Source organism: Bacteroidota bacterium (assembly GCA_036522515.1).
Taxonomy (GTDB): domain Bacteria; phylum Bacteroidota; class Ignavibacteria; order UBA10030; family SZUA-254; genus VBOC01.
In genome coordinates, this window is the sequence record DATDFQ010000024.1 from 115,343 (window position 1) to 173,013 (window position 57,671).

Consider the following 57,671-nt stretch of genomic DNA (forward strand, 5'->3'; position numbering starts at 1 on the left):
TCGAGGAGATCGATATCGTCCTGGATGAACGGAGTGTGGAACGCCGAGATAAAAAGGACTGTCAGGTTCTGGCGGTCTGCCACCGGTCAGTTCTCCCTGCGGGCTTGCCGGAGGAGGAGCGCAACCGTCTGCTCCGCGACACGTTGCCAGTCGAACGTTCCCGCCCAGTCCTGCGCCCCCTTCGCGAGAGCGTTCCTCAGCCGGGAATCTCCGGCGAGGTGGATCATCTGTTCCGCGAGCACCTCGATATTTCCGTACGGATAGAGGATACCGGTTTCTCCGTCCTTGACGGCGTCCCGGAGGCCCGGAACGTCGCTGGCGATGACGGGAGTCCCGCAGGCATTCGCTTCGATCACCGTGAGGCCCCATCCCTCCACCGAGGACGGATTCACCAGAAACCAGACCTCCTGCAGAAGCCGCACCTTCTCCTCTTCGCTCACAAAACCGGTGAACCGGACCGACGCCTCCATGCCGAGCTGCCTCGCGCTTCGCTCGAGATCGCTCCGATCGTCTCCCTCGCCGATGACGACCAGCTTCGCATCGGGCATGCCCCGGAGCAGAATCGCGAACGCGCGGAGGAGATGATCGACCGATTTGTACTTTTTCAACCGCCCCATGTAGCCGATGAGCGGGGTCCCGCTCCTCTGCACTCCGGTGGGGCGAAAGCGCCCGTGATCGACGCAATTGGGAACGATCTCGAGGCCCGACGCGCCGAACCCCCGGTTCAGCAGCACCTCCTTCGTGCTCGGCGAGACCGCAAAGACGGGAATGCGGCTGCGCCTGTAGAGCGCGACCCCCGCCCGTTCCGCGAGGTAGACATAGAGGGCAAGCGGAAAAATCGCTTCGCGGAAGATCACGGTGTCGAACAGATGGTGAACGATGAGGGCGAGCGGCTCGCGGACATAGAGCGGGGTGAGGAACGGGATCTTGTTCAGGTCGTCAATGACCACATCGTATCCCTCGCGCCGGAACCGTTGCCGGTACCGGAGCGGAACGAGAAAATTGAAGAGGTAACGGCCGCCTTCCCGCACGACCCTGATCCCGCCGATGGTCTCCTCCTTTGGGGCTCCTTCGAACGAAGAACAGAACAGGGTCACCTCGTGGCCCATCCCGGCCACACGCGAAAATATTTCATGGAGGTGGACTTCGGCGCCGCCCGCGAGGGGGTTCCTGATGTCCTGCCAGTTAAAGATCAGGATCTTCATGGGGAAACGCTAGGCGGCGGCGTGAGGCCTCACGCGGAGCGGCTTCAAGTTCCCGGGTCGAGGATGTCGAAGAAAGGCAGGTGTTCGACGGGCCCCGGGCGGATTATTGCGGTCGGGTCGAGTCGGGAGCGGCGCCACCCTTCTGCAGCTTGTCGTACATGTTGATCTGGTTCTTGATCCATCCCGTCTGATCGGGGTACTGCACGGCCAGGTTGTTCAGCATGTCGATCGCCTTCGGATACTCCTTGCGCATCCCGTAGAGCTCCGAAAGGATGAGATACGGGTTGCTCGATCCGTCCGACTGGTCGTACTGCCCGGAGGCGATGAGCTCCTCGCACTTCGCCTCGACGTTCTTCGCGTAGGCGTCGAAACGGTCCTTCTCGCCCAGGTCGTTGAACAGGCGGGCGACATAGAAGGTGTAGCGCCAGTCCTGCATCGGAATCACGCTGATCGGGACCACGTCTTCCATGCGGGCCATGACGTCCCGGGCTTTCCGCTTGTCATTGGCTGTGCGGTTGTAATAATCGCTAATCCGCATGAACCCCGCCCGGTAGTTCATCACCATGCGCTGGACGTTCTCGTCGTAGTAGACGTCGGGGTTGTTCAGGTTCCTGTACAGGTATCCGTGCTGCTCGGTCTTGGAGGCCTTCACATCCCTCGCGAGAAAATTCGCCTCCATCATTTTCATGTCGTTCCCGCCTTCCTGCGTGGCGAAGCTCATCGGCCTCAGCTCGAGCGTCAGTCCTTCCATCCAGAGGTAGGGATCAAGCCCGATTTTCGAATCGGGCGCGCAGGTGACGGCGAAGTGAATCGGGCGTTCCCAGTGGTTGGACTGGATGATGTCGCGCACCATGATATCCTGCACGCGGAGATACCGGATGTCCTGCTGGTAGGGCTGGCCGTTCATGGTCCAGGAAATCTTGCCCTGGTTCAACACCGTCGAATCGGACGATCCGAACCGCTCGGCCACGCGCTTCGGCACGGGGACGTCCACTTTTCGCGGAGTCCACCGGACGGGTCCGATCCTTTCGATCTGGTCGTCGGTGAGCGAGAGCGCCACCTTCTTACCGCCGAACGGCGTGTCATTTTTTAACAGGTGGATGTACCACTGCGTGTTTACGAGGCTCAGATTCACGGTGCGGACGTCCCGGCGGACGCCCTCGACATCCTGGAGGTACCAGAGAGGAAACGTGTCGTTGTCCCCGTTCGTGAAGAGGATCGCGTCCTGGGGGCAGCTCTGCAGCAGGTTGTACGAATAGTCCCAGGCGATGTAATTCTGGCTCCGGTCGTGCTCGCGCCAGTTGCTGCGGGCGAGGCTGACCGGCACCGTCAATGCGAAGACCGCCACCAGAGCGACGGCCGCCCACTGCACGAGTTTCGGCTGCAACCCTTTGCGGAACGCGTCGAAGAGGCCGACGATTCCGATCGCGATCCAGACGCAGAACACGTAATAGGCGCCGACATAAAAATAGTCGCGCTCGCGCGGCTGGGGATCCTGCTGGTTCTGATAGAGGTCGAGCACGATACCCATGATGATGAACATCGCCATCAGCACCGAGGCCATCTTCCAATCCTTCCGGAAATGGAACCAGAGCCCGAGCAAGGCGGCAAAGAGCGGGATCCCGAACGACTCCTTCCAGCTGACACCGGCGTCCTGCCAGTCCCCTTCGGTCCCCACGAAATTCCAGAGCACGTAGCGGACGAACATGTGGTTGATCTGATAGCGCCAGAGAAAGTCTCCGTCGCTCGTGTAATTCACGCGCGTCGGCTCGTGCATCGCTTCCTGCGAATACCGCCGCGGGAAGACCTTCTCCACGTACGTCTGCGTCTCGTTGTCCCAGCTCTGGCCCTTCAGGAGAGGCGTATCGCCGTACTGCTCGCGCGTGAGATAGCTCGTCAGCCGCGAGAGGTTGTTCGGGTTGTTCTCCTTCATCGGAAGGTTGTCGACGTTCGACCGGATGATGACCTGGGTGTAGGTCGTGTATCCGACCACGATCAGGAGAAACGAGAGACAACCGATATGGACCATCTTATGGTGCGTCTTGTACGACCGGTACGCTCCGTACGCCGCCGCGGCCACGCAGAGCGGCGGGATGAACGGAAAGAATTCGCTCTGCGTCCCCTTAAAGTCGCCGTCGAGCAGCCCGGGAAGGAACTGGACGATCCCTGGGTAGATCACGAAGAAAATCGCGATTGCGGCGAGCCCGAACTGGAAAAAGCCCTTGCGGCTGTATTCATATTTGCGGAAATAGACCATCATCAGGATCGGGATCGTGGCGAGCAGCGCCAGGATGTGGATGCCGGTCGAGAGGCCGAGCATGTAGGCGATCATGAGGAGGTATTTCTCATTGTGCGGCTCGTCGGCATGATCCCACCACCGGAGCGCCAGCCAGAGGCAGAAGGAAACGAAGAACATTCCCATCCCGTACACCTCCGCCTCGATCGAATTATCCCAGTAGGTCGTCGAGAAGGCAAGCGCGAAGGCGCCGATGGCGGAAGCGCCGTAGACGACGATCCTGTCGGTGAGGCTCTGCGTCGCACCGCGGAACATCTCGATGAATCTCACGGCAACCAGGTAGAGGAACATGATGCCGAGCGCGCTTCCGATCGCGGAAACGGCGTGCATGCGGGCAGCGATATCGTCGCGGTACGGGATGAGCGAGGCGATGCGTGCGATGAAAACAAAGAGGGGGGCGCCGGGCGGGTGCGGCACTTCGAGCAGCCTCGCGGCCGCGCAAAATTCGCCCACATCCCAGAACACGACCGTGGTGGAGAGGGTCTTCAGGTAGACCACCGCCGTGACGAGAAATACTCCGAGCGCAACTGCGCGGTTTATCACTTTATCCGACATTCAATCCTCATTCAAGTACTCAAAAAACACTCCAACACCCGCTCAACCGGCGGCGTTCGCCGTCAATATAGAGGAATTCTGAAGCAATCGCAAGGAATCGGCGTCCGGATCGACGCGGGCGAGGAGGAGTTCGCAGATTTCGTCGCAGAGAAGGTACCCCTTATCGGTGAGGCGAAGCGTTTCACCATCGAGGATCGCGAGGCCTCCGGTGATACAGTCCTGTAGTTCGAGAGACTTGCGTTCGTGGAGGTTGACTCCATACCGGGCGCGAAGCGCGGCGAGATCGAGTCCCTCCCCGCGAAGGCCGAGCATGACGGCTTCATCCAGCAGTTGCGTCTTCGTGAGGGTCTCCGAGCCGGCGACAGGGGATTTTCCCGATGCGAGCGCATCGCAGTAGGCCCGGACGCTCCTGGTGTTCCACCACCGGCGGTTCCCGCTGAACGAATGCGCCGAAGGCCCGAACCCGATATAGTTCGAGTGGTTCCAGTATCCGCTGTTGTGCTTCGATTGAAAGCCCGGCCTGGCGTAGTTCGACACCTCGTAGTGTTCGTATCCCGCGGCGTGAAGGAACTGCATGGTGAACTCGTACTGTTCGGCTTCGGTTTCGACCGGCAGCGTCGATACCTGACGGGTTTTCACCATTTCGAAGAGGGGCGTCTTCGGTTCTACGATCAGGCTGTAGGCGGAGATGTGGCCCGGCTCGAGCTCCACCGCCTGGCGCAGGTTCTGTTCCCACCGGCTCATCGTCTGACCGGGCAAAGCGAAGATGAGGTCGAGGCTCACGTTCCCGAAGCCCGCCTCGCGCGCCATCCGAACACCCTGGATCGCCTGTCCGGAGCTGTGGATGCGGGTGAGGAACCTGAGATCATCCTCATGAAACGACTGGATTCCGAAGCTGAGCCGGTTGACGCCGGCGTCCCGGTACCCCTTCAGTTTGTTCAGATCGACCGTCCCCGGATTGGCTTCGAGCGTGACTTCCGCGCCCGCTGCGATCCGGAACGTCTTCGTCACGAGCCCGATCAGCTCGCCGATCACGCGGGGTTCGAGCAATGACGGGGTGCCGCCGCCGAAAAAGATCGTGGTAAACTCCTCCGGCGATCCGGAGGAAGGATGTTCTTTTATCTCGCGCCTGAGCGCGGCGAGGAATTCATCGACCGGATCGAGCGTTTCGATCGAGTAGAAATCACAGTAGATGCACTTGTGTTCGCAGAAGGGAATATGGAAGTAGATACCCGGCAAGAAATGCTCAAAAGTAAAAAGAGAGGGCTGTCATAGATTTATCGGACAAACATCCCGATCCTGTCCCAGCGGACCGATCCGGGGGCGTCCGTTCCCCCCGATCCGGGGCCATCCCCGGGCGAAGACCAGTAGACCATCATGGCCTCCCCGATGACGTTCTCCTCCGGCAGGAATCCCCATGCCCGGCTGTCGTAGCTCCGGTCCCTGTTGTCTCCGAGGACGAACAGGTAGTTCTTCTCGAACCCGTACTTATTCGCAGGTATCCCGTCGATGGTGACGCCGGAACGCTCGCCACACCGAATGTCATGCCCCTCCCGCCGGATCAGATTTTCCCAGAGGGAAAAATTGGCGGAAGTAAGCGTAACCGAATCTCCCCGCGCCGGAACGATCGCCGGCGGAAACCGGCCTGCCGTGGCGCCCTGTCCGGCATTTCCACTCACCGGCTCCCGGAGCGCCTCTTCGTTCACGTAACACGTTCCGTCACGGATTTCGATTTTGTCGCCGCCCAGCGCGACGCACCTCTTGACGAAGTAGACGGGCTCGTCCGGAGCGGAGCCGTCGGCATCCCCCGGGAAACTGAAGACAATCACGTCGCCGCGGGCAATTTTTCTCAGGCCTGGAATACGGAGTTCCGGAAACTTCGCCTCGGAGAAGGGAAGCTTCTCCGGAGTCCTGGGGCCGTAAACGAGTTTGTTGATCAGCACACAATCCCCGGGGAGGAGCGCGTTTTCCATCGACCCGGACGGAACGCGGATCGCTCCGACAACGAATGTTTTCAGGAGGAACGCGGCCAGGATCGCGACAAGCAGGACGCCTGCGTAGCCGGTGATCCGTTTACGGGCCAACGTGCCGGCCTGTTCCAGAGTATGTCGAATGGATCTCATCTGCCTATTTTACGAGCGTTCCGAACCTGCCCCAGCGAACGCTGGCGAACTTGTCGGATATCTGGAAAATCGAAGATTCCGGATCCCACGACCAGTAGACGATCAACGGAGTTCCCACGACCGATTCGACCGGTATGAATCCCCAGAATCGGCTGTCCAGACTATTATCCCGGTTATCACCCATCCCGAAAAGGTAATCCCTCTCCACCGTGTAGGTCTCTTTTTCAACGCCGTCAACATACGCCTTCCCTTCCGTCATCTTCGCGGTGTGCCCTTCGCGGCGGATGAAGATCCTCCACCTCTCGAAACTCTCCCGGGTGAGGCTGATCTTGTCGCCCTTTTTGGGGATGACGACCGGCCCGTAGTTGTCCTCGTTGAAGGGCATTCCCTTCGGGAAGATGTGCTCGTCCGCGAGGCCCTGCGGCTTGACGACGGTCGAATTGAATTTCACGTTGCGCGGAACCGGCGCCGGCCGGCCGTTGATGTAGACAACCCGGTTGATGACCTGGAGCGTATCCCCTGCGGTCGCCATGCACCGCTTCAGATAGTAGGCGAATTCCGCCGGCTCCACCTCGTCGCGGTTTCCGGGGAAAATAAAGACGATCACGTCCCCCTTTTCGACAGTCCAGAGCGAGGGGAGCTTGAACGCGGGGATCTTCGTATTAGTAAACGGAATTGTCCTTGGCGTGGTTCCTCCGAAAACGAACTTGTTCACGAGGAGGAAGTCGCCGGTCATGATCTCGTTCTCCATCGACCCGGTCGGGACCTCGAACGACGCGAGGACGAAGCTGTTGAGGAGAAGGAAGGCTCCGAAGATGATCCCCATCTCCTTGAAAAAAGCGCTTACCGCCGAGGGCCCGTTGCGCTGATCCGCCGGCCCGGCGGCCTGTTCACCTTTGTTCGCCATGATCTCTCATTGATGGTTGAAGAAAATGCTTCAGTTCATTCTCCGGATCGGTCCGGCCTAATCTTCCATCGCGAGGACCGCGAGAAACGCCTCCTGGGGAATCTCGACGCGCCCGACCTGCTTCATGCGCTTTTTCCCCTCCTTTTGCTTCTCGAGCAGCTTCCGCTTGCGCGAGATGTCGCCACCGTAACACTTTGCGATCACGTTCTTCCGCAAGGCGGAAATGGAATCGCGGGCGATCACCTTGCTCCCGATCGCCGCCTGCACGACGACTTCGAACATCTGGCGGGGGATGAGCTTCCGGAGGCGGGCGCAGAGCTTTTTCCCCCACTCGTACGCCTTGTCACGGTGCACGATCGTGGAGAGCGCGTCCACCGATTCGCCGTTCAGGAGGATATCGAGCTTGACGAGGTCGGACTCCCGGTATTCGAGAAAATCGTAATCGAGGGAGGCGTATCCGCGGGAGGTCGACTTGAGCTTGTCGTAGAAATCGAATATGATTTCGGACAGCGGCAGCTCGTAACGGAGGTCGGCGCGCGAGGGATCGATGTAGGTCGTATTCTTATAGATGCCGCGCCGTTCCGTGCAGAGCTTCATGATGTTCCCGATGTATTCCGACGGCGTGATGATCTGCGCGCGGATGTACGGCTCCTCCACGTGGTCGATGTCCCCGAGCGCCGGCATCAGGGCCGGGTTGTCGACGAGGACCACGCTCTTGTCGATCTTCACGACGCGGTATTCCACGTTGGGCACGGTCGTGATGAGCTCCTGCTCGTATTCGCGCTCGAGCCGCTCCTGGATGATTTCCATGTGAAGCAGGCCGAGGAACCCCGCCCGGAACCCGAAGCCGAGCGCGACCGAGGACTCGGGCTCAAACACCAGGGACGCGTCGTTCATGCGGAGCTTTTCGAGCGACTCGCGCAGCTCGGCGAAATTATCCGCGTTCACCGGGTAGAGGCCCGCGAACACCATCGGTTTCACTTCCTTGTAGCCGGGGAGCGGGCCCGATGCGGGCGACAGGGCGTTCGTCACCGTGTCGCCGACCTTCGTATCGTGCACGTCCTTCGCGCCGGGGATGAGATATCCCACGTCGCCGGCGGAAAGCTCTTTCGTCTTGATGCGGTGCATCTCCAGGATGCCGACCTCCTCCGCGTCGAACTCCTTGTCGGTCACGAAAAAGCGGATCTTGTCCTTTTCCCGAAGCGTCCCGTCGAACACGCGGATGTAGACGATCGATCCCCGGTATCCGTCGAAAATCGAATCGAAAATCAGCGCGCGAAGGGGCGCATCGGGATCCCCCTTCGGAGGGGGAATGAGCCGGACGACCGATTCCAGGATCTCGTCGACGCCCGTTTTCATCTTGGCGCTCGCCAGGATGATGTCGCTTTCAGCGCAGCCGAGCAGATCCATGATCTGGCGCTTCACCTGATCGACCATCGCGCTCGGGAGATCGATCTTGTTGATGACCGGGATGATCTCCAGCCCGGCGTCGATGGCCAGATAGAGGTTGCTGATGGTCTGGGCTTCGACGCCCTGGGACGCGTCCACCACGAGGATCGCGCCCTCGCACGCCATCAGCGAGCGGGAGACTTCATACGAAAAATCGACGTGGCCGGGGGTATCTATGAGATTCAGCGTGTAGGTTTTCGCATCCTGCGCGAGGTACTTCATCTGGATGGCGTGGAGCTTGATCGTGATCCCGCGTTCCTGCTCCAGCTCCATGTCGTCGAGGACCTGGTTCGTCTTCATTTCCCGCTCCGTGACGGTCCCCGTGCGCTCCAGGAGCCGGTCCGCGATCGTGGACTTGCCGTGGTCGATGTGGGCGATGATGCAGAAGTTGCGGATGTGGTCCATTAATTGACGGATTGGGAGACTGCAAAAATAATCCCGCTCGTTTTGGCGGGATCTCTGCTAAAATATACCACAAAATAGCCTGAATTGCAATCATGGGGCGGGAAACTACGTATTGACAATAGAACGGTGGATGTGTACTTTTCGTACCGGGAGTGCGCTATTCATCGACGCTCCCGGATAACCACCCTCTGAACAAACCATGATCGTCGGTATAACCTGCCTGAGGAATGTATGAACGCTCGAACCGGGTTTCGCAGATTCACCCCCATCGTGTCGCTGTTCCTTCTTGTGTGCCTTTCATTCGGTCAGGCCCCGCGGATCTCTGTGACCAGGCTCCCTGAGCCGGGGAAAAAGTATCCCTGGCCTCCCCTCCAGGCGCGGGATCTTCAAGCCATCTCGAAGCTCCCCCTGCGGGCGACCTCCGTCAAATCAAAGGCTCCCTTTTCGGCAAGCGGTCTCGAGGACAGCGTCACCTTTACCGCCGTGCAGACACCGTTCCCCGGCCTCGTCGGCGGAGGGGGATCATGGTTCGATTACGACAATGACGGGGATCTCGATGTGATTGTGTCGGGCTACTCCGTGGAGGGGAACGTATTCAAGATCTACTCCAACGACGGAGGAGGGGTCTTCACGGAAGTTCAGACGGACCTTCCGGCCATCGGGGCCGAACATCAATCGATTTCGTGGGGCGACCTCGACAAGGACGGTAACTTCGACCTCGCGATCGCAGGAAGGCTCGATACGTCGAGTCTTGTGAATGTGTCGAAGATTTTCCATAACGACAACGGAAGATTCGTCGATATCGAAGCTCCGCTGATGGGGCTATCCGGCGGAGCGGTCACCTGGGTGGACTATGACAACGACGGGGACCTCGATCTTCTCGTCACCGGCTCGCCCGACGCGGGCAACACGTTTTATGCGATCCTCTATCGCAACGACGACGGCACGTTCACCGACGCTCAGGCGGGACTCAGAGGGTCCTGGTCTACCACGGCATCCTGGGGAGACTATGACAACGACGGCGACCTTGATCTCCTGATGACCGGCTACGGCAACGGTGCGTTCAGCAAGATTTACCGTAATGATAACGGGACATTTGTCGATATCGGCGCTACACTTGCAGAGGTCAACTCCGGCGCGACGCAATGGGTCGACATTGACAACGACGGCGATCTGGATATCGTGCTCTCCGGCGGCATGCCGGGAGACGTCCCGACCGCCAGGATCTACCGGAACGACGGCAATGATGTCTTCACCGATCTCAACGTCCCGATCGAGGGGTTCATGGTAAGCGCAGTCGCGATAGCCGATTATGACAACGACGGCGATCTCGACATCGCGATATCGGGTGCTGATGAGTTCTACGCGGGAAGCAATCCGCGCACGAAGATCTATCGCAACGACAACGGCACCTTCGTCGACATCGGCGCCAACCTGGTGGGCACCTGGTTCGGATCCCTCGCGTGGGGCGATTACGATAACGACGGCAGGCTAGACCTTCTCGTCTCGGGAGCGACGATTCCACGCGCGACGTGGAACGGACCCTTCGCGCAAACCACGATCCTCTACCACAATAATAATGTGGAGCCCAACACCATGCCGGCGACTCCTCAGCCATCGGAGCCTCTCCTCGACGGGAATTCCGTTCAGTTGGGCTGGGGCCGTGCGTCGGACGGTCAAACCCCGAGCGCGGAACTCACCTATAATCTCCGGATCGGCACGGCGCCCGGGCTGAGCGATGTGGTTGCCCCCGTTTCCAACGTCGGAACGGGATATCGGCGCGTTCCGACTGACGGCAATTCGTTCAGAAAGACCGGCCGGTTGCTGAAAAATCTCCCCCAGGGCACCTACTACTGGGGCGTTCAGGCGGTGGATGGCGCCTACAGCGGATCGCCCTTCTCCCCGGAGAACTCCTTCGTTGTGAGTTCCCCTCTCGGGGTAAAAGAGGAGCGGGAGATTCCCCGTGTATTCGCATTGGAGCAGAACTACCCTAACCCGTTCAATCCGCAGACCGACATCGCGTTTCAAATTCCCGCGACCGATCATGTCTCGCTCAGGATCTACGACGTGCTGGGGCGCGAAGTGGCAACGGTTTTGGATGGAGTCAAGGAGGCGGGAGCCTATACCGTGAGCTGGGATGCGTCGCGAATGGCGAGCGGAGTGTTTTTCTACGAGCTGAAGACCGAGCAGTCTTTCGCGCGGATGAAAATGCTGCTGATCCGGTAACAACAGAACGCAGCCTGAAGGCTGCGGCTACCAGCGGTGTGATCCAGAACACGTTTCGCTTGAAGGAGTATTCGAACTTTCGTATTCTTAAGCGGGGATAACCTCCTCCTCAATGGAACCATATCTGCATCCCTAAGGGTGACTTCCTCCAGGTCACCCTTTTTTATTCCATTTCCTCGTGGTGGGGCATTTCTCTCGCGTTCCCCTTTTCCTGCAGCTCCTTGATCTTGTTCCGAAGGTCCTTGCTGACTTCGAGATACGGGAGAAGGTCTCCCCCGCGCCGGCTTGCCTCTTCAATCGAGCGCTGGTTCTCCGCCAGCATCCTCTTGAGCGACCGCTCGCGGATACCTCTGAGGGCGTCGGAGGCGAGCTTGAGGGGATCCGCCTGTTCCACCTGTGAGACATCCCATCTTTTGCTGAGCTGGTACTTGGCGAAAACCGCGGAGGCGAGCAGCTTCCTCTGGCCCGAATCCTCGATGTCATCCATCAGCGTCGCCGGATCGATCACCTCTCCGTTTTCGATCCGCCGGACCAGGTAGGCGGCGATCGCCTTGGCGTGAGGATGTGTAAACTCCTCGAGAAGGATCTGGCCGAAGATATAATCCGCAACCGGCCTTCCTCCGTCCAGTATCGCGTTGATGAGATCACGCTCGGCGGGGGGGATCTCTCCGGCCTGGGCCGGGGGCGCTTCGACGGGCGCGGGCCGGGGAGGAACCGCCTTTCTGACAACGGTCTGCCCAACTCCCGGCTGGCGCTTGCCGGCGAGTATTTTTTCAAGCTCCCTGTAGAGGGACGACTCATAGAGCTTGTATTTCTCGGCCACATGCTTCACATAAAAATTCCTTTTCAGCTCGTCGGGCATCCTGGAGATGGTCTCGACGATCGATCGAACGGTCTGCGCATGCCCTTCCGGCGAAGCCAGCTTCCCCTCGCGCTCGGCCATCCGCCCGATGAAATCGATAAAGGAGATCGACTCTCCGGCCAGCTCGCGGAACGCGTCCGCGCCCTGTTTCCGGACAAACGAATCGGGATCCTCCCCCTCGGGTAGTACCGCGACCCGGACATCGAGGTCGCGCTCGAGTATCAGATCCACCCCCCGGAGCGCGGCCTTCGAACCGGCCGAATCCGCGTCGTAGACGATCGTGACGTTCTTCGTGTAGCGGCTGAGGAGCAATATCTGCTCGACCGTCAGCGCGGTCCCGCTCGACGCGACGACATTCTTCACACCCGCCTGGAAGAGGCTGATCAGATCCGCATACCCCTCCACGAGAATCGCATCCTCCTGCTCCCGGATCGCCTCGCGCGCCTGGAACAGGCCGTAGAGGATTCTGCTCTTATTATAGATGGGGGTTTCGGGAGAATTGATATACTTGCCGAGGGGGTCGTCTTCGAGGAGTTTCCGGGCTCCGAAGCCCACGATCCTGCCCGTCGTGGAAAAGATCGGGAACATCGCCCGCCCCCGGAAATAATCGTACGCCGACCCGTCTGCGCGCTTGCGGATCAATCCCGCAGATTCGAGCAAGGGGACCGAAATTTTCTTTTCGGACGCATGCTTCAGGAATGCGTCCCACGAATTCGGCGCGAAGCCGAGCTGAAACGCCTTGATCGTCTCATCGGTGAAACCCCGGTGGCGGAGGTACTCGAGCGCCAGCCTCCCTTCGCTGCCGGCGGTGAGAGAGGAATGGAAGAACAGCGCGGCCGTCCGGCAGACCTCATACAACTGTTCGTGTTCGTCGGAGGCGGCGTCCCCGCCAGGGGAGTAGGTCGGGAGAGCGATGCCCGCTCGATCGGCGAGGGACCGGACCGCCTCGATGAAGCTGACCTTTTCGAACTCCATCACGAAGGTGAACGCGGTGCCGCCCACTCCGCATCCGAAGCAATGGTACATTTGCCGGTCGGCTGAGACGTTAAAGGACGGAGTTTTCTCGGAATGGAACGGACAGAGGCCGATATAGTTCTTCCCGCGCTTCTTGAGCTTGACCGACGCGCCGATGAGATCGACAATATCGGTCGCAGCCCGGATCTCGTCTATTTTTTCGGGGGGAATGCGCATGGATTCAAAGAATTTCGATCAGATGGTCGCCCGGGGGAGCGGTCAGGCGGATGCGTGATACCGAAGCAATATAAGGGTCGCGGGATTGAATGTCAACGAGGGGCGCGCGCGACGGGGGCGCGGAGCGGGAAAGAATAAAGATCCCGGCCTAAAGCATGCCGGGATGACGAGCGGGTGGGTGTGGGAGCGAGCGGGGCGCGGAGCGCCCAAATAGGACGCTCCCACGCGGAGCGTGGGAGCGAGTGATCATTCGAGCGTGGGAGCGAGAAAGAATGAAGATCCCGGCCTAAAGCATGCCGGGATGACGGTATATTAGATTGCGTCTATCTTGTTCCCACCTCAACGTGTTCTGTCTTGCCGTTCCCGTTGCCATTACCGTTTCCGTTGCCTTTGCCGTTCTTGCGCTTGAAGGCCTTCTCGATCGGCGGCAAATGGCCTGCTGGTTCCTCTTCGAGATCGGGGTAGGTGAAGATTTCGTACTTGTAGTTCCGAAGGATGATATTCTTTCCGGCTCTTCCGATGACATACTGGGGAAGGATCGGAATCTTCCCTCCTCCTCCGGGCGCGTCGATGACGTAGCTCGGAATCGCCAGGCCGGAGGTATGACCGCGGAGTTTGTCCATGATTTCCAGCCCCTTGCTCACCGGGGTGCGGAAATAATTCGTTCCCTTGGTCAGATCGGCCTGGTAGAGATAGTAGGGCCTGACCCGCATCGCCAGAAGCTTACGCACGAGCTCCAGCATCACGTCCGGATCGTCGTTCACGCCTTTCATCAGGACCGCCTGGTTGCCGACCGGGCAGCCGGCGTCTGCGAGCATCTCGCAGGCCCGCTTGGCCTCGACCGTGCATTCCCACGGGTGGTTGAAGTGCGTGTTGACATAGACCGGATGGTACTTGCGTATCATCTTGCAGAGCTTCGGCGTGATGCGTTGCGGCAGCACGCAGGGCATCTTGGTCCCGAGCCGTATGATTTCGACGTGAGGAATGTCCCTCAGCCCCTTGAGAACCCTTTCGAGGAGAAAATCGGTCAGCATCAGGGGATCGCCGCCCGAGAGGATGACGTCGCGGACCTCCGGCTTTCCCGCAATGTAATCGATCCCGTCCTGGATGTACTTCATGTTGATCTTCGAGGCGTCTCCGACCTTTCGCTTCCGCGTGCAGAACCGGCAGTACATGGAGCACTGGCTCGTCGTCAGGAAGAGCACCCGGTCGGGATACCGGTGCACGATGCTGGGAACCGGGCTGTGTGAATCCTCGGCCAGGGGGTCTTCGGGAAACCCGTCTTCCATCAGCTCCCGGGCGTCCGGGACGCACTGGAGCCAGATCGGATCCCCGGGGGTGCGGATCAGGCTGAGATAGTAAGGATTGATGCGCGTATGAAAGAGTGAGTTGAGCTTGTCCGCGAGGTCCTTATCGAATCCGAACCGTTCGACCAGATCCTTTCCGCTGTCCACGCTTTGTCGAAGCATTTGCTGCCACAGTTCCATAAAGTCGTTACGCTCCTGATTGTGAGAAATATTTGCCGAAGACGACAAGATCGTCCCCGGGTGTATAATAATCCGTTATCCGGGCGAGCTCCCGGTATCCGTTCTTCCGGTAGAACGACCGCGCCTTCTCGTACGAGGGCTGGGAAGAGGTTTCGGCGACGAGGAGCCGCGCCCCCCTCGACTGAACGAGCTCTTCCACATGCCGGAGAAGCTGGGTCCCAGCCCCGCCGCGGTGGCTGTCGGGGTTGACGGCGATCCAGTAGAGGTCGAACGTTCCGTTGGTGAGCGCAGCGGGCCCGAAGCAGACATAGCCCGCGACCGTCCCGTCGGAGTCGACGCCGGTATAGATATCATAGTCCTGCTGGGAAGTGTCGTGAAGGTAGGCATCGATCAGCTCGAGGGCGACGTCGATTTCTTCGTCTCTGAACGCGCCCGTTTTCCCGAGCATGTCACCGATAACATCCCTGTCCTCCGCACGCGCCGGCCGTATGGTGATCAGGGAAGTCGTTCCAGGGCGCATTCAACGATCTTTCCGACGAGTTCTTCGAACTTGTAACCGTACGCCGCCGCCGACCTGGCGAACCCCGCGTCATCGGAGATGTCGGGGTTGGGGTTCACCTCGAGGATGTACGGTTTGGCGTCCTTGCTCAGCCGGAAGTCGATGCGGGCATAGTCCCTGCAGCCGAGGAGCTGGTATGCGCGGAGCGCCATCTCCTTGATCGTGGCCTCAAGCGCGGGCGGCAGCGGAGCCGGACAGAGGCCTTTGGTGTGCTCGTACTCCTCCGTCCCCTTCATCCATTTCGCGTTGTAACTGATGATCCGGTGGTATTGTTTCGGGAGCGTCGACATGTCGATTTCGGAGATCGGAAAGACGATCGGCTTGCGGTTTCCCATGATGCCGACGTTCAGTTCCCGGCCGTCGATGTACTCTTCCACGAGGGCGGGCTGGTCGAACTGTTCTATTATATAGCGGACCCTCTTCCGCAGCTCCGCAAGGCTCGAAACGATCGAATCCGACTCGATTCCGAGGCTCGCGTCCTCCTGGGAGGGTTTCACGATCAGCGGATAGGCGAGCCGCTCGTCCACGCTCATGCGGCTCCAGGTCTTGAACAGCTGGAAACGCGGCGTGGGCAAGCCGTTATAGAGGAGAATTTCCTTGACCCTCACCTTGTTCAGCGCGGTGCCGAGCGTGAGCGGATCGGAGCCGGTGTAGGGGACCCCCATCAGCTCGTAGATGCCCACCGCGTGCATTTCATGGATGGAGGAATCGCCGACGCTCTCGCAGAGGTTGAACACGACATCGGGGTCCTCGTCGTGCAGAAAGTTCACAAACCGCCGGATATCCCCGTCCACATTGAAGATGCTTGTTTTGAAACCGAGGGCGTTCAGGGCGCGCGCGATATCTTCCTTCTCCTCGAGCACTCCGACTTCCGAAAGGTCCGTCAATACGTCCGCCGTCCCGGCCAGCAGCTTGCCCCCCTCCTGAAGAATCCCGGCCTCGGAGATATACTTCCGGCCCGACTTGGTCAACACCGTCGGCTCATTGTACACGATTGCGACCGTCAGTTTTTTCTTCATGGGTGCTCCTAACGTGAGGGGTTGTGTTGATATCGCAGCGCCGCGAAACCGAGGACGCTCTGCAGGAGGCGATCGTAACCGAGCCCTGCGGCCCGCGCCGCCTTCGGGAAACAGGAGTTGTCTTCGGGTTTGGGGAGTATGCCCGGGAGCGGGTTCAGCTCGAGGATATGCGGCTGTCCGGCGTCGTCGAGACGGACGTCGATCCGGCACCAATCCCGGCAACGGAGGACATTATACGCCTTCCTGCAAATCCGCTCGATTTCATCGCTGAGGGGCGTCGGAATCCTTGCAGGACATTCAAAGATGTCGAGAGGATCGTCTGACCGGTCCCAGATCCACTTCGCTTCGTAGGAATAGATCCGGTTCACCCCGGCGGGGAGCGAATCGAACTTGATTTCCACAATCGGGAGGACGTTCAACCGGTCGCCGTTTCCGAGCATCGCGACGGTGAATTCGCGCCCGGGGAGATACTCCTCGACGATCACCGCTTCCCTGTAGGTCCCCAGGAGCATCTTCACCTGGCGCGTCAGTTCCGCCTTGTCGCGCACCAGCGAAGCGTCAAAAATGCCTTTGCTTGAGCCTTCATGAAGGGGCTTGACGATCGCGGGAAACCTGACGCCCGCGTCTTCGGTCCCGGAGAGATCCGATATCACTGAGAAACGGGGGGTCGGGACCTGGTAGTACGAGAGGATTTCCTTCGCGCGCGACTTGTCCAGGCAGACTGCAAGCGTGAGGGGATCCGATCCCGTGTAGGGGATCCGCAGCATCTCGAGCACGGAGGGGATGTGCGCCTCGCGCGAGACGCCGTGAAGCCCCTCGGCGATGTTGAACACGAACTCCGGCCGGTTGAGAGAAAGCTTTTCGTACGCTTCTCCGTCCGCCTCGATGAGCGTGACGTGGTGAATTTGCGACAGCGCGGAAGCTACGGCTTCGATTGTTTCAGCCGTGTCCCATTCTGCGTAAAGATCGTTGAGAGGTTGAGTGGAAGGAGAGGTGTGAGAGCGAATCGCGAGGCTGGATGCAACTCCTCGCTGAGTACTCGGAGGGTCTGCGGTGTCCTCCGGCAACGACTGTTGTGTTGCATCTTCCTTTTTCTGATTGTACACGAGCGCGACGCGCATCGGATTCATTTCAGCAGGAAGATCTAACAAGTGACTCGTGAATTCCTCTCGACTAGTTGAACAAAAATTTGAATCACATCCAAACTTACAACGCACTGAATCAATTTCTTATGTGTAATATAAACATTTTAAACGATTTGTCAAGAGAAAAATGCATTCTGGAGATGAATTTCATGACATCGCGCCGGAAAAAGTTCGCGCGAAGATGCGCGCGACCATCGTTAGAAAGTTCTAACGATCTCAGCCGGCGTCGATCATCGACAACGCGACCTTCATGCGGGTGAGGAGGTAGTCCCGGAGAGGGAGATCTTCCGCAAGACGGAGATGCGGATCTCTCTCGATCAGATCGAAGGCTTCGCTCCGCGCGATCGACAGAAGTTCCTTGTCCGTTGCGAGGTTTGCAATTTGAAGTTCGGGCAAGCCGCTCTGGCGGGTCCCGAAAAAATCTCCCGGACCCCTCATTTCCAGGTCGATTTCAGCGATTCTGAAGCCATCATGCGTCTCGAGCATGGTGCTCAGCCGCCGGATTGCTTTTTGTTTCTCATCCTCGTTGCCATAGAGGTCCGCCGTCGCCGAGGCCTTGGAAAGAGGGGAACGCATCCAATCGGGCGCGAGGAGGAGACAGAAAGACTGTTCGGCCCCTCTGCCGACCCGGCCTCTCAGCTGGTGGAGCTGGGAGAGTCCGAACCTCTCGGCATGCTCGATGACCATGACGACGGCATTGGGGATATCGATGCCCACCTCGATCACCGTGGTCGACACCAGCACGTCCAACTTCCCCTCCTTGAAGGCGCCCATCACCGCATCCTTCTCCTCGGTCGTCATGCGGCCGTGGATCAGTCCGACTCTCCGCTCCTTGAAGACCGTCGTCTTGAGCGTCTCATAGCTCTCCGTCGCCGCCTTCAGGTCGAGCTTCTCGGATTCCTCGATCAGGGGATAGATGATATAGGCCTGGCGCCCCTTCCCGAGATGTTCGCCGATGAATCGATAGACCGAATTCCGCTCGGATTCGAATTTGACGAAGGTGCGTACCGGTTTGCGGTTCGAGGGTATTTCGTCGATGACGGAGACGTCCAGATCGCCATAGACCGTGAGGGAGAGGGTCCTGGGGATGGGAGTCGCGGTCATGACCAGGATGTCGGGCCGGGGGGCGATCTCCCCCTCCGCCTTCCCCTTGCCCGCAAGGGCTACTCTCTGGGCGACCCCGAACCTGTGCTGCTCGTCGACGACGGCCAGGCCGAGCCGGGCGTACTCCACCGACTCCTGAATCAGCGCGTGCGTGCCGATCACAATTTGCGCCGATCCGCGCCGGACATCCTCCAGGACATCCTCACGGAGCCGGGCCTTCTGTCCGCCGATCAATAACCGGGCGGTCACCGGAAGATCGTTGAGAAAGCTCTTCAGGCTCAGGAAGTGCTGCTCGGCGAGGATTTCGGTGGGCGCCATGAACGCCGCCTGGTACCCGTTCTCGACGGCGATCAGCATGGCGATGAGGGCCACAATGGTCTTTCCGCTCCCCACGTCCCCCTGCAGGAGGCGGTTCATCGGCTTGGGGGAGCTCATGTCGGCGGCGATCTCGTTGATGACGCGCGTCTGCGCGACGGTCAGCCTGAACGGGAGCGAATCGACAAGCTTCCGCGCGAGCTTGCTCCGGGTTTCGAAGATGATTCCCCCCGTCCCCACTTTCACATGGCTCCGGCGGAGGGCGAGCAGCAGCTGCATGGTGAAGAGTTCGTCGAATTTGAGGCGCCTCCGGGCGAGCTCGAGCGTTTCCTTCGACTCCGGGAAATGGATGGAGCGAAGGGCGGACTGGATGGAAATCAACGAGAGTTTCTCCGCGAGCCCGGCCGGAAGCGTCTCACCGATCGCGTCCACGTAGCCGTCGACCGCGGACTTCATGATCTCCCGCAATCCCTTGACATGGAGCCGCGCGTCCTTCATCTCTCCCGAGGAGCGATACTTCGGGACGATCCCCCCTGTATGCAGAAAACCGCCGGCTCCCTCCCCCACGGCAGGATCTATCCGGTCGATCGAGGGGTGGACAAGTTGCGGTTTCCCCCGGTACCCCGTCACCCTCCCGCTCACCGCGAGAGTTTCACCCTCGGTGAACGCCTTCTTGAAGTAGTGGACGGCCCTGAAGAATACGAGCTGCACTTTGCCGGTCTCATCCCCCAGCACCACCGCAAGCCGCTGGCGGGGCGGGCGTCCGAGAAGGCTGGATGTGGCCACGGTTCCGATCACCGTGATCCACCGGCCTGAATCGATCAGGCCGCGGAGGTTGCCGATCGTTTCCACGGCGGAAAGATCGAGGTATCCGAAAGGCAGATAATAGAGGAGATCGCGGACCGTCTTGATGCCGAGCTCGGCAAGCGCCTCTGCGCGCTTCGGCCCTATTTTCGGGAGGTACTGTATGGGAGTATCAGGATCCCTCTGAGCCGACATTCCTAACGATATGGATGAGGAAGAGAGTGTGACAAAGAATAAAGATCCCGACCTGAAACATGCCGGGATGACGAGCTATAGAGCAACGCAGGATACGACCCGTGAATTATTCCTCGTGGCTTCCGGGCATCGTATAGGTCACACCGAGGGAAATCGCGGACTGCCTGAAACGCGCATCGGGGAATCCCGAGAACGGGACGTCCGGCGAGGTGCTCGCCAGGTGACTGTCGATCACATTCGCCGAAACCGCAAAGGCAGGCGACATCCTCCAGCGGAATCCGGCGGTCAGGAAGTTTTCCGAAAGGGGATTTTCGTCGATCTGCTGCGGAGCCGCCTGCGTGAAGAAGCCCGCGTGGAGATTCACAGCCTCGGACAATTCAATCTGCGCCCCGATATGGAACTGAAAGAGATTGCTGTAGCCCTCGGCGAGATGGGACCAGTGCTGGTACTCGACGCTCGCGAGGAGGTCCACGCTGGGAGAGGCGGCCCATGCGGCACCAAGATTGACGGACCAGGGAAAGCTGGCTTTGAATTCATACGTCTCCCGAAGGGCGGTAAACCCCGGCCTCGAAGTGTCGTTCACAGACAGAAGGGAAGGACCCTGGTACGAGCCCGTAAAGGTAGTCGGAGACTCGAAATGGAGAGTGCTTCCGACGCTGAAGCGGTCGGAGATCCGGAAGAGTCCGCCCCCGACCAGGAGAAGCCCGAACCCTCCGCCGTCGGCGGTCACGTTGAATATGTAATCATGGATGTGAACATAATGGATGCCGGCGGTCAACCCCAGGGATAGCTTCTCGTCGACGGTATAGCCGACAGAACTGAACAACGCATGGGCCTTGACGCTTCGGCCGGCCTCGAAAAATCGCCCCGTACCTTCGGGAAAATTCTCGGTCGCCTCTGGAACCTTGAGAGACAAATTGAGATCGAACAGGTTGGCGTAGCCGAAGGCAAGACTGGCCGCCCCGGTTGAAAAACCGGCCGAGGCGAACGACGGAACAATCGTCTGGCCGTCGTAGTCGATGCCGGCCAGCCAGGTGGTATTCAACCGTTGCGTTGCTTCGATGTAGAGCTCAAGGTTGGGATAATTCAGCGCAGCAGGATTCGCGAACGGGGCTCCCGGCATTCCCAACCCGGCTACGCCCGCGCCACCTGAGGCCCAGAAGCCGGAACCGAATCTGGAAAAGGATTCGGGGAGTATGATGTTCACCTCCGTACCGCTGCGGGAACCTGCGGCGGGAGCGGTAGATGAGGTGCCAAGCAAGAGAATTGCCAGACAAGCGAGACTATGGGAGATCTTGATAATCGCATTCATGGAAATCCTCCGCTTGGTTGACAATGTATCAAACGCGCTCTAACGTTTTAGAAAGTGGTCGTAGAGCAGCCGCGAGATCCTGGCCACGGCGAGCGTCGCGCGATTATCGACCTGCTCGCCGGGGTCCTTAGAGTCCGAGCAAAAGATCGCATATGCGTAACGCCCCTTTGAGCATCCCACGATTCCCACATCGTTCTTGACCTCGTCCAGGGATCCGGTCTTGTTACCGATCCAGAGGGTTGAGTCATCCTGGAACGGAAGGAGCCGGGCCGCCATGAGAATATCCTGCTGATTTCGCAGGATCGCCACCATTGAATCGCAGCTCTTCCGGTCGACGATTTCTCCCCGGGCAATGAGCTCGAGCAGTTTCACCATGTCGGCGGGAGAGCTGACACCCAATCCGAAGCGCCGCGCTTCCTCGGTTTTTTTCTTCGTGCGAAACGAGTAAACCTTATTGAGCAATTTCGTGTGGGCCAGCCCCAGTTCCCTCATTGTAGAATTTACCGCTTCGAGCTTCTCATCATGCTCCCTCCCGAACTGGTCGATGACATAGTTCGTCGCAGTGTTGTCGCTAAGTATGATCATCAGCGTTGCGACATCGATCAGTTTCAGGCTCTGCCCTCCATGCACATACTGCAGAATCCCCGAGCCCGGCTTCCTGACGCTGTCTGCAAGGAGGACCGGCTTGTCCCCCAGAGTGGGCTCCTTCTCCAAACGATAAAAGAGTGTCACGAGAACAGGCAGCTTGATCACGCTCGCGGTCGGAAAGAGCGAGTCGGCATTCACTGAGATGCGCTCACCCGACCCGAGGTCTACCGCGGAGACTCCCACTCGCCCGCCGAATTCGGCCGCGAACCCCCTAATGCGCTCCTCGAGCCCCTCCCGATTCTGGGCTTGAAGGACCAGGGGAGCAAGGATGAAAAGGAGAATAATCCTCAAGTATCTTGTTCCGGACATTTCATTTGCCGCTTTGCATTCCCACGCAGAGCGTGGGAACGAGGATGATTCGGGCTTGGTAGCCGCAGCCTTTAGGCTGCGGTTAAAAGCCCACGACCTGAAGGTCGTGGCTACCGTTGCCTCTGGCGGTTTCGCTTGGTAGCCGCAGCCTTTAGGCTGCGGTCCGCGACCTGAGGGTCGCGGATTTTATTGACGGTCGTGGGGATCCTTCGCGGAGTTTACCCCGCGAAGGCGGGGCTCAGGATGACAATTGGGTCTTACCCCTCCCCCTTTGCATCCCGTGTCATCAGATCCGAGGTCGCGGCGATGGGGTCCTTGTCTTCGAAGAGAACCTCGAAGACTTCGTTGCTGATCGGCAACTCCACGTTGTATTTCACGGAAAGATCGTGGACCGACCGGGTCGTCGCCACCCCCTCGGCGACCATCACCATGTCCGCGAGCACGGCGCGCAATTTCCTCCCCTTTCCGATCTCCTCTCCCACGTGCCGGTTCCGGCTGTGCTTGCTCATGCAGGTTGCGATAAGATCGCCGATACCGGACAGCCCGGCGAAGGTCCTTTGCTGGGCGCCCATCACCGTTCCGAGCCTCGAGAGTTCCACCGTCGCGCGGGTCATGATTGCGGCTTTCGTGTTGTCCCCGAATCCGGCCCCGTCGGCGATGCCCGCGCCGATCGCGATCACGTTCTTGATCGACCCCGCCAGTTCGACGCCACGGATGTCGTCGCTCGAATAGACCCTGAAATACGGGGTCATGAACGCCTGCTGCACCTTCTTCGCAACCCCCAGATCGGTCGAGGCGGCAACGACCGCGGTCGGGACCTGCCTGCTCACTTCTTCGGCGAAGCTCGGACCGGAAAGGGTGACGATGTTCTCCTGCCTGACGGTGGGCAGCACGTCCAGCAACACGCCGGACATCGTCATCAGGGAACTGTTCTCGATCCCTTTCGAGACGTTGACGATCGTCGTGGAGGTGAAATCGTGGCTCCGGAGCCGCTCACCGATCGGGCGGATGAATTGAACCGGCACGGCGGCGACGAGCAGGTCGCAGTGCGAGACCGATTGTTCGAGGTCGCTGGTGATTTCGATATTGCCGGGGATTTTGACGCCGGGAAGGAGCGTGCGGTTCTCCCGGCTCGCGATGATCGCCTGGGCATGGTCCTCGCGATGCGCCCAGAGAATCACCTGGTGGGAATTGGAGCTGAGCAGGACGGCGAGCGTTGTACCCCAACTGCCGGCACCCAGCACCGTGATGCGCATCGGAGGTTCTTGGCGAGGTTTACGTGTTCGGGCGACGCCCGCTCCCGTCCCTGTTCTTTCTGAGGAGGGGAACATGCGTAAGCCGGTTTTCAGTGCCGGCCAGCAGGCGCTTGATGTTCGAGCGGTGCGTGAAGATCAGCAACAGGGAGATCCCGACGCTGAAGAAGATCAGCGTGTGATACCCCTGTAAATCCGCGTGAAAGAGGTTGTGGCGGAAGAGCATCGTCAAAGGAAACGCGACCGCAGCCGTGATGGACCCGAGGGAGACGTACCTCGAAATCAGAAAGACGAGCGAAAAAACGCCGATCGCGACGAGCAACTCAATTGTGGCAAGTCCGAGAAGGACTCCGCCCGCGGTGGCGATCCCTTTTCCGCCGCGGAACCCGCCGAAGGCGGTCCAGACGTGGCCGAGAATCGCGGCGCATCCGGCGATAATCTGAATGACAGTGAAATCTTCGAACGGCGTCCGGTTTGTGAAGGGAGTCGGCCCGTACATCAGCTTCGTCACGAGCATCGTCGCGACATACCCCTTCAGGATGTCGAGGGCGATCACGAGCAGCCCGAGTTTGGGGCCGAGGACCCGGAATACGTTTGTTCCGCCGGCATTTCCGCTGCCATGCTTGCGAATGTCTATCCCCCGCGAAAGCTTCGAGACGATGATGCTCGTGGGGATCGATCCGACGAAATAGCTTAAAATAACGACGATTGCAAGTGGCAGCATGAAAAACCCTTTAAAGTGTGCTATTTAACTCCATTTAAGATACTAAATTTAAGCATTAAATCAAGATGTGTGTGCTGAGGATCGCTTCCGCGTTGCGATCAGCTTTGCGAGCTCATAATCCTCGGGGGTCGTAATCTTGATGTTTTCGTAGGCGCCCGGGACGATTGCGACCGTCTTCCCTGTCCGTTCCACCAGGCTCGCCTCGTCGGTACCGGTGAACCCGTCCGCATCGGAATGCTCAAAAGCGCCGCGGAGGTCGGCATACCTGAAGGCCTGGGGGGTCTGCGCGATCCAGAGCTCGTCCCGGGGGGGCGTCGATTGTACCAACCCTCCGGCACCCGCGATCTTGATGGTGTCGGTGACGGGGATCGCGATCAGAGCGGCATCCGCGCGGCTCAGGGCGGCCAGGACATCCTGAACGATTTTGACGTCGATGAACGGCCGGACCGCGTCGTGCACGATGACGGTCTCCACGCTGAGACCCTCGAGCAACCGGAGCCCGTTCCTGACCGAATCCTGGCGCCGTATGCCCCCTTCGGCGACCGCAAGGACCTTCGAAAAACGGTACTGCGTCACAATTTTCCTCATCTCCCCGATCTGGTCTTTTCCGACAACCAGGACGATCGAGTCGACTTCCGGGCAATTCTGAAAATGTTCGATGGTCCAGGCGACGATCGGCTTTCCGTCAAGGTCGAAAAACTGCTTGGGACCACGGGGGCCCATACGGACCCCCCGCCCCGCCGCAGGAATCACAACGCCAACTCTCCCGTTTTGCAGCACGGATCAGGCTCTCAGATGATGAGCATTGCGTCGCCGTAGCTGTAGAAACGCCACCGCTCCTTGATCGCTTTCTTATACGCCCGCATGACGAAATCCCGGCCGGCGAAGGCGCAGGAGAGCATCAGCAGGGTCGATTCCGGCATGTGGAAGTTCGTAATCAGGTGGTCGACGATCTTGAAGTCGTACGGCGGAAAGATGAACTTGTCCGTCCAGCCCTTGTTCGCTTTCAGGTGCCCGGTCGTCGTCACGCTCGATTCGATGGCCCTGGTCGTGCTCGTCCCCGCCACGAACACGTTCCCCCGGCTGTCGATCGTCCGGTTGACGATGTCCACGGTGAACTGCGGGATCTCGTAGTACTCGGAGTCCATCTTGTGCTTCGAGAGGTCCTCCACCTCGACGGGGCGGAACGAACCGAGTCCGAGGTGCAGGGTGACGGGGGCGACCTTCACTCCCTTCTTCTCCAGCTGGGCGAGAAGCCGCTTCGTAAAATGGAGGCCGGCGGTGGGCGCCGCGACCGAACCGATGTTCTTCGCATAGACCGTCTGGTAATACTCCTTGTCGGATTCCTCCGGCTCCCGCTTGATGTAATGCGGAAGCGGCGTCATCCCGATCCGTTCGATGACCTTGAAGAGATCGTTCTTGTAATTGAACCTCACCGTCCGGCCGCGGGAGGTCGTATTATCGATCACCTCGCACCAGATCTTCCCGTCGTCGAAATAGATCTTGTTCCCGATGCGCACCTTCCGCGCCGGATCGACGATCACGTCCCAGATATTCTCCTCGGGGTTGAGTTCCCGGAGAAGGAAGACCTCGATTTTCGCGTTCGTCTTCTCCTTCTTGCCGAAGAGCCGCGCGGGGAAGACTTTCGTCTGGTTGACCACCAGGCAATCGCCTTTCTTGAAATAGTCGGCGACGTCGGTGAACCGTTTCTCGTCGATGCTGTCGAGAGCGCGATTCAACACCATCAGCCGCGAGGAATCCCTCGGTTTTGCCGGATGTTTGGCGATGAGGTTCCGGGGGAGCGGATACTTGAAATCAGAGAGCTTCATTGGGGAGCACCTTCAGTGTTATTGAGACTTTTTGGTTGCGCGAAGCGCGGCCTGGGCCGCGGCAAGCCGGGCGATCGGAACGCGATAGGGCGAACAGCTGACATAGTTGACGCCGAGCTGGGAACAGAACTCCACCGACTTCGGGTCGCCCCCGTGCTCGCCGCAGATGCCGATCTTGATGTCGGCCCTGGTGGACCGCCCTCCCTCGACGGCTATTTTCATGAGCACCCCCACTCCCTTCCGGTCGAGCGTCTGGAACGGATCGGTGTCGATGATGCGGTGATCGATGTAGAGGGGGAGGAAGCTCCCCGCGTCGTCGCGGGAGACCCCGAGCGTGGTCTGGGTCAGGTCGTTCGTGCCGAACGAGAAGAACTCCGCGACTCCCGCGATCGCGTCGGCCGTGATCGCCGCGCGGGGAAGCTCGATCATCGTGCCGACGAGATAGGAAACCCGCTCTCCCCTCTCCCGGAACACCTCTTCCGCGACGCGGCGGACAATCTTTTCCTGCTCCTCGAGCTCCCTGACGAAGCCCACGAGGGGGATCATCACTTCGGGATGGACGTCTATTCCTTCCCGCTTCGCCTGGCATGCGGCTTCAAAGATCGCGCGGGCCTGCATCTCCGTGATCTCGGGGAAGACGATCCCGAGCCTGCATCCCCGGTTCCCGAGCATCGGATTGAATTCCTTGAGCTGGCTGATTCTCTGAACGATCCGCTCCGCGGGGACCCCTATCTTCTGCGAAAGCTCCCGGATCTCCTTCTCCTCGTGCGGAAGAAACTCGTGCAGCGGCGGGTCGAGCGTCCGGATCGTCACCGGACGGTCCTGCATCACGCGGAAGATTCCGGCGAAATCCTCGCGCTGCATCGGAAGCAGCTTGTCGAGCGCCCGGCGCCTTCCCGCGCGGTCGTCGGCCAGGATCATCTCCCGGACGGCGTCGATGCGGTCGCCCCCGAAAAACATGTGCTCGGTCCTGCAGAGTCCGATCCCCTCCGCTCCGAAAGCGATCGCCACTTCACTCTGGTCGGGCTGGTCGGCGTTGGTTCGTACTTTCAGCACCCGGAATTTATCGGACCACTCCATCAGTTTGCGGAACATCCCATAGACGGGGGAGTCGTCCCCCGCCAGTTCCTTCGTCACGAGAACCCGGATGATGTCCGAGGGCTTCGTCTCGATGCGGCCGCTGATTACCTCGCCCGTCGTCCCGTCGATCGAGAGGAAATCGCCCTGCCGGATGACCGATCCGTTCACCCGCATCGTCTTGCTGACATAATCGAGGTCGAGCGCGCCGCATCCCGCGATGCAGACCTTCCCCATCTGTCGCGCCACGAGCGCGGCATGGGAAGTCATGCCTCCCCGTGCGGTGAGGATCCCTTCGGAGGCGTCCATCCCCTTGATGTCTTCCGGAGAAGTCTCCATTCGGACAAGAATGACCGCTTCGCCCCTCTGCTTCCATTCCTCGGCATCCGAGGCGCTGAAGACCACTTTGCCCGTGGCGGCGCCCGGGCCGGCGTTCAGGCCTTTGGCGAGGAGGCGCCCGCCCCTGACCGCCTTCGTCTTTTCTTCGGAATCGAACACCGGCCGCAGGAGCTGGTTCAACTGTTCCGGCTCGACGCGGATGAGCGCCTCCGCCGGTTTGATCAGCTTCTCGGCGACCATCTCGACCGCGATCCTCAACGCCGCGAGGCCGGTCCGCTTCCCGTTGCGCGTCTGCAGCATATAGAGTTTCCCGCGCTCGATCGTGAATTCGAAATCCTGCATGTCGTGGTAGTGGCGCTCGAGCCGCTTCCGGACCTTCAACAACTGGGCGTGGATCCTGGGATAAATGTCGGCGAGCCCGGAGATTTCGATCGGCGTCCGGGTTCCCGCGACGACGTCTTCTCCCTGCGCGTTCAGGAGGAATTCGCCGTAGAACGAGTTTTCGCCCGAGGCGGGATTCCGCGTGAACGCGACCCCGGTCCCGGAGTTTTCCCCCATGTTGCCGAACACCATCGCCTGAACGTTCACGGCCGTGCCCCAGTGCTCGGGGATCTGGTTCATCTTCCGGTAGGCGATGGCCCGCTCGTTCATCCACGACTTGAAGACCGCGTCGACGGCGCCCCAGAGCTGCTGCAGGGGATCCTGGGGAAAGTCGACACGAAGCTTCTTCCTGATTTCGGCCTGGAAGAGGCCGACCAGCTCGCGAAGGTCGGCGGCGGTCAGGTCGGTGTCGTTCTGGACTCCGCGCGACGCCTTCTTCGCCTCGATGATCACTTCGAACGGGTCCCGGTCGTTCTCGGTCGCGGGCTTGAGGCCGAGGACGACGTCCCCGTACATCTGGACGAGCCGGCGGTAGGAATCATACGCGAACCGCTCGTTTCCGGTTTTCGCGACGAGGCCCTTGACGGTCTGCTCGTTCAGTCCGAGGTTGAGGATGGTGTCCATCATCCCGGGCATCGAAGCGGGCGCGCCGGAACGCACCGACACGAGGAGGGGGTTTTTCGGGTCTCCGAATTTCTTGCCTGTGCTGCGCTCGACCCGGCGAAGGGCCTCCAGGACTTTCTTCCGGAAGCCCCGGGGCGTTGCGCCCTTATGGTCCCGGACGTACGCGCACATCTCCGTCGTGATCGTAAATCCCGGTGGTACGGGCAATCCGATGTTCGTCATCTCGGCCAGGTTCGCCCCTTTTCCACCCAGCAAGAGCTTCATGTCCGCCTTGCCGTCCGCTTTTCCGCCGCCAAATGAATAGATATACTTACGTGACATTCTGTTCTCTCCGCAGGTTCGGGTGTGTGTTGTCGTTCGTTTGTACCGCTCGTAAAAAGCTTTTTAAGAGTAAGGACGAAAACGGCTCTTCGGGGTCCATGATCCGCTCGGGATGCCACTGGACGAGGAGGAAGAAGGGCTTCCGCGCCGAATCCTTCCATTGCATCGCCTCGACGATGCCGTCAGCCGCGCGCGCGGCGACTCTCAAGCCCGCGCCGAGCTTGTCGGCCGACTGGTGGTGGCTGGAATTCACCGGACCGCGGGAGACCCTCACCGCCTCGCGGAGAAGGCTGTCGCCCTCGACTTCGAGCGGGTGGAAGCTCTCGCGGCCGCCCCGGCCCTTGTGCCCCTTATACCCGGCATCTTCAAGATCGGGGATCAGGGTGCCTCCGAGATGGACGTTGGCGATCTGCAATCCCCGGCAGATCCCGAGAACCGGCATGTCCGCCTTCAGCGCGTGGTCGAGGATCCCGCGCTCGAAGTCGTCGCGCTTCCTGTCGACATCCTTGAGCTTCGGATGGTCCGCGCGCCCTCCGAAGATCGCAGGGTCGACGTCCCCTCCTCCGGTCAGCACGATGCCGTCGCACTGATCGGCCGAGCCGGCATCGTCCCGGAGGTAGGAAAGCACTTTGCATTCGACGGGAATCGTTCCGGTCCGCAGCCACGCGAGATACCTCTGAAACTTCGCCGGATCGCCCATCGTGTCGGTAACACCGATTCTCATCATGTTGTCCCTCCGACGGTCCGCTCGAGAAGCGAGTGGAGCAATTCCCTTCCCTCTACGATCTCCGTCCTGATCCTCACGAAATAGACCGGCATCCCCTTAAGCGGCGATTCGCTCTCCATTCCACCGAGGCGAACGGCATCTTTCTCGGTGGTCACCATCATCGCGGCGCCCGACCGGTCATACCTACCCTTGATGCGCTGCAGATCATCCGCCGGGTAGGGGTGATGATCGGGGTATGTCATGGAATCGCGCATGACGGCGCCCATTTCTTTCAACATCTCCGTGAACCTGGATGGATTCGCGATTCCGGAAAAGGCAAAAACAGATTTTCCGCGCAGATCCTCAGTCGCGAGATCTTTCCCCCCGAAGAGAGGGGAAACTCTGTCGGGCACAAATCGAACTCTGACTTCCGGGGCGGCGGAGTATCTGACCAGCCCGTTCTGTCCGGCGCTCCGGCCGGCCGGACCCGAGACGACCAGAAGCCCCGCACGGCGGAGGGACGAGAGCGGCTCGCGCCGCGATCCCGCCGGGAGCATCGGCGTGGCGGCCGGGGATTCACCGATCATAACGATATCGAGGTCCCGCCCGATTCCCCTGTGCTGAAAACCGTCGTCGAGGAGGATGACGTCGGCATGATACCGGTCGACAGCGATCCTCGCGGACTTCGCCCGGCTCTCGTCCGAGATCACGACCGCGCCGGGAAAACGCCTGGCGATCTGATAGGGCTCGTCCCCCGAACGCTCCGCCGTCTCCCGGACCGTGTCGCCGTCGGAGACGACAACCGTCCCGCGCGTCGTGCGCAGGTATCCTCTGCTCAGCACAGCCACTTTTTTCCGTTCCCCCATGAAATATTGAACAAGGTATTCGACAAAGGGCGTTTTTCCGTTTCCGCCCGCGGTCAGGTTGCCCACGGAAATGACGGGCACGCCGGCCCGCACGGCGCCGAAGAGGCGCGCGTCATAGCATCTGTTTCTCAACCAGACGAGGGAGCCGTAGAGCCATGACGCCGGAAGCAGAAACCGCTCCAGCATCTTCAGCTCGCCTGCGATGCGACCGCAAGAACCGCAGCGGCGGCCCTTCCCGACGCCCCGGGCGTGCCGAGCCTTTCCTTCACCGTTCCGAGGCGGCGCGAGATCTCCTTCAGGCGAGCCGGATCGCCGAGGAGCGACGCCGCCTCGCGCGCGAGGAGCGGCGCGGTCGCCCGGCCCTGGAGGAGCTCCGGCACCACCTGCTCGCCGGCCACGATATTGACCAGACCGATGTTCCGGATCCGGATCAGGAGCCGGACGATCAGGTAGGTCATGATCGAGGTCTTGTACACGACAATCATCGGCGTCCCGTAATACGCGGTTTCGAGCGTCGCCGTGCCGGAAGTCACCAGCACCAGGTCCGAATTTTTCATCACGTCATAGGTCGCGTCCCGGATCAGCGCCACCGGGAGGTCGTCGCGCAGGAACGACTTCAGAAAATCGAGCTCGAGCACCGAGGAAACGGCGACGGCGAGCTGGACACCGAGCTCCCGGTGCAGGATGCGCGCCGCCCCGAGCATCACCGGAAACATCCGCTCGATCTCCTGTCTCCTGCTTCCGGGGGCGAGTCCGACGATCTTTTTCTCCGGATCAAACCCGTACCGCTTGCAGAACTCGGGACGCCCCTGGGGCTCGGTGAAGACGTCGAGCAGCGGGTGCCCCGTGAATTCGACGTCGATTCCATTGGCCCGGTAGAGATCCACTTCAAACGGGAACACGACGAGCATTTTGTCGATCAACCCCTTCATTTTTTTCACCCGTCCCGGGTTCCAGGCCCACACCTGGGGGCTGATATAATAGACGATCTTCATGCCGAGCTTTCTGGCGACCCGGGCGAATCGCAGGTTGAAGCCCGGATAGTCGATCAGGACAAGGACCGACGGCCTGCGTGCCTTCACGATCGCCTCGAGCGTCCGCTCGACGGACCGGAGAAGCGGAAGATGCTGGATGACTTCCAGGAACCCCATAACCGAGAGTTCCCGGATATGATAGATCAGGTCCATCCCCGCCGCGCGCATCTTGTCGCCCCCGATTCCGAAAATCTCGCATCCGGGGCTTCGCCGTTTCAACTCGCGGACGAGGCCGGAGCCGTGCAGGTCGCCCGACGGTTCCCCCGAGACAATCATGATGCGCATCGTCATCGGCCGCGCCGGCCGTGCGTGGAGCGGTTCACTCCGCTATCCCCGTACGCGCCAGATCGCGCAGAGAAGCAGGGTGAGGATCGCAATCGCCTGCAGCGTCCTTTTTTCAGAACGCAATCCCCTCCGGACGTCCGTCTCCGGCTGGGGATTCGAGCCCGCCGGATATTTCTTCAACAGGGGAAGGAACCTCGGAACCGACGCGCAGTAGCGGATAAATTCGTCCTTGAACGTCTTGAGCAGGTATTCCTCTTCGAGGCTCACGATCAGGGAATATTGCCAGAAGAAATAGACCACCGCGGCGACAGAGAGCCAGAACGCGTTCGACATGATTCCGAGTCCGAGATACATGAGCATGTTCCCCAGATAGAGAGGGTTTCGGACGTGGGCGAACGGGCCCCGCGTAATGAGATACGTTCCCCCGACCGGCCCGGTGGTGCGCGTTTCGCTGCCGGCGATCGAGACGCCCCAGAGCCGCAACATCTCTCCCGCGGCGACCACCGCAAACCCCGCCAGCATGCCCGCCGGCGCCGGCCGGGCGAGGACGATCATCGCGACGAGGAACGGGATCGGAGTATAGCTGCGATACTGGAATAATCGTTGTCGTAGATCCATTGGTTTGGGCAAACCGTCTCATCCGCCGAGGTAGACTTCGCAACGGGCCAGCTCCGCGCGGCGGCGTTTCCGGAGCCGCACGCCGCCGACCGGGTCCTTGCGGTCGATCATTTTCGCCAGCCGCTTCGTGATATCCCCGAACGTCCGGTAGGACACGAACGGGATGCCGGATGTCCGGCAGTACTCCATCAGCTCGTCTTTCGCAAAAACGACGTCGGCGTATTGCGCGGGACACCGGTCGGAATATCCCTCGCCGACATAGACGATGATGTCCTCGTCCGCCGAGAGGGTCAGGATATGATTCCTCTTGCAACACGCGCAGCGCTCGCAGTTTTCATCCCGGTAGGGAAACGAGGGCCGGAACCGCACGCGGGAACTCCCGTCGACCGGCACAAGTTCCAGCGTGTTCGCGAAGAACGGGACGCGGTCGAGGCCATTGTTGTTGAGGATCCGGGCGATGTAGTACCCCATTCCGTCGCTGAGGATCGTGCAACCGATCCCTCTCTCCTCGCAGAACTTCACAAATCCGGCAAACGTGGAATCGATCTCCTGGCCGTCGAGAAACGCGTCGAGCGATTGCGGTTCGACTTCCCCGCAGGCTTCGCACTCGCGGCGGAAACATTCCGTCGCTGTGAGGGTCCCCGCGCGGTACTGTTCGACCAGCTCGAGGCACGTGCGGCCTCCGAAGGTCTCGAATAACAGGTCTCCGACGTCCTTGCGCGAGATCGTACCGTCAAAATCGATGAACGTCCGGATCATGAAGGCCTTGAGGAGAAGAACACAATACAACAACTCGTCATGCTGACATGCTCCTGGTCAGCATCTTCATTCGTTGACGGGCTTGAGACTGCGCACTAACCGGAGACTGCCGCGGACCGCAGGCGGGCTTCCTCGTTGAAACGGACGGTGACAATCTTGGATATCCCCTCTTCTTCCATCGTGACGCCGTAGAGCGCGCTCGCCGCTTCCATCGTCCGCTTGTTATGCGTGACCACGATGAACTGCGTGTTGTTGGAGAATTTCTTGAGAATGCGCGTGTACCGGTCGATGTTGGAATCGTCGAGCGGCGCGTCGACCTCGTCGAGAATGCAGAACGGGCTCGGTTTCACAAGGTAGATCGCGAAGAGAAGGGCGATGGCCGTCAGCGTCTTTTCACCGCCGGAAAGCAGATCGATCGAAGTGGGCCGCTTGCCCCGGGGCTTCGCGATGATCTCGATGTTCGCCTCCAGGGGGTCCACTCCCTCCTCGATCCTGAGGTCGCACTCGTCCCCTTCCTGGAACAGCTCCTTGAAGGTCGTGATGAAGTTGTCCCGGATTTTCGAGAACGTCTCGGAGAACTTGTTCTGCGCCGTCGTGTTGATCTCGTCGATCGTGCTGAGGAGCGTCTTCTCGGCCTCGAGAAGGTCGTCCCGCTGGCCGGTGAGGAAGGCCAGCCGTTCGCTCTCGCCTTTGAACTCGTCGAACGCCGCAAAGTTGATCGCCCCGAGGACCCGGATGCGGTCCTTGTGGCCCTTGATGTCGTCGCGGAGCTGCGCGAAGTCGACCCACTCGTCCTCGGGGTACGGCTTCAGGGTGAGTTCGAGCTCGAATTCCTCCTTCGCGCGCCCCTTCAGGTGCTCGATATTCGATTTCAGCTCGGAGATTTTCATCTCGAGCTCGTGGGCCGCCGCCACCGAGTCTTCGTGCATCCGGCGCTCGTCCTTCATCTTGAGCTCGATCTGGTGAAGCTCGCTGCGCTTGGAGGAGTGCGCCTCCTCGATCCCCCGGACTTCCTCTTCCAGCCGCTGGAAGCTCTGCCGGAACACCGCCAGCTCCTCCGTCTGGGAGGCGATCTGGGATCCGAGCCGCGTGATTTCCTCGCGGGCGCGCGTGATTTCCTCGTCGCGGCGCAGGAGGGTGACCCGGATGTCCTCCGACCTGGCGTCGCCCCGCTCGATGTCCCGTTCGGTGTTGCGGATGTCGCCCTGGAGCGTCACCACCTTGATTTCAAGCTCGTTCACGCTCCTGGTCAGGTCGGTCCACTCGGCCTCCAGTTTCTCCAGCTCGCGCGCGGCAGTGGCTGCCATCCCTTCGTGCTCCGTTTTCCTCTGTTCGCTCGCCGCCAGATCTCCGGTGGCCGCCTCATGCTTCAAACGAAGCTTGACGATTTCATCCTGGAGCAGGCCCGTCTCCGACTGATTTCGCCCCACCGCGTCTCTGGCGCGCCCCTTTTCAAATTCGATCTGGGCGATCCGCATCTCGATCGCGGTCATGTCCTTCTCAATTTTCTTCACCGCCGCCACGAACGATTTCACCTCGAGCGCCTCGGCGGAAGCGCTCTTCGCCTTGATTTCTTCCACGATGCGCTCCAGACGGACGCCGGTTTCCTTCATCCCTTCGCCGAGCTCGGTGATCTGCTCTTTCTTGCCGATCACTCCCCCCTCGTCGAACCGCTTGCTCCCGCCCCGGATCGTCCCCGTCGTCGAAACGACCTGCCCGTCGAGCGTCACGCAGCGCACCCCGGAAAAGTTTTTGACGGTTCCGGCGACCGCGTCGAGCGTTCCCACCAGCGCCACGTCCTGGAGGAGAAAATTGATCAGAGGACGGTAGGCGGGGTCGCAGTGCACGACATCCTGGGCCCAGACGCATTGAGCGGCGTCCTTCCTCCTTTTGCGGCTGCTCCGGCCTATGCGCCGGGAAACCCTGGGCACCCAATCGAGGCAGATGAAGGTCGCTTTCCCCTTGTCCTGGCGCCGGAGCTCCTCGAGCGCGGCGTACCCGTCCTTGACGTCCCGCACGACGAGCATGTGCGCCGCCTCGCCGAGAGCCGCCTCCACCGCCACGCGGTATCGCTCTTCCGCATGCACGAGGTCAGCGACCGTCGTAAGATTCTTCACCACCCACTTGTGGCTGCCGAGCAGGAAGCGCGTCCCCTCGGAATACCCCTCGTTGCTTTCGACCATTTTCCGGAGGAAATCGATCCGGGACGCCTTTCGCTCGATTTCGTTCCTGAGCGCGTCGGACTGTTTCTGGAGGCGGTCGACTTCGTCGTTCAGCTCCTTCTTCGCCTTCTCGCGCTCCATCAGCTTCATCTCCGCCTCGACGAACTGCCTCCTCAACTCGCGGTCCTCCGCGGTGAGCTGGGCGACCCGTTCGGCGTTATTCAGGATGTCGGTCTCGTAGAGGGCGTTCTCCTCGTTCGCGCGGTCGATCCTTCCCTGCAGGTTGTGGATCCGCTCCGTGATACGGTCCCGCTCGCCCCGTTTCTCGACGAGCTCGTGCGCGAGCCCGAGGATCGAGACCCTGTACGCTTCGACCTCGGATTTTTTCGCCTCCACCGCGCGCCCCTGCGTCTGGCGGTTCTCCTTCATTTCCAGAAAATGCTGTTCCGACGCAGCGAGCTCGACACGAAGCTGCTCGACCGACGCGTGGAGGGTCGTCTGTTCCGCGCCGAGGCGCTCCTGCTGTCCCTGCAGGCCCGTCTTCTCCTGTTCGTACCGCTCGATGTTCGATCCGAGCGAATTCGAACGCTCGTTCGCGACGAGAATCCTCTCTTCGGCGCGGTGGATCGTCTCGAACTGGGCGGCGGTATCGCGCTGCTTCAGCTGGAGCTGCTCCTCGATCTCCCGGAGCGAGCTTCCGAGGAGGTCGGCCCGCTCTTCCTGGGACTGGAGCGTTTCGTGAATGCTCGACTTGTCGGTCTTCGCGGAGGCGAAGCGCTCTTCGAGCGGCACAAGCTTGCCCTGGAGGTGCGCATACTCGCGCTCGAGGAGATCGACTTCGAGCCGCTTCAGTTCGGAAGAGACCTCGTTGTACTGCTCGGCCCGTTTCGCCTGGCGCTCGAGCGAGTTGACGGTTTTCTGGACTTCCTTGACGATGTCGCTGACGCGCATCAGATCCTGCTGGACGCTCTCGAGCTTGCGCATCGCGGCCTTGCGGCGGAACTTGTATTTGGTCACTCCGGCCGCCTCTTCGAAGAGCCGCCGGCGCTCGTCGGTCTTGTCGCTGAGAATCGTCTCCACCATTTTCAGCTCGATCACCGAGTACGCGTCGCTCCCCATGCCGGTGTCCATGAACAGGTCCAGAATATCCTTGAGCCGGCAGGGGACCTTGTTCAGAAGGTATTCGCTCTCGCCGGAACGGAAGACCCTGCGCGTGACGGTCACCTCGGAGTACTCGGTCGGGAGGATCCCCTTGGTGTTCTCGATGGAAAGCGAGACTTCCGCGAGGCCGAGCGGTTTCCGGCTCTTTGTCCCGTTGAAGATCACGTCTTCCATCTTGTCGCTCCGGAGCGTGCTGTAGCGCTGCTCGCCGAGCGCCCACCGTATGGCGTCCACGATGTTCGTCTTCCCGCAGCCGTTCGGACCCACGATCGCGGTCACGCCTGTGTCGAAATTCAGGTTGATCCGCTGGGCGAACGACTTGAACCCGATGACTTCTATTTTGGAGAGGTACATCGCCGGTCCCTAGGCCGAATGTTTCATGGATTGGACGACATGCTTCAGATAGAGCGACGTGGATTGCGAATAGTCGATGTAGCTGTAGAGCGCCGCCGTCGCCACGATGACGAGGAGCAGGCCGGTGGCGTAGACTTTCAGAGGGAAGACGTCGTACACGATCGAGATCCCTTTCAAGAGCCGCATGAAGACCCAGAGGCTCACGAGTCCCACCAGCACGCCGACGGGCATGAGATAGGTGTCGGTTTCCATCGAGAGCCGGTAGAGGACCATTGCGACGGGGATAAAGATGACGAACGGGAGCATCGACCACATCGTGATCGAAAAACAATGGTAAAAATAGACCCGGGCACGCGCCGTGATCGAGAGGATGCGCACCAGAAGGCTGAGGGAGCAGAGTCCGAAGAAGATCCCTCCCGACGCCACCATGATGAACTTCACCGGGCTCCAGACGAGGCGCACCAGCCATTCCTTCGGGCCGTCCGAGAGGAACTGGCTCAGCACATTGTCGAAGACCACGTTGTCGCGGTAGTGCGAGCAGAGGCTCGAAAGGATCGTCGCCCACGTCACGGAGACGATCACCGCGAGAAAAATCGTATGGCCGTAGCTCAGGATCCGCTCGTCACGGACGTCCGCGAAAAAATTGTACGTCCGGAAGATGGATCGGTTGACCGATTCCCTGAAATGGCGGTTGCTGTTGTAGAGAAAAAAGAACGAGATCAGCGCGAAGATGCCGGCCAGGACATAGATGATGGGGGCGCTGGAGGAGAAGTTGCCGACCGGGAGCGCCTGCACTTTTTCCCCGTTAAAGACCGTCCGGGCGATGTCGAACGAGGTCCGCTTTTCCCGGTCGTAGGCGACAAGCCCCATGCTGTGCAGGTACGGGTCGTGCGAATGGGTGGATAGCGCGGGGCGGTCCGACCGCCAGTCGTTGAAGGAGGCAAAAACCCCGCCGGCGATCTTTGTCGAGCTGACTGCTTCAAAACACTGGACGACAAGCCGTGCCTGGGACTCCATCGAGAGCGGGTCGCTGTACCCGTTGTGATTTCCGGGCTCGATGTCGCGGCTGTACTGGGTCACGATGATCGGCTTCTCCGGGTTCCTGGATTTCCAATCCTTCAGCTCTTCACGAAAGTCCTTCACGTCCCCGTCGGTGTGATTCACGACCATCATGTCGACGGATTCCCAGCAGGGGCTCTGCGACGGCTGGTTGGCAAAATAAACGAGCCGTGAATCGATCGCCTTGATGATATTGCGCATGCCGTTGACATAATCGCAAGCGCCCGACGCCGGCGTTTCGAATCCGTCTCCGATTCCCCATGCGAGGACCGAGCTGTGGCGCTTGTCCCTCCAGACCATTTCCCGGATATAGGTCGCGGCGAGGTCTTCGTAATAGTCCTTGGCGAGAATCCCGGAGGGCACCCCTCCAAGGGGGATCTCCTCCATCGCGAGAAGCCCATACCGGTCGCACAGGTTCAGCATATATGGATGCGGCGGATACGGGAAACGTATCAGGTTGGCGCCGAGCGCCTTGATCAACGCGATATCGCGTTCGAGCGATTCGTAGGTCATCGCTCCCCCGAACGACGCGTGGTCTTCCTGCCAGAGGACCCCCTTGAGGGAGACGAGGCTCTCGTTCACGAAGAGCCGCCCTCCGACCCACTTCAGGTCCCTCATGCCGACATCGATGTCATACTCATCCAGGACCGTGACCTCTTTGTTCGCGAGGCGGACGATCTCGCACTTGAAAACATACAGGTCGGGGGATTCCGGCGACCATGTTTTCGGGGAGGGGAGAACCACGTCGGCGTTCACCGTGAGCGACTTGTTCGCCGGCGAGGCGAACGTGTTGATCCCGCTGCGCCCGGTCATTTCGCCGGTGAGCTTGTCGTAGACTTCGACCTGCACGCCGAGATACTGGCCCGGAGCGAACACGGTGTTGGATCCCCTGTCGGAGATCTCCGCCTGAACCGAGACCTTGCGGTTCCTGTTCGGCTCTGAGGGGGGATACGTCACTGCGACATCATCGATGGAGAGTCGGGGAGCGCCGAGGATATAGAGATCGCGGAGGATCCCGCCGTAGGTTCTCCAACCGCCCACCGGCTGCCTGAGGGGTAGAGTAGTCGCGGGGGTCAACTCGTTGTCGACGGAGACCCTGATCGAATTATCCTTGCCGACCTGGAGAGTATTCGGAGGAATCGCGAGCACGAAGGACGAATAGCCGCCCATGTGCCGGCCGATGAAGTTGCCGTTGATGAAGATTTCACACTGATAGTTGATCCCGTAGGCCACGAGGCTGAACGCGTACTTGTCGAGCTGCTCTGGCTTCACGTCGAAAGACCTCTGGAAGGTGACTTTTCCCGTGAAGTCGTAGGCGCTCGGGACGGAGACGGTATTCCAGCTCTTTCCGTCAAGCGTGTACTCCCAGGAGCCCGAAAGGTCGAGTTTTTCGCGTGTGGGAACGTCGGAGTACATCGCGGCGTCCGCGCCGGTACGTGTGGGCTGGCCATTTTGGAAAAACCTGATGCCTGAAACGGTAGGTTGTGAGGTTCCAGGAGATGGAATAAGAAAAGCGAAAAGCGCATAGAGGAAAAATCTGCGCAATATCAAGATGGATTCGATTTTCTTGGCGTCAGTCTGTTTATCTCTGTGCGCAATGGACTGTATCACCGACCGCAATCGGGAGGGATTTCGGGTATGTCGGAACTCCGAATTACGAGCGCTTTGGGTGATAGGCCGTAATATAACAAAAAAGGGGGGCGAAAGCAACGAAAATATGAGGATTTACAGGGGATTCCGGCTAAATCGGTTGAAGGAGAGGCGGACAAAAACCGGGGAGCGAACATGACCGGAGAGGCCGGACGTTCTGCCAGAATTTGAAATCAGATTACTGGTGAGTTGCCTCGACTCCCGCCTGGACGATGGCCATGAAACTCTCTGTCTTCAGGCTCGCCCCGCCGATCAAACCTCCGTCGATATCGGACTGTGAAAAGAGGTCTAAAGCGTTGCTATTGTTGACGCTACCGCCATATTGGATGATAGTTTTCTCCGCCACGGCCCAGGAAAACAACTGTCCGATCGTTTTGCGGATAAGCTTGTGGGCGGCGTTTGCCTGGTCTGGAGTTGCGGTCTTCCCCGTCCCGATCGCCCAGACCGGCTCGTAGGCCACCACGACCTTCCCCATGTCGGCGGAGGAGAGTTCGTGGAGGCCGCCTTTGATCTGGGTCGAGATGACCTGATCGGCGAGGCCTTTCTCCCGCTCTTCAAGCGTCTCGCCGACGCACATGATGGGAAGGAGCCCGGCGGCGAGGGCCTTCTTGACCTTGGCGTTCACCAGCTCGTCGTTCTCCTTGAAGTACTGACGGCGTTCCGAGTGACCGAGTATGACATATTCGCAACCGGTCGCGAGGAGCATTTTTGCGGAGATCTCTCCGGTGTAGGCGCCGTCGTCGAACTTCGACATGTTCTGGGCTCCGAGCTTCATCGGAGAATCCTTCAACAGGGTCTTCGCGATGACGAGCGAGGTGAAGGGAGGGCAGACGACGATGTCGATCTCGTTCCGGAAGTCTTTCAGGCGCGTCTTCAGTTCGTTGATGAGCGCGGCGGTTTCGTGGATGTCCTTGTTCATCTTCCAATTACCGGCGACAATTTTCTTTCTCATGGCACAATTTCAGTTTTGTGATCGAATGAAAAACCCGCAAGCTAAAGCTTGCGGCTACCGGGTCTTCAGCCGATTCGGTAGCCGCAGCCTTTAGGCTGCGGTAAGGTACAGTGTCGATGTAGGGGCGGGGCATGCCCCGCCCGGACGGACAGATATTTCGTAATCACCCCGGGCGACGCATGCGTCGCCCCTACAAAAACCGACCTCCACCGATTCGGTAGCCGCACCCTTTAGGCTGCGGTCATTTCTTCCCGAGAGCTTTTCTAATCAGGTCGTTCACGATCTTCGGGTTGGCCTTTCCCTTCGTCGCTTTCATCACTTCGCCCACGAAAAAACCGAAGACGTTTTCGTTGCCGTCCCGGAATTTCTTCACCTGAGCGGGATTTTTCGACAGAACTTCCTCCACCACCGCCCCGATGGCCCCTTCGTCGGATAGCTGAACGAGTCCCTTCCTTTTTACGACCTCCGCCGGACTCTCTCCGGACACAAGCATCTCCGTGAAAACATCCTTCGCGATCTTCCCGCTGATCGTCCCGTCCGAAATCAGCCGGATCATCGCGCCGAGCCTATCCGGCCGTATCGGAAAGCCCTCGATGCCTATCTTCCGCTCCCCCACGACCCGCAAGACATCCGTCATGACCCAGTTGCTCGCCGATTTTGCGTTCCCCGCATTCCGATCCCCCAACTCGCCGAGAAGCGATTCAAAGTAATCGGCATATCCCTTTTCAGAGGTGAGCACGTCCGCGTCGTATTTGGGCAAGCCGAGCTTGTCGACGAGGCGATCGCGTCTCGCGGTCGGATGCTCGGGGAGCGAAGCCTGGATCTGGTGTACCCAGCCCTCATCGACATGCACCGGCACGAGGTCGGGCTCGGGAAAGTACCTGTAGTCGTGCGCCTCCTCCTTGCTTCGCATCGGGTGGGCTTCGTTCCGGTCGGCGTCCCAGAGAAGTGTCTCCTGTTCCACGGAGCCTCCCTCCTCGAGCAGGGCGATCTGCCTTCCGATCTCGAACTCGAGCGCGCGCTCGACGTTCCGGAAGGAGTTCATGTTCTTCACCTCGGTTTTCGTTCCGAGTTTCTTCTCTCCCTTTGCACGGACGGAGACGTTCGCATCGCAGCGGAGGCTTCCCTCCTCCATGTTCCCGTCGCAGATCCCGAGGTAGGTCACGATCTGGCGGATTTTGTGAAGAAACAGGTATGCGTCTTTCGGCGAGCGCAAATCGGGTTCGCTCACGATTTCGATCAACGGGACTCCGCACCGGTTGACGTCCACAAGCGTGTCCGGCCCCTGATCGTGAATCGATTTCCCCGCATCTTCTTCCATGTGAATACGGGTGATCCCGATCCTCGTGCGGCCCCCCTCCTCCTTGTCGATCTCGACAAAACCCTTCGTGCAGATCGGCGACTCGTACTGTGAGATCTGGTACCCCTTCGGCAGGTCAGGATAGAAATAGTTTTTTCGCGCAAAGATGGAATTGGGCGCGATCGCGCAGTTCGTGGCGAGGCCCATACGGATGGCAAACTCGACGAGGTTCTTATTGAGGACGGGGAGCGATCCCGGCAATCCCAGGCAAATCGGACAGACGTTCGTGTTCGGTTCGTTTCCGAATGTCGCCGGACAGCCGCAAAACGCCTTCGAAGACGTCAGGAGCTGCGCGTGGACTTCCAATCCGATGACAGGCTCGTAGCCCTCGGTCGGCTTCAACCCTTGCCTTTCCTGAACGCCTTCCCGATCTGTTCGATCTGTTTCACATGATTGATGTCATGCCCGGCGATCATCTGCACCATCCGCTCGATGGTTTCCTTTCCCCGCTCCTCGTGCATGCCCCACCGCTTCCACTCGTTCGGGGCGAGAGATTCAAGGAGCGCGATGTTCTCCTCCCGCATTTTGATAAAGAGATCGAGTTTTCGTCTGCAATCCGCAGATTCGTAGCGGAGATTGTCCGCCCACTTGTCCTGGTCGTACGCCTGGATCGGGCGTCCCGATTCGGCGATCGCCAGCCGGTACCGGTACGAAGTGACGAACTCGGCGTCGCAGAGATGCGCCACGATCTGCGAGACCGTCCACTTTCCCTTCGAGAGGGGAGTCCGGAGGTCGCGGTCCTTGAGCCCTTGTAAGGATTTTTTGAGCGCCCCCGGGGTGCGCTTGTAAACGGCGAACGGGTCCTTTCCCAGGAGGTTCGAGAGGATGCGCCTGGTGTAAGGGTCCTTGATGCCTGTGACGTCTTTGATCGGTTTCATGAGTCACCTCAGAGAAATTGGCGGAACGGTAAAGAGAGAATCAGCTTCTGATCGTCTTGGTCACTTTATCGGCGGCGTCCTGGAGCGTGGATGCCACCGCAAAATTCAAACCGGAGTTGGCGAGGATTTGTCTCGCTTCTTTGGCGTTCGTCCCCTCCAGGCGCACGACGACCGGCACGCCGACGTGGACGTTCCTCGCCGCCTCGACGACTCCGTTCGCGACGCGGTCACACCGTACGATCCCGCCGAAAATGTTGATGAGGACGGCTTTGACGTTCTTGTCGGAGAGGATGATCTTGAAGCCGTTCGAGACCGTCTTCACGTTCGCTCCGCCCCCCACGTCCAGAAAATTTGCCGGCTCTCCTCCCGCGAGCTTGATGATATCCATCGTCGCCATGGCGAGGCCCGCGCCGTTGACCATGCATCCGACGTTTCCGTCGAGCTTGATGTAATTCAGATTGTGCTTCGACGCCTCGATCTCGAGCGGCTCTTCCTCATCCGGATCGCGCAGTTCCGCAAATTCCGGATGCCTGGCGAGGGCGTTGTCGTCGAAATTGATCTTCGCGTCGAGCGCAAGGACGGCCCCGCCTGTCGTGACTACGAGAGGATTGATCTCGGCGAGCGACGCGTCCGAAGCCTGGTAGGCGTTATAGAGCGCCAAGAGAAACCGGACTCCGGACTTGAACGCATCCCCGGTCAGGCCGAGGCCGAAAGCGAGGGACCGTGCCTGGTACTCGCGGAACCCGATCGCGGGATCGACCGCTTCCTTGAGGATCAGTTCCGGATGTTCTTCCGCGACCTGCTCGATTTCCACACCCCCCTGGCTCGAAGCCATCACCACATCCTGAGAGCGGGACCTGTCGAGCGTCACCCCCAGGTAGAGCTCTCGGGCGATCGAGATGCCCTGCTCGACGAGGAGGCGCTTGACGATTCTCCCCTCAGGGCCGGTCTGGTGCGTGACAAGCCGCATCCCGAGAATCTGCGTGGCGAGACTCCGCACTTCCTCGAGCGACTTCGCGACCTTGACGCCGCCCCCTTTCCCTCTGCCGCCGGCGTGGATCTGGGCTTTTACGACCCAGAGATTGCCGCCGAGGCGCCGGGCGACCTCCACCGCTTCATCGGGAGTGAACGCCGGCCCTCCCTCGGGGACAGGCACATTGAATTTTCTGAGGATGCTCTTTCCCTGGTATTCGTGTATTTTCATTTTATCTTCTCCGCCATCGACTTCGCCTGCAGGAAGAGGAGAAGATAATCCTGTCCACCCGCCTTCGAGTCGGTGCCGCTCATGTTGAAGCCGCCGAACGGGTGCGCTCCCACCATCGCCCCGGTGCATTTCCGGTTGAGATAGAGGTTGCCGCAGAAGAATTCCCGTTTCGCCTTCTCGATTTTTTTCTTGTTCTTCGAATAGACTCCGCCCGTGAGCCCGAACTCCGTGTTATTGGCGATCTCGATCGCATGGTCGAAATCGCGAGCCTTGATGACAGCGAGCACCGGCCCGAAAATCTCTTCCTGGGCGATCGTCGCCTTCGGCTCGACATCCGCCACGACCGTGGGCCGGATGAAATAACCGTTCCCGCCCGCGGCTGCGCCGCCCGCCACAACCCGGCCGCCTTCCTTGCGCGCGGTTCCGACATAGCCGAGAATCTTTTCCATCGAGCCCTTGTTGATTACCGGCCCCATGTAATTTGCCAGCTCTTTCGCCTGGCCTACCGTGATCGATTCTGCGCGCTTGGCAAGAAGGTCCACGAACTTGTCATAGATCTTCTCGTCCACGATCACACGCGAGCAGGCGGAACATTTCTGCCCCTGGAAGCCGAAGGCCGAGACAGTAACGCCCGCCGCCGCCTCGTCTAGGTCGGTTTCGTGGTCGACGATGATCGAATCCTTCCCGCCCATCTCGGCCACGATCCGCTTGAGCCAGATCTGACCCGGCTGAACCTTCGAACCTTCCGTGTTGATATGGATCCCGACTTCCTTCGAACCCGTGAAGGCGATGAACCTGATCTTCGGATGCGTCACAAGCGTGTTACCGACCGCGTCGCCGGGGCCGCTCACGAAATTGATCACGCCCGGAGGGAGGCCCGCTTCTTCCATCACCTCCATGAATTTGTACCCGACCAGGGGTGAGTCGCTCGATGGTTTCAGGACGACGGTGTTTCCGGCGACAACCGCCGCGCTTGCCATCCCGGCGAGGATCGCCAGGGGGAAATTCCAGGGAGGAATCACCACACCGACTCCGAGCGGAAGATAAACGAGCTCGTCTTTTTCGCCCGGCAACTGGACAGCCGGTTTCGCCGCCGCGTACCGGATCATTTCCCGGCCATAAAATTCCAAAAAGTCGATCGCCTCCGCCACGTCCGCGTCCGCTTCGGGCCATGACTTTCCCACTTCGAGAATTTCCGCCGCATTCAGCTCATACCTTCGCTTGCGCATGATCTGCGCGGCTTTAAAAAGGTAGCCCGCCCGCTTTTCCGGATCGACATACCGCCAGGTCTCGAAGGCTTTGAGGGCGGCATTGAGCGCGAGGACCGCAGAATCGGGCGTCCCTTTTTGGAACACTCCGACGACCTGGTCCGGGTTGGAGGGATTAAGGGATTTCAGCTTGTTAGGCGCGGTGACGCGCTCGCCGCCGATGATGTTCGGGTATTCCGCGCCGAGTTTGGCTTCGAGGGCCGTGATCGCGTCCTGCTGTTTCTTCCGGTGTTCCGGGGTGGCCCAGTTGGTGTACGATTCGTTCTTAAATTTTGGGATTGGCATTTAGATCCTTGTTAAATTGGGTTGCCTCGACGCCTGCCTCCCGGAGGATCCGACATCTCATTAGAGACCAGCGAGAACGAGAAATTAAATCTGGAATTGAAGGTGATCTTCGGGGAAATATACGAAAATTTCCCGAATGGTTTTCAACGGGTCATGCCACAGGTTGGCCGTCTTTCTCTCCAGCTCGTCATGCTGACATGCTCCTGGTCAGCATCTTTCAACTCTTTTATAAAGATCCCGACCTGAAACATGTCGGGATGACGGCAAAAGAGGAAAATGCGAACCTACCATTTAACGCGCCGCGTTCTTAAGAGGCACCATGGCCCTGATAATGGCGTCGTGCACCGCAGGCCTTACCTTCGCGATTTTATTGTTGGCGCGCGTCGGATAGACGCGGTTTGTCAGAAAAATCGTCACGACTTTGCGATCCGGGTCAGCCCAGACAGAGGTCCCCGTGAACCCGGTATGCCCGAATGAGTGCTCGCTGAAGAGCGTGCCCGCCGTGCTGTAGCCGTTCACAGTCTTCGTATCCCACCCCAGCGCCCTCGTGCTCTTTTCGCTCTGCTTCGTGGTGAAGAGCGCGATCGTTTCGGGCTTCAGGTACCGTTTCCCTCCATATTTCCCGCCGTTCGTCAGCATCTGCATCAGGACCGCAAGATCGGAGGCGGTGGAAAAGAGGCCGGCGTGCCCGGACACTCCCCCGAGAATATAGGCGTTTTCGTCATGCACGACCCCCCACACTTGATGCTTACGGAAGAGCCCGTCGAATTCGGTCGGGGCGATGTTGCTTCGGAGCGAGGAGTCCGGTCTGAACATGGTGCGCGTCATCCCGAGGGGCGCGAAGAAGACCGAGTCGGCGTAATTATCGAGCGTCGTGCCCGAGATTCGTTCGATCACCTTTCCAAGGACGATGAAATCGAAATCACTGTAGACGGTGGAATCGCCTGTAGGATAGATCAATTCAGTCTGATAGACTGAGTCGAGCGCCTGGGCAGCGGAGGAACAGGTCAGGAAAAGCCGCTTGAAGGGAGGAAGCCCGCCGTTGTGCACGAGAAGATTTCGAATTCTGATGCTCTCTTTTCCGTGATTGCCGAACTCCGGGAGATACCTGACGACCGAATCGTCAAGGCCGATCCTGCCTTCATCGTACAGCCTCATCAAGGCTGAGGTGGTGGCGACGACTTTCGTCATCGATGCGAGGTCGTACATCGTGCTCGCGTTCACGGGCGGACTGGCGCTGCCGTATTCCAGAGAGCCGAACGACTTATTGTAGACAACAGCCCCGTCTCTCGAAACAAGAAGCTGGCCTCCGGGAAATGCCGAGTCGGCGATGGCTCTGGTGAGAATGGTGTCGAGGAGCGAAAGGCTGTCCCGCTGGAAGCCGGCGCTCTCCGGCAGGTCGTACCGCAGGACTTCCATTCCGAGATCGATCCCGCTTCCGTACGAGTACCTCCCCGGAATCGTGACAGGAAGCTTTCCCCGGGAAGGGATTTCTCCAAACAAGACCTCGGCGATAGCTTCCGTCGACGGCTCGCAATCAGAGTAGGAACAAATTGAGGCGGACGCCTCCGGAAATGCGGCGAGGATATAGGGGCTCCCCATGGCGAGGACGACGCTCGGCTTTTTTAATGCTAAAACGGACTGCACGCAGCCCACAAGCGCGGGGGTGAGCCCGAATTGTCCGGCGCCCGAGCGCGCCTTCGAAAATACCGTGCAGAGAACGAGGTCGGCGTGGTTCGCCATGATCCGCACCGTGTCAAAATCGAGCTCGTTGCTCGAGGGGTCGATCAGGACGGTCCGGAGATTCGAGTAGCGCTTTTTCAATTGTGCGTTAAAGTAATCCCCGACCGGCTCGTTCGGCCACTGGTTCCCCGGGCGGTTGATTTCCGTGCGGACCTGCCCGGCATCCGAAACGGTGATGTTCAGGATTCTTTTCTTCCCGAAACGGGCTACGGGGAGGACCGAATCGTTCTTCAGGACCGTGATCGATTTCCGCGCGATCTGCTTCGCGAGCAGGAGGTGTTCGGGGGTTCCCACGGCCTCCGGAATTTTCTCCAGGTCCACCACCCGTTTATCCGCAAGGCCGGCCGACCACTTATATCCAAGCAGTTTCCGGACCGACTGGTTGATCCGTTCCTCCGGTATCCTGCCCGAGCGGACTGCGTTCGCCACCGCCTCCACCGCGCGGTCTTCGTCCGTGGGAATCAGGATCACGTCGACGCCCGCCTCCACGGCCCTCACCGCCGAGGAGTCGGCTCCGAACCCGTGCACCAGCGCGCCCATGTCCATCGCGTCTGTGACGACAAGGCCGTTGAACTGAAGCTCGCCCTCCAGGAGCCCGTGAACGATGGAGCGGGAGAGTGTCGCAGGAAGTGTATGCTGTTGTTCGACCGCGGGAACTTCAAGGTGGGCGATCATGATGGCCGAGATTCCCCCCCGAATGAGCTGCCGGAAGGGAGAGAGTTCGACGCTGTCCATCCTGCCGCGTGTCACGTTGATCAGGGGAAGGTCGAGATGCGAATCGACCTGCGTGTCGCCGTGGCCGGGGAAATGCTTGCCGGTCGCCATCACTCCGGTCGATTGCAACCCCTGCGAAAAGGCGGTCGCCATCCCGCCGACGAGCAAGGGGTCCTCGCCGAACGAGCGCGTGTTGATCACGGGGTTTTCGGGATTGACGTTGACGTCAGCCACAGGGGCGAAGTCGATCCGGACTCCGATGGACCGGGCCTCGACTCCGATCGCTTTACCCAACGCGCGCGCCAGCGAGGTATCCCTGGTCGCCCCGATCGCCATCGCCTCCGGGAACCGGGTGCCCCGCCGGATGCGCATTGCCGATCCCCACTCAAAGTCGGATGCGATCAGGAGGGGAACGTCGGCCAGCTTCTGCAGGCGGTTTACGAGGGCCGCGGTTTCGTAGACGTCGCCCTGGAAGAAAATGAGGCCGCCCACTTTCCGCGCCCTCACCAGGCGCTCGAGCCGGCGGTATTCGTCGCTTCCCCCGCTGTAATAATAGCCGTAGGAGCGCGACATGACCATCTGAGCGACCTTCTGGTCGAGCGTGAGGCGTTTCAGCGTCCCTTCAACCCATTCGGTGCGCGACCTGTTGTCCGGCCCCGGGGGTCCGCCTGCGCAACCGGCCAGCCAGAGAATGGAGTAAACGAGGAGAGCGTACCAACAGACCCGGTGTAGCTTAACGAAAGGCATTCAATCCGAGGATCGCCGCGCCGAACGCGGCAGGAAATTTTGGCTTTTGGATGACGATCTGGGGAAGGGAACTCGCGATTTTCTCTCTCACCATTTTCGCGTAGACATTGTCCGTTTCGAGAAGGCGGCCCATCGGGACGACCGGGAGCTTCATCTTGGGGCGGGCCTGCATAGTCAGGACGCGCACAAGCTCGACAAGCTCGTTCGCGTTCTTCACGATCACATTGTGGGCGATGCGGTCGCGCTCGACGACGGCCTCCAGGACGCTCGGGGCGAACGCCGCGAGATCCGCGTGGTCATGATAAATCTTGGAGATCAATTCGTCCGGGGAGGCGACGTTGAAATGCTTGAGGGCTTTCGCGGTGAGGAGGGTTTTCTCGAATCTGCCGTCGTGCTGCCGCATCACCGCGTTGATCGCATCCCTTGCGATGGCGAATCCGCCCCCCTCATCGCCGAGGACGCTCCCCCATCCGCCCGCCCGGAGAATGACCCCCGAATCGGTGCGGTAGAGGGCGATGGAACCGGTTCCGCCGATCACGACAAGCCCCGGCTTCCCGGCAAGGGCCGCCTCGAGCGCGACCCGGGCGTCCGTTTCAACGACGATGTTCTTCAGGGGAAATTTCTTCTTCAACCCGACGGCAAGAATCGCGTTGACGAGCTCGGCCCTGTCCGATCCCCTCCCCGCGCCGGCGATTCCGAGCACGATGTTCTGCAGCGCCTCCGGAGAACACTCCGCCTTGGTGCAACAGTCCGAGATCAGGTCGAACAGCACGTCCGCGGCATGAGAGATGCCGACATTGCCCAGGTGGCTCGGGCCTCCGTGACACTCCGCGACGATCGTGCCGTCGAGCCCTGTGATGAGCGCGTCGGTTTTAGTCCCGCCGCCATCGATTCCGATCACATAACGGACTTGCCCGGGCATCGAACGCTATCCTGCTTGTTTAACTGAAAGTGACGGCTCATCGAACAATGCCACACATATTATCAAAAAACGGTATGAGAAGCAAGGAGGGGTGTGACGGAGACAGGCCTAAACGGGGGCTCTGAGCGGTTAAACCGGGGGAGCGACCTCGCCGGCGGCGCTTCAGTCGGAATAGATCGACCCGCCGGCTGCGAGGAGGGTGTTGCGCAGAAGCATCGCGATCGTCATCGGACCGACTCCGCCGGGAACCGGGGTGATCGCGCCCGCGACATCGGCCGCCGAGGCAAAATGGACGTCTCCCACGAGACGGTATCCGTTCTTTGCCGCCGGGTCTTCGACGCGGTTGATCCCGACGTCGATGACGACGGCGCCCGGCTTGATCATATCGCCCGTGATGCATTCCGGCCGGCCCATCGCGGCGATGAGAATGTCGGCGGACTCCGTATACCAGGAAATATCCTCCGCGCCGGTGTGCGCGATCGTCACGATCGCGTTGGCCCCCTTCTTCTTTTGAAGGAGAATATTCAGGAGCGGCTTCCCGACGATGTTGCTCCGGCCCACGATCACCACGTGCTTCCCGGAGGGGTCGTTGCCGCTGCGGACGAGGAGTTCCTGGACTCCGAGAGGCGTGCACGGCTTCAGGCATTCCTGGCCGATAACGAGCCTTCCCACGTTGACAGGATGGAACCCGTCGACATCCTTCCGGTAGTCGATGGCGGTCAGGACGCGGCTTTCCCGGATCTGCGGGGGGAGCGGAAGCTGGACGAGAATTCCGTGGACCAGCGGGTCATTGTTGAATCTTCCGATAAGTTCGAGCAGGCGGGCTTCGGTGGTGTCGGCGGGGAGTTTTTCCGTGATCGAATAGAACCCCATCTCCTCGCATCCCTTCCCCTTCATCTTCACGTAGGCCTGGGATGCGGGGTTGTCTCCGACGAGAATGAACGCGAGGCCCGGCGTGATCTTGCGCGACGCTTTAAGCTTGTCGGTCTCGAGCTTTACCTCGTCCTTGATCTCCGAGGCGATTTTTTTCCCGTCGATGAGCGCAGCAGGCATGGGGGGTCGTGCTAGTCCGTTCGGGTACGGGCGAGGCATGCCTCGCCCCTACGAAATTCTTTAGATGATGCGTTTGGCCAGATCAAGCGACCGAAACTATAGCTCTTATGAGAAGGCCGGGTAGACGAAGCTCTCGATCTTGAGGGCTTTTCCGGTTTCGGAATCGGCCTGGACGTAGACCCCGCTGAGCCGCACATCGTGGGATGCGAGCTCATACTTATAGGGAGTCTGGTGGAGAAAGCGCTTGATCGCGATCTCTTTCTTCAGCCCGATGACCGAATCATAGGGGCCGGTCATGCCGACGTCGGTCAGGTAGGCGGTCCCCCGGGGGAGGATTCTCGCGTCCGCCGTTTGGATGTGCGTATGCGTACCGAGGAGCGCGGTGATGCGCCCGTCCAGATGCCATCCGAGCGCCACTTTCTCCGCGGTCGCCTCCGCGTGCATGTCGAGCACGATGACTTTTGTTTGTTCCTGCATCTTCCCCACCGCCCAGTCGGCCTTCCGGAAGGGGCAATCGAGCGGCTGCATGAAGACGCGTCCCTGCAGGTTGAGGACTCCCACCTTCCCCTTTTCTCCGAGGTCGTACACGATGAAACCGTTTCCCGGATTTTCGGGGGGATAGTTCAGGGGCCGGAGCACGTTCCTGTTGGCCGCGAGGACCTTCCTCGCCCCCCAGTTGTCCCAGAGGTGATTTCCCCCCGTGATGACGTGGACACCGAGGCTGAAGACCTTGGCGGCCCCCTCTTCGTTGATCCCCTTCCCTTCGACAAGGTTCTCGCCGTTTGCGATGCAGAAATCGATGCTGTACTTTTGAACGTAGCTCTTGAGGAGCGACTCGACCAGATCGAGCCCGGGTTTGCCGACAATGTCGCCGATGAAGAGTATGTTGAGGACTTTTTGGGCCACGGGGAGCGCAAATATACTAAAATTTGAGTTAACAAGAAATTTTTATATCTTTAAACGTGAATTCAGAAACAATCCGGTAAATAGAAATCGATGGCAGGAAAAGAAATTAACACGAAAACGACGGGCGAGATCGGATCGCTGGAACCGCTGTCCGATCTTGGCATTTCTGTCCACACCAAGACTCTGACCCGCTGGTACCAGCTCATCCATCTGGGGCGGCTCGTCGACCTGAAGGCCGCGACTTACGTACGGCAGGCGAAGGGGTGGTCGTATCACTCTTCCGGCGCGGGCCATGAGGGAATCCAGCTGATCCTCGGGCTCTCCTTCCGGCAGGGAAAGGACTTCCTCTTCCCCTACTACCGCGACGTGATGACCTGCCTCGCGGCCGGCATCTCGGTTCAGGAAGTGATTGAAAACGGCCTTTCGAAGGCGGCCGACATCGCGTCCGGAGGCCGCCACATGAGCAACCACCTCTCCAAGCCCTCGATCCGCATCCAGAATTCATCCTCGGCGACGGGCAACCATTCGTTGCACGCCGTCGGCGTGGCCCGCGCCATCAAGAAATACAAGGGGGATGAAATCGCGTTTGCGAGCTTCGGCGAATCGGCCGTTTCAGAGGGTTTCGTCTATGAGGCGGTGAGCGGCGCGGCACGGGAGATCCTTCCCGTGGTCTTCGTCATCCAGAATAACAAATTCGGGATTTCGGTGCCGATCGAGGAGGAGTCCGCGAACGAGGACGTCGGGGAGAATTTCTCGGGCTTCAAGACGGTGAAGATCGTCAACTGCGACGGGACAAATGTATTTGAATGCTGGGGGGCCATGCAGGCGGCGCTGGACTACGTGAAGTCCGGCGAGGGCCCCGCGATCATCCACGCGCGCTGTGTCCGGATCAACTCCCACAGCAATTCCGACCGGCAGGAGCTCTACCGCTCCCCGGAGGAAATCGCCGAGGCGCGGCGCTTCGACCCCGTGCAGCGATTCCGGAATTATCTCGTTACGGAAGGAGAGATTTCAGAAGCGGAGATCAATCAGATCGAAGAGGGGAACAACAAATTGGTGGAAGAGACCGCGACGAAAGTGGAGGCGGAACCCGATCCGGACCCCGCCACTGCGCTCCTCTATGTGATACCCCCCGCCTACGAGCACCCGAAAGAGGATGCCCCCGACGCCCAGCCGGCGGAGGGAACGCCGTCGATCACGCTCCGCGAGGCGATCAATGAAACCCTCAAGGAGGAGTTCCGCCGCAACGAAAACACGTTTCTCTGGGGCCAGGACGTCGCCTCCAAGGAAAAGGGCGGAGTCTTCAACGTCACGAAGGGGATGCTCGCCGAGTTCGGGAACCGCCGCATCTTCAACGCGCCGATCGCCGAAAACTTCATCATCGGAACCGCGAACGGGTTCACCCGTTACCGGAAAGATATCTGGGTCGTGATCGAAGGGGCGCAATTCGCAGACTATCTCTGGCCCGCGATGGAACAGCTCGTCGAGTGCTCGCACGAGTATTACCGGACGAACGGGCAGTTCGCCCCCAATATCGTCATGCGGCTCGCCTCCGGAGGCTACATCGGAGGCGGCTTATACCACTCGCAGAGCCTGGACGGAACGTTCGCCACGATACCGGGGCTTCGGATCGTCATGCCGGCGTTCGCCGACGACGCCGTGGGCATGATGCGGATGGCGATGCGAAGCAAGGGCTTCACCATCTATATCGAGAACAAGTTTCTCTACAACCAGTTCTTCACGAAATCCCCGCGCCCCTCGCCCGACCATATCGTTCCGTTTGGAAAGGCGCGAGTGAGGAGGGAAGGATCGGACCTTAGCATGATCGCCTGGGGCACGCCGGTCCACTATGCGCTCCGCGCGGCGGCCAAGCTCGCGGATGAGCACGGCATCAATGCGGAGGTCGTCGATCTCAGGTCGATCAATCCGCTCGACGTCGATGCGATACTTCAATCGGTGAAAAAGACGGGAAGGCTGCTGGTGGCGCATGAACATCCGGCGTTCGGGGGGTTCGGCGGGGAGATTGCCTCGCTCATCGCCGAGCACGCCTTCAGTTTCCTGGACGCGCCCCCGGTGAGGGTCGCCTCCAAAAACTCGCCGGTCCCCTTCGCGCGGGTTCTGGAGCACGTAGTGTTGCTCCAGGAAGACGATATTCTACAGGCCGCGCTGAAACTGGCGGCGTTCTAGGAGCGTTGCCTATTTCGCCTGCTGGGCGAGAAGCTCTTCCACTTTCCCTCTCACATCCGGTGACATCGGGTCGACGGCGGACATGAACCGCGCGGCGATCCTGCCCGAACGGTCGACAAGGTACTTCTGGAAGTTCCACTTCACGTCTCCCGGAAACGGGGATTCCTTCGTCAGGTACTGATAGAGCGGATCCTGGTCGCTCCCCTTCACGCTGATTTTCCCGAACAGGTCGAACGTGGTGTGGTATTTCGTCGTGCAGAAGGTCTTGATCTCCGGGTTGGTGCCGGGCTCCTGCGCGCCGAAATTATTCGCCGGGAACGCGAGGATGGTGAACCCCTTCCCTTTGTACGTCTCGTACAACTTTTCGAGCGTTTCGTACTGCGGGGTATAGCCGCACTCGGAGGCGGTGTTTACGATCATGACGACTTTCCCCTTGTAGGCCGAGAGGGGCTGAGGCTTCCCGTCGATCGTCTTCATCGTGAAGCCGAGCACGCCCGCCGTGTGTTTGGCGGACTCCGTCGATTTGTGAGCGGACTTGACCCCGCCGTTGCCGGGAGCAAGGAACGCCATAAGGATTCCAAGCGCCGGGATAAGCAGATACTCGTTCATAAAACCCCCTTCAACAATAGTTACTCCGGTTGAAACTTTTCGACTTCTTCGAGAATGGTCGCGACGATCTCCGATTCCTTCACGCGTTTCACGACTTCTCCTTTTCGATAGAGAATCGCGACTCCCTTCCCCGCCGCGATGCCGATATCGGCTTCGCTCGCCTCGCCGGGCCCGTTGACGACGCACCCGAGGACGGCGATTTTCACGGGCTTCTTGATCCCCTCGAGCTTCTCCTCGAGCTGCGCCATGATGCCGAACAGATCGACCTCCAGCCGCCCGCATGTGGGGCAGGCGATCAGCTCGATGTTGCGCGACGCCAGGCTGAGTGAACGGAGGATTTCCTTTCCCACCTCGACTTCCTTTACCGGTTCGTCTGTGAGCGAGACGCGGATCGTGTCTCCGATCCCCTCGGCGAGGAGCGTCCCGATCCCCACGGCCGACTTGATCGTCCCGATCTTCGTGGTGCCCGCCTCGGTGACTCCAAGGTGGAGCGGGATGTCTGTGCGCTGGGCGACGAGCCGGTAGGCCTCGATCATCAACCGCACATCCGTCGACTTCACCGAGATGATGACGTCCCTGAAGCCGAAGTCTTCGCAGATCCCGACGTGCCGCATCGCGCTGTCGAAGAGCGCTTCCGCGGTGGGATAGCCGTGCTTCTCGAGAATGTCCTCCTCCAGCGATCCGGAATTCACGCCGATCCGGATGGGGATGTTCTTCTCTTTCGCGGCGGTAAGGACCTGCCGGATCCGTTCCTGCGAGCCGATATTGCCGGGATTGAGCCTGACCTTGGCGACATTCGCTTCGATCGCCTTCAGGGCGAAGACGTGGTTGAAATGAATATCAGCAACAACCGGAATGGGCGACTGCCGCACGATTTCGCGGATGGCTTCCGCCGCCTCCTTGTCGTTCACGGTCACCCGCACGATATCGCAGCCCGCATCAGCCGCCTGACGGATTTGATTTACCGTTCCCTCGACATCCGACGTCTTCGTTTTCGTCATCGTCTGCACCGAGATCGGGGCGTCGCCGCCGACGCGGATGCCGCCGATATTCACCTGGCGCGTCTTCCGGCGTACACCAACCTTGTAAGTGGGATGGGGCCTCGTAGGTGGGCTATTCTGAGTCAGATCAAAAACGGGAATTTGAAGTTCCATTCGGGATAGGGAGTATGGTGGAGGGGGATCCTTCGCTGCACTCAGGATGACACCAGCGTGGTCAATTCAGTTTCTTGCTCGCGTCGAAGAGGATTTTCTTCTCGCTTTCGGTGAGGCTCTGATATCCGTTCTGGCTGATCTTGTCGAGGATCTCGTCGATGCGCTCCTGATTGACCTGGTCGTCCGGTTCCGGAAGATCGGAATACTTCGCGTCGACGGCGCGCCGGGGATCGTACGACGAGTACTCGCCCACCTTTTCGGACGGCACGATACGCTGTGCCGCGCGGGAGATCATCCCCTGGAACGGCAGACGGCGCTGGTCGATCAGCAGGTAGATGAACCCCACGGCCGCCCCGCCGAGATGGGCGAAATGGGCGATGCCGTCCTGGGTGCCGGCGTATGTCGTCGCCAGCTCCATGAAGATGTAGATCATGACGAAGTACCGGGCCCTGATCGGGACGAGGAACGAGAGGAAGATCGGACGATCGGGATAGGTCATCCCGAACGCGATGAGGACGCCATAAATCGCTCCCGAGGCCCCGACGGTCGGCCCTGCCGCGCCGAAGAGCGGGCTGATGAACAGGTTCGACAACCCCGCTCCCACCCCGCAGAGGAGATAGTACGACAGGAACTTGCGCGAGCCCCAATCGTTTTCCAGGTCCATGCCGAACATCCAGAGAGCGAACATATTAAAGAGGAGATGAAGCAGCCCTCCGTGCATGAACATATAGGTGAACAACTGCCAGACCTCGAAACCGTCGCCGATCGGGTAGAGGGGCAGATAGGCGTTGAAGATCGAAGCGAGGGGGATCCCCTGCAACCGGAACATGCCGAAAAAGCCCGTCAACACGAACACCGCCACATTGCTGATCAGCAATGTCTTTACCACCGGCGGAAAGTACTTGAATCCGCCAAAAAGCGAGGGCCGGTAGTATCCTGAACTCATCGTGCGATAATACCCCATGTTTAGTGCGAGTGTCCCGTTCTCATTTTGAACATCTGTTTGAGTAAATCCGTTTCAGGCGCCGGTGAGGGCGGCAATCCCCGGAAGCACCTTCCCCTCGAGAAACTCGAGCGAGGCCCCGCCTCCGGTGGAGACGTGGCTGACGGAATTTTCAAGCCCGCTTGCGGCGATCGCGGCCGCCGAATCTCCGCCGCCGACGATCGTGGTGGCGCCCTGTTCGGTCGCCCGCGCGAGCATCGCGGCGAGCGCCATCGTCCCCCTGGCGTAGTTGGGCATCTCGAAGACTCCCATTGGGCCGTTCCAGATCACGGTCTTCGCTCCGCGGAGGGCGTGCTCAAATAATGTAACAGTTTCCGGGCCAATATCAACACCCAGCCAGCCCATCGGAATGTTGCGGGAAGGGACGGTTCGGTGAGGAGCATCGTTTTCAAGCCGTTCGGCGATAACGCAATCCGGGGGGAGAACAAGGGAGATCTTCCGCGCACGGGCTTCCTGCAGAAGCTGTCTGGCAAGGTCCACTTTGTCGTGCTCCAGCAGCGACTTACCGATCTCCAACCCTTCCGCCTTCAGGAACGTGAACATCATGCCTCCGCCGATCAGGATCGTGTCGACGACATTCATCAGGTTCCGGATCACGTCGATCTTTCCCGATATCTTTGCGCCTCCGAGGATGGCGATGTACGGCCTCACGGGATTGCTCACCGCGCGGCCGAGGTACTTCAGTTCCTTGAGCATCAGGTAGCCCGCGACGGCGGGCTGAAGAAAACGGGTGACCCCTTCCGTCGAGGCATGCGCCCGGTGCGCTGTGCCGAACGCGTCGTTGACGTAGACGTCGCCCAGCTCTGCCAGCTGGCGCGCGAACGACGGATCGTTCGCCTCCTCTTCGGGGTGAAAGCGGAGGTTCTCCAGGAGCAGGCAATCCCCGTCCTTCATCCCGGAGACCATCCCGCCGACCACGCTCCCCACGCAGTCGGGGGCGAACATGACCGGCTTGTGAATCAGCTCCGAGAGCCTTCGCGACACCAGCTCGAGGCTGTACTTGATGTTTGGTTTTCCGTCCGGCCGCCCGAGGTGACTCATGAGGACGGCGCGGCCTCCCTCCCGGATGATCTTGTTGATGGTCGGGAGAGATTCCACGATCCGCTTGTCGTCGGTGATCCGGTCGCCGTCTTTCGGCACGTTGAAATCGACTCGCACCAGGACGCGCTTGCCCCTCAACCGGACATCGTCGATCGTCAGCTTGTTCATTTCCGGACCCGCGGGCGCCTCCTTCAACGCTACTTCGACCCGACTCTCTTCACCATGTCGATCACCCTGCAGGAATATCCCCACTCGTTGTCATACCATGCGAGGACCTTGATCATTCCGCCGAGGACGGAGGTGAGCCCCGCATCGACGATCGACGAG

The 57,671-nt window shown here is 59.9% G+C and carries 43 protein-coding genes (2 of these 43 running past the window's edge); 2 read left to right on the forward strand and 41 right to left on the reverse strand.

Features of this window, described 5'->3' with window-relative positions:
- From VI215_03920 to lepA, 7 genes are all read right to left on the reverse strand, one after another.
- Positions 1 to 83, reverse strand: the 5' end (the start) of a protein-coding gene (locus VI215_03920; protein HEY6191455.1) for a glycosyltransferase family 4 protein. The gene continues 907 nt to the left of window position 1, outside the view; the window shows 83 of its 990 coding nt (coding positions 1-83); the start codon lies at positions 81 to 83; the stop codon falls past the left edge of the window.
- A 3-nt stretch (positions 84 to 86) separates the two neighbouring features.
- Complete coding sequence (locus VI215_03925; GenBank protein ID HEY6191456.1) at positions 87 to 1,205, reverse strand: glycosyltransferase family 4 protein; 1,119 nt, start codon at positions 1,203 to 1,205, stop codon at positions 87 to 89.
- Positions 1,206 to 1,308: 103 nt separating this feature from the next.
- Positions 1,309 to 4,056 (reverse strand): DUF2723 domain-containing protein, encoded by a 2,748-nt coding sequence (locus tag VI215_03930; protein ID HEY6191457.1) that lies wholly within the window; start codon positions 4,054 to 4,056, stop codon positions 1,309 to 1,311.
- A gap of 42 nt (positions 4,057 to 4,098) precedes the next feature.
- On the reverse strand, positions 4,099 to 5,295 hold the full coding sequence (gene hemW, locus VI215_03935; protein ID HEY6191458.1) for a radical SAM family heme chaperone HemW: 1,197 nt from the start codon (positions 5,293 to 5,295) through the stop codon (positions 4,099 to 4,101).
- A 38-nt stretch (positions 5,296 to 5,333) separates the two neighbouring features.
- Entirely contained in the window at positions 5,334 to 6,179 is an 846-nt protein-coding gene (gene lepB, locus VI215_03940; protein ID HEY6191459.1) for a signal peptidase I, read from the reverse strand.
- Positions 6,180 to 6,183: 4 nt separating this feature from the next.
- Positions 6,184 to 7,086 carry a signal peptidase I gene (gene lepB / locus VI215_03945; GenBank protein ID HEY6191460.1) on the reverse strand — a complete coding sequence of 301 codons (903 nt, stop codon included), beginning with the start codon at positions 7,084 to 7,086 and terminating at the stop codon, positions 6,184 to 6,186.
- Positions 7,087 to 7,143: 57 nt separating this feature from the next.
- Positions 7,144 to 8,940 carry a translation elongation factor 4 gene (gene lepA, locus VI215_03950; GenBank protein ID HEY6191461.1) on the reverse strand — a complete coding sequence of 599 codons (1,797 nt, stop codon included), beginning with the start codon at positions 8,938 to 8,940 and terminating at the stop codon, positions 7,144 to 7,146.
- Between the two features lie 231 nt (positions 8,941 to 9,171).
- Between lepA and VI215_03955 the strand changes: the two genes are divergently transcribed.
- Complete coding sequence (locus VI215_03955; GenBank protein HEY6191462.1) at positions 9,172 to 11,166, forward strand: FG-GAP-like repeat-containing protein; 1,995 nt, start codon at positions 9,172 to 9,174, stop codon at positions 11,164 to 11,166.
- A 163-nt stretch (positions 11,167 to 11,329) separates the two neighbouring features.
- Here the strand turns inward: VI215_03955 and dnaG are convergent, their stop codons facing one another.
- From dnaG to VI215_04100, 29 genes are all read right to left on the reverse strand, one after another.
- Positions 11,330 to 13,219: a DNA primase gene (gene dnaG / locus VI215_03960; protein ID HEY6191463.1), complete on the reverse strand. Its 1,890-nt coding sequence runs from the start codon at positions 13,217 to 13,219 to the stop codon at positions 11,330 to 11,332.
- 323 nt (positions 13,220 to 13,542) lie between these two features.
- Positions 13,543 to 14,688: a KamA family radical SAM protein gene (locus VI215_03965; protein HEY6191464.1), complete on the reverse strand. Its 1,146-nt coding sequence runs from the start codon at positions 14,686 to 14,688 to the stop codon at positions 13,543 to 13,545.
- Positions 14,689 to 14,713: 25 nt separating this feature from the next.
- Positions 14,714 to 15,226 carry a GNAT family N-acetyltransferase gene (locus tag VI215_03970; GenBank protein HEY6191465.1) on the reverse strand — a complete coding sequence of 171 codons (513 nt, stop codon included), beginning with the start codon at positions 15,224 to 15,226 and terminating at the stop codon, positions 14,714 to 14,716.
- On the reverse strand, positions 15,202 to 16,284 hold the full coding sequence (locus VI215_03975; protein HEY6191466.1) for an ATP-grasp domain-containing protein: 1,083 nt from the start codon (positions 16,282 to 16,284) through the stop codon (positions 15,202 to 15,204). Before VI215_03975 ends, VI215_03970 begins: the two co-directional genes overlap by 25 nt.
- 8 nt (positions 16,285 to 16,292) lie before the next feature.
- Complete coding sequence (locus VI215_03980) at positions 16,293 to 17,405, reverse strand: ATP-grasp domain-containing protein (GenBank protein HEY6191467.1); 1,113 nt, start codon at positions 17,403 to 17,405, stop codon at positions 16,293 to 16,295.
- Between the two features lie 240 nt (positions 17,406 to 17,645).
- Positions 17,646 to 19,847, reverse strand: a complete 2,202-nt coding sequence (gene recG / locus VI215_03985) for an ATP-dependent DNA helicase RecG (protein ID HEY6191468.1) — start codon at positions 19,845 to 19,847, stop codon at positions 17,646 to 17,648.
- Positions 19,848 to 19,953: 106 nt separating this feature from the next.
- Positions 19,954 to 21,159, reverse strand: coding sequence for a hypothetical protein (locus tag VI215_03990; protein HEY6191469.1), 1,206 nt, complete (start codon positions 21,157 to 21,159; stop codon positions 19,954 to 19,956).
- A gap of 39 nt (positions 21,160 to 21,198) precedes the next feature.
- On the reverse strand, positions 21,199 to 22,116 hold the full coding sequence (locus VI215_03995; GenBank protein ID HEY6191470.1) for a serine hydrolase: 918 nt from the start codon (positions 22,114 to 22,116) through the stop codon (positions 21,199 to 21,201).
- Between the two features lie 257 nt (positions 22,117 to 22,373).
- Positions 22,374 to 23,372 carry an NAD(P)H-dependent glycerol-3-phosphate dehydrogenase gene (locus VI215_04000; GenBank protein ID HEY6191471.1) on the reverse strand — a complete coding sequence of 333 codons (999 nt, stop codon included), beginning with the start codon at positions 23,370 to 23,372 and terminating at the stop codon, positions 22,374 to 22,376.
- Positions 23,373 to 23,391: 19 nt separating this feature from the next.
- On the reverse strand, positions 23,392 to 24,093 hold the full coding sequence (plsY, locus tag VI215_04005; GenBank protein HEY6191472.1) for a glycerol-3-phosphate 1-O-acyltransferase PlsY: 702 nt from the start codon (positions 24,091 to 24,093) through the stop codon (positions 23,392 to 23,394).
- Positions 24,094 to 24,153: 60 nt separating this feature from the next.
- Positions 24,154 to 24,873, reverse strand: a complete 720-nt coding sequence (ispD, locus tag VI215_04010) for a 2-C-methyl-D-erythritol 4-phosphate cytidylyltransferase (GenBank protein ID HEY6191473.1) — start codon at positions 24,871 to 24,873, stop codon at positions 24,154 to 24,156.
- Between the two features lie 11 nt (positions 24,874 to 24,884).
- A complete protein-coding gene (queA, locus tag VI215_04015) occupies positions 24,885 to 25,922 on the reverse strand; it encodes a tRNA preQ1(34) S-adenosylmethionine ribosyltransferase-isomerase QueA (GenBank protein HEY6191474.1) in 1,038 nt (345 codons plus the stop codon).
- Between the two features lie 18 nt (positions 25,923 to 25,940).
- Positions 25,941 to 28,664, reverse strand: coding sequence for a pyruvate, phosphate dikinase (gene ppdK, locus VI215_04020; protein ID HEY6191475.1), 2,724 nt, complete (start codon positions 28,662 to 28,664; stop codon positions 25,941 to 25,943).
- Entirely contained in the window at positions 28,654 to 29,391 is a 738-nt protein-coding gene (locus tag VI215_04025; protein HEY6191476.1) for a type 1 glutamine amidotransferase, read from the reverse strand. The genes ppdK and VI215_04025 overlap by 11 nt, the downstream gene beginning before the upstream one ends.
- Positions 29,388 to 30,422, reverse strand: coding sequence for a tetraacyldisaccharide 4'-kinase (gene lpxK / locus VI215_04030; protein HEY6191477.1), 1,035 nt, complete (start codon positions 30,420 to 30,422; stop codon positions 29,388 to 29,390). Before lpxK ends, VI215_04025 begins: the two co-directional genes overlap by 4 nt.
- 2 nt (positions 30,423 to 30,424) lie before the next feature.
- Positions 30,425 to 31,561, reverse strand: a complete 1,137-nt coding sequence (gene lpxB, locus VI215_04035) for a lipid-A-disaccharide synthase (GenBank protein HEY6191478.1) — start codon at positions 31,559 to 31,561, stop codon at positions 30,425 to 30,427.
- A 36-nt stretch (positions 31,562 to 31,597) separates the two neighbouring features.
- The gene (locus VI215_04040) at positions 31,598 to 32,185 is read right to left on the reverse strand and encodes an isoprenylcysteine carboxylmethyltransferase family protein (protein ID HEY6191479.1); all 588 of its coding nucleotides are present in this window, start codon (positions 32,183 to 32,185) and stop codon (positions 31,598 to 31,600) included.
- Between the two features lie 6 nt (positions 32,186 to 32,191).
- Positions 32,192 to 32,965 (reverse strand): MtnX-like HAD-IB family phosphatase, encoded by a 774-nt coding sequence (locus VI215_04045; GenBank protein ID HEY6191480.1) that lies wholly within the window; start codon positions 32,963 to 32,965, stop codon positions 32,192 to 32,194.
- A 62-nt stretch (positions 32,966 to 33,027) separates the two neighbouring features.
- Positions 33,028 to 36,609: a chromosome segregation protein SMC gene (smc, locus tag VI215_04050; GenBank protein HEY6191481.1), complete on the reverse strand. Its 3,582-nt coding sequence runs from the start codon at positions 36,607 to 36,609 to the stop codon at positions 33,028 to 33,030.
- Between the two features lie 9 nt (positions 36,610 to 36,618).
- On the reverse strand, positions 36,619 to 39,084 hold the full coding sequence (locus VI215_04055; protein HEY6191482.1) for a glycoside hydrolase family 2 TIM barrel-domain containing protein: 2,466 nt from the start codon (positions 39,082 to 39,084) through the stop codon (positions 36,619 to 36,621).
- Between the two features lie 412 nt (positions 39,085 to 39,496).
- Positions 39,497 to 40,270: a triose-phosphate isomerase gene (tpiA, locus tag VI215_04060; protein HEY6191483.1), complete on the reverse strand. Its 774-nt coding sequence runs from the start codon at positions 40,268 to 40,270 to the stop codon at positions 39,497 to 39,499.
- A 241-nt stretch (positions 40,271 to 40,511) separates the two neighbouring features.
- Positions 40,512 to 41,972 carry an Asp-tRNA(Asn)/Glu-tRNA(Gln) amidotransferase subunit GatB gene (gene gatB, locus VI215_04065; GenBank protein HEY6191484.1) on the reverse strand — a complete coding sequence of 487 codons (1,461 nt, stop codon included), beginning with the start codon at positions 41,970 to 41,972 and terminating at the stop codon, positions 40,512 to 40,514.
- Positions 41,969 to 42,508 carry a DinB family protein gene (locus VI215_04070; protein HEY6191485.1) on the reverse strand — a complete coding sequence of 180 codons (540 nt, stop codon included), beginning with the start codon at positions 42,506 to 42,508 and terminating at the stop codon, positions 41,969 to 41,971. Before VI215_04070 ends, gatB begins: the two co-directional genes overlap by 4 nt.
- A gap of 40 nt (positions 42,509 to 42,548) precedes the next feature.
- Entirely contained in the window at positions 42,549 to 43,712 is a 1,164-nt protein-coding gene (sucC, locus tag VI215_04075) for an ADP-forming succinate--CoA ligase subunit beta (GenBank protein HEY6191486.1), read from the reverse strand.
- A complete protein-coding gene (gene pruA, locus VI215_04080) occupies positions 43,709 to 45,265 on the reverse strand; it encodes an L-glutamate gamma-semialdehyde dehydrogenase (GenBank protein ID HEY6191487.1) in 1,557 nt (518 codons plus the stop codon). Before pruA ends, sucC begins: the two co-directional genes overlap by 4 nt.
- 291 nt (positions 45,266 to 45,556) lie before the next feature.
- Positions 45,557 to 48,469, reverse strand: coding sequence for a glycoside hydrolase family 3 N-terminal domain-containing protein (locus tag VI215_04085; protein HEY6191488.1), 2,913 nt, complete (start codon positions 48,467 to 48,469; stop codon positions 45,557 to 45,559).
- Positions 48,456 to 49,391, reverse strand: coding sequence for a BadF/BadG/BcrA/BcrD ATPase family protein (locus VI215_04090; protein HEY6191489.1), 936 nt, complete (start codon positions 49,389 to 49,391; stop codon positions 48,456 to 48,458). Before VI215_04090 ends, VI215_04085 begins: the two co-directional genes overlap by 14 nt.
- Before the next feature lie 162 nt (positions 49,392 to 49,553).
- Positions 49,554 to 50,483 (reverse strand): bifunctional 5,10-methylenetetrahydrofolate dehydrogenase/5,10-methenyltetrahydrofolate cyclohydrolase, encoded by a 930-nt coding sequence (locus VI215_04095; GenBank protein ID HEY6191490.1) that lies wholly within the window; start codon positions 50,481 to 50,483, stop codon positions 49,554 to 49,556.
- 66 nt (positions 50,484 to 50,549) lie between these two features.
- A complete protein-coding gene (locus VI215_04100; GenBank protein HEY6191491.1) occupies positions 50,550 to 51,350 on the reverse strand; it encodes a TIGR00282 family metallophosphoesterase in 801 nt (266 codons plus the stop codon).
- Positions 51,351 to 51,440: 90 nt separating this feature from the next.
- On the opposite strand from VI215_04100, the gene VI215_04105 reads away from it, so the two are divergent.
- A complete protein-coding gene (locus tag VI215_04105; GenBank protein HEY6191492.1) occupies positions 51,441 to 53,537 on the forward strand; it encodes a thiamine pyrophosphate-dependent enzyme in 2,097 nt (698 codons plus the stop codon).
- Between the two features lie 9 nt (positions 53,538 to 53,546).
- Here VI215_04105 and VI215_04110 read toward each other — a convergent pair whose 3' ends face one another.
- The 5 genes from VI215_04110 to gap form a co-directional block, all read right to left on the reverse strand.
- Positions 53,547 to 54,146 (reverse strand): glutathione peroxidase, encoded by a 600-nt coding sequence (locus tag VI215_04110; protein HEY6191493.1) that lies wholly within the window; start codon positions 54,144 to 54,146, stop codon positions 53,547 to 53,549.
- A 20-nt stretch (positions 54,147 to 54,166) separates the two neighbouring features.
- Positions 54,167 to 55,273, reverse strand: a complete 1,107-nt coding sequence (gene ispG, locus VI215_04115; GenBank protein HEY6191494.1) for a flavodoxin-dependent (E)-4-hydroxy-3-methylbut-2-enyl-diphosphate synthase — start codon at positions 55,271 to 55,273, stop codon at positions 54,167 to 54,169.
- Between the two features lie 88 nt (positions 55,274 to 55,361).
- A complete protein-coding gene (locus VI215_04120; protein HEY6191495.1) occupies positions 55,362 to 56,264 on the reverse strand; it encodes a rhomboid family intramembrane serine protease in 903 nt (300 codons plus the stop codon).
- Between the two features lie 54 nt (positions 56,265 to 56,318).
- Positions 56,319 to 57,512, reverse strand: a complete 1,194-nt coding sequence (locus tag VI215_04125; GenBank protein ID HEY6191496.1) for a phosphoglycerate kinase — start codon at positions 57,510 to 57,512, stop codon at positions 56,319 to 56,321.
- Positions 57,513 to 57,541: 29 nt separating this feature from the next.
- Positions 57,542 to 57,671, reverse strand: the 3' end of a protein-coding gene (gap, locus tag VI215_04130; protein ID HEY6191497.1) for a type I glyceraldehyde-3-phosphate dehydrogenase. Its footprint extends 875 nt past the window's final position; only the last 130 of its 1,005 coding nucleotides appear in the window; its start codon lies off the right edge, out of view — the gene reads right to left on this strand; it ends in the stop codon at positions 57,542 to 57,544.

Coding starts and splice junctions, on each gene's coding strand:
- VI215_03925 (HEY6191456.1), bottom strand. CDS start 1,205: ATGAAGATCCTGATCTTTAACTGGCAGGACATCAGGAACCCCCTCGCG.
- VI215_03930 (HEY6191457.1), bottom strand. CDS start 4,056: ATGTCGGATAAAGTGATAAACCGCGCAGTTGCGCTCGGAGTATTTCTC.
- lepB (HEY6191459.1), bottom strand. CDS start 6,179: ATGAGATCCATTCGACATACTCTGGAACAGGCCGGCACGTTGGCCCGT.
- lepB (HEY6191460.1), bottom strand. CDS start 7,086: ATGGCGAACAAAGGTGAACAGGCCGCCGGGCCGGCGGATCAGCGCAAC.
- lepA (HEY6191461.1), bottom strand. CDS start 8,940: ATGGACCACATCCGCAACTTCTGCATCATCGCCCACATCGACCACGGC.
- VI215_03955 (HEY6191462.1), top strand. CDS start 9,172: ATGAACGCTCGAACCGGGTTTCGCAGATTCACCCCCATCGTGTCGCTG.
- dnaG (HEY6191463.1), bottom strand. CDS start 13,219: ATGCGCATTCCCCCCGAAAAAATAGACGAGATCCGGGCTGCGACCGAT.
- VI215_03965 (HEY6191464.1), bottom strand. CDS start 14,688: ATGCTTCGACAAAGCGTGGACAGCGGAAAGGATCTGGTCGAACGGTTC.
- VI215_03970 (HEY6191465.1), bottom strand. CDS start 15,226: ATGCGCCCTGGAACGACTTCCCTGATCACCATACGGCCGGCGCGTGCG.
- VI215_03975 (HEY6191466.1), bottom strand. CDS start 16,284: ATGAAGAAAAAACTGACGGTCGCAATCGTGTACAATGAGCCGACGGTG.
- VI215_03980 (HEY6191467.1), bottom strand. CDS start 17,405: ATGCGCGTCGCGCTCGTGTACAATCAGAAAAAGGAAGATGCAACACAA.
- recG (HEY6191468.1), bottom strand. CDS start 19,847: ATGTCGGCTCAGAGGGATCCTGATACTCCCATACAGTACCTCCCGAAA.
- VI215_03990 (HEY6191469.1), bottom strand. CDS start 21,159: ATGAATGCGATTATCAAGATCTCCCATAGTCTCGCTTGTCTGGCAATT.
- VI215_03995 (HEY6191470.1), bottom strand. CDS start 22,116: ATGTCCGGAACAAGATACTTGAGGATTATTCTCCTTTTCATCCTTGCT.
- VI215_04000 (HEY6191471.1), bottom strand. CDS start 23,372: ATGCGCATCACGGTGCTGGGTGCCGGCAGTTGGGGTACAACGCTCGCC.
- plsY (HEY6191472.1), bottom strand. CDS start 24,093: ATGCTGCCACTTGCAATCGTCGTTATTTTAAGCTATTTCGTCGGATCG.
- queA (HEY6191474.1), bottom strand. CDS start 25,922: ATGAAGCTCTCTGATTTCAAGTATCCGCTCCCCCGGAACCTCATCGCC.
- ppdK (HEY6191475.1), bottom strand. CDS start 28,664: ATGTCACGTAAGTATATCTATTCATTTGGCGGCGGAAAAGCGGACGGC.
- VI215_04025 (HEY6191476.1), bottom strand. CDS start 29,391: ATGATGAGAATCGGTGTTACCGACACGATGGGCGATCCGGCGAAGTTT.
- lpxK (HEY6191477.1), bottom strand. CDS start 30,422: ATGCTGGAGCGGTTTCTGCTTCCGGCGTCATGGCTCTACGGCTCCCTC.
- lpxB (HEY6191478.1), bottom strand. CDS start 31,561: ATGACGATGCGCATCATGATTGTCTCGGGGGAACCGTCGGGCGACCTG.
- smc (HEY6191481.1), bottom strand. CDS start 36,609: ATGTACCTCTCCAAAATAGAAGTCATCGGGTTCAAGTCGTTCGCCCAG.
- VI215_04055 (HEY6191482.1), bottom strand. CDS start 39,084: ATGTACTCCGACGTTCCCACACGCGAAAAACTCGACCTTTCGGGCTCC.
- tpiA (HEY6191483.1), bottom strand. CDS start 40,270: ATGAGAAAGAAAATTGTCGCCGGTAATTGGAAGATGAACAAGGACATC.
- VI215_04070 (HEY6191485.1), bottom strand. CDS start 42,508: ATGAAACCGATCAAAGACGTCACAGGCATCAAGGACCCTTACACCAGG.
- sucC (HEY6191486.1), bottom strand. CDS start 43,712: ATGAAAATACACGAATACCAGGGAAAGAGCATCCTCAGAAAATTCAAT.
- pruA (HEY6191487.1), bottom strand. CDS start 45,265: ATGCCAATCCCAAAATTTAAGAACGAATCGTACACCAACTGGGCCACC.
- VI215_04085 (HEY6191488.1), bottom strand. CDS start 48,469: ATGCCTTTCGTTAAGCTACACCGGGTCTGTTGGTACGCTCTCCTCGTT.
- VI215_04090 (HEY6191489.1), bottom strand. CDS start 49,391: ATGCCCGGGCAAGTCCGTTATGTGATCGGAATCGATGGCGGCGGGACT.
- VI215_04095 (HEY6191490.1), bottom strand. CDS start 50,483: ATGCCTCGCCCGTACCCGAACGGACTAGCACGACCCCCCATGCCTGCT.
- VI215_04105 (HEY6191492.1), top strand. CDS start 51,441: ATGGCAGGAAAAGAAATTAACACGAAAACGACGGGCGAGATCGGATCG.
- VI215_04110 (HEY6191493.1), bottom strand. CDS start 54,146: ATGAACGAGTATCTGCTTATCCCGGCGCTTGGAATCCTTATGGCGTTC.
- VI215_04120 (HEY6191495.1), bottom strand. CDS start 56,264: ATGGGGTATTATCGCACGATGAGTTCAGGATACTACCGGCCCTCGCTT.
- VI215_04125 (HEY6191496.1), bottom strand. CDS start 57,512: ATGAACAAGCTGACGATCGACGATGTCCGGTTGAGGGGCAAGCGCGTC.